Genomic DNA, 54,844 nt, shown 5'->3' on the forward strand with positions numbered 1-54,844 from the left:
CCGAGCTGAACGACCGACCACGAAAACGGTTAGAGTTCCAAACCCCGATCGAAGTCATCGGGAACGTCCTGTTGCGATGACCGCTCGAATCCGCCGATCCCTCAACGGCGCCCTGGATTCCGGCGAGTCACGGTGAGCCGATGCCCCGAGCTGCGGGTCAGAGGTCGAGAAAGTCACCGAGCCACGATCGCACCGATGCGAGACAGCCCGTCGAGACTTCTCCAGCCACTCGTGTCAGTCGGTCACGCGAAAGGGTGCGCGGCTGCTCGGTCATGACCCAGGACGGCCGGTCGAGTCCGCTCTGCCCGTCGACGCGAATGTGATCGGGCCATCCGCGATCGGTCGTCGTGATCGGCAAGACGATGACGAGAGTCGTGAGTGCGTCGAGATAGCCGGCAGATGAGACGACGAGGACCGGGCGATGGCCGCCCTGTTCCCTCCCGCGCACCGGCTCGAGCGCAGCCCAGGCTATGACGCCGGGAGCGAGCTCGAGGTCGGTCACGAGTCGGCGTCAGTCAGTTCGGTGCGCTCCCAATCGGCGGACTCCGCCACGTGCGATTCGGAATGCCCGTCGCTGGTTCGGGCAATCGCTGCCTTCAACTGGCTCAGCCGCCACCGGCGATCTTCGGCATCAGCGAGGTGGGCAAGGTGCGCTCCGAGAGTGAGCCCGTCGCGTGCCGCCTGCTCCTTGAGGCGGTCGCGGAGCTCGTCGCTCACCTTGATCGTCGTAGTCATACTCAGAGTATACCGACGACGCCAACTGGCGCACGGTTCGAATCATCGCGATCATTCCATGTGGGCGCCATCCATCATCCTCACCATTCGAGTTGCCTCGCCCGTTGAGGTTGCCCGAACGGCAACGGAACGTCCGTCCGGGGCTCGGTCCGGTCGTCCAAGGTCGGATGCCGCGAGCCTCGGCCCGCGGCATCCGTCTCCCCCTGCCCGCCTGGAGCCGGCCGACGCTACCCCTTCGTGGACCCCGCGAGGAGGCCGCGCACGAAGTAGCGCTGCAGACTGAAGAACACGATGAGCGGAATGATCAACGACACGAACGCGGCCGCGGTGAGTCGTTGCCAGTCCTGGCCTCGCGTACCGGTGAGTTCGGCGAGGCGTTGGGTCAGCGGAGCGACATCCTGGGTGCCCCCGGAGAAGATCAGGGCCACGAGCAGGTCGTTCCAGACCCACAGGAACTGGAAGATCGCGAAGGACGCGATGGCGGGCACGGCCAACGGCAGCACGATGCGGAAGAAGATCTGCCCGTGCGTCGCCCCATCGACGCGCGCCGCTTCGACGACGTCATTCGGTATCTCCGAGATGAAGTTGTGGAGGAGGAAGATCGCCAAGGGCAAACCGAACATCGCGTGCGCCAACCACACCGGCGCATAGTTCTGCTCGGGGATGATCGGGATCACGTCGTGCAGCCACGCCTGCATCGGCCGCAGGTAGGTCGAGAAGATCTGCAGCAGCGGCACCAGCGCCATCTGCAGCGGGATGATCTGCAACGCGAAGACGAAGATGAACAACACGTTGGCGCCCTTGAACTTGATCCAGGCGAACGCGTACGCGGCCATCGACGCGAACACGAGCGGAATCAACGTACCGAGCACGGCGATCGCGATCGAGTTCACGAAGTAGGAGCCGAGCTGCGGCGACGACTGCGAGGTCGAGAACAGTACATCGCTGTAGTTGTCGAGCGTGAAGCCGGGGTTCTGGAAGACCGTCCACCAACCGGTCGTGCGGATGAGCTCCGCCGGCCGGAACGAGGAGATGAGCAGCCCGAACGTGGGGATCGTCCACGCGACCGCGATGATCAGGGAGATGATCGTGGCCGTGCGTGAGGTCAGGCGTTTCTTGACCCGCGCGGTCTTGGTGGCACCGAGCTGGGCGGCCTCGATGGTTCCGAGGTCTTTGGCGACGGGAAGGTCGGCCGGGGCGACGCTGCTCATCGGATCTCCCTCTGCTTACGGAGCACATTCACGTTGTAGACGATGATCGGGAGGACGAGCACGAACAGGATCAAGGCGAGGGCGGACCCACGCCCGACCTCGCTCGCGCGGAACGCCTGCGTGTACATCTCGTTCGCGATGACGCTGGTGTTGAAGTTGCCGGCGGTCATCGTGCGCACGATGTCGAAGACCTTCAGGGTGGCGATCGAGATCGTCGTGAGCACCACCACGAGCGAGCCCCGGATGCCGGGAATGGTGACGTTGGTGAAGCGCTGCCAGCCGTTCGTCCCGTCGAGCTGGGCGGCCTCGATCTGCTCCGTCGGGATGCCCTTGATGGCGGCGCTCAGCACGACCATGGCGAAGCCCGTCTGGATCCAGATCATCACGACGATGAGCAGGATGGTGTTGACCGGGTCGGTCTGCAACCACTGCACCGGATCACCGCCGAACGCGGTGACGATGGCGTTGAGGAGACCGATCTGCTCACGGTCGCCCGAGCGGTACTCGTAGACGAACTTCCAGATGATGCCGGCTCCCACGAAGGAGATCGCCATCGGCATGAAGAGGATCGCCTTGTAGTACCGCTCGCCGCGGGACTTGTCGATGAAGACGGCGTACGCGAGTCCGACGGCGGTCGCCACCGTCGGTACGAGGGCGACCCAGATGATCGTGTTGATCAGGGTTCGGATGGCCGTCGGCTGCGTGAACGTCCACACGAAGTGGTCCCACGTGAATGCGCCGCTCGAATCCTGGAAGGCCAGGATGCTCGTACGGATCGCGGGATACACGAGACCGATGATGACGAAGATCATCGCGGGTGCCAGGAACCCGACGAGCTGCCAGTAGTCGCGCCCCTTCTTGGGCGCCTTGTCGATGAAGAAGATGAGGAGGCCGACGACCGCGCCGAAGACCGCGAGCCCCATCACCACCTGCAGGAGCTTGCCGAGCAGATCGGCCGTCGTCATCTGTGCCTCCCGTGTTTCGTCGTTGAATCAGGGGTGCCGAGGGGCGGGGTCATGAAACCCCGCCCCTCGATCATGCCGCCTGTGGTGTGCTGGCCGCTACTAACTCGCCGGCCAGCTCGACTCGATGTTGTTCAGGACCTGCTGCGTGTCCTCTCCGCTGACCCACGCCACGATGCCCTTCCAGAAGGAATCGGCGCCGACGGCACCGGGCATCAGGTCGGATCCGTCGAAGCGGAACGTCGTCTCGGGGTCCTGCAGGATCTCGATCGACTGGGTCAACAGTTCGCTCGACGCGACCTCGGGGTCGAGCCCCTTGTTCGCGCTGATGACGCCGCCGAGCCCGACCCGGTTGTTGGCCCACGTGTCGCTGGAGAGGTAGGCGCGGAACGCCTCGACCTCTTCGGCGTCGCGGAACGCGACCGGGAATTCGCCACCGCCGGTGACGTTGAGCCCTCCGCCGGCCTCGACGGGCGGAAGCAGGAACGCCCACACGGTGCCGTCGGGAGCCACGGTGTTCTCGTCGCCGCCCTCGGGGTTCCAGAAGGTCTCGTAGAACGAGGCCTGGTGGTGCAGCGAGCACTCGCCGTCGATGATCGGGAGACCAGCCGTCTGGAAGGCCTCCGTGATCTGCGTCGACACGTCGCCGATGCCACCGTTGACCATCTCAGCGTTCTTCAGGTACTCGCCGACCGCGTCGAATGCCTCGGCGATGCGCGGGTCGTTGAACGGGATCTCGTGCGTCACCCACTGGTCGTAGACCTCGGGGCCGTGGAGACGGAGCACGTAGTCCTCGACCCAGTCGGTGCCGGGCCAGCCGGTGGCGTCACCGGACTCGAGGCCCACGCACCAGGGCTTGTGCTCGCCCTCGGCCGCGATCTCCTCGGACAGCGCAGTGAGGTCGTCGAGCGTCTCGGGGACCTCGTAGCCCTTCTCGTCGAACTCGGCCGGGGAGTACCAGACGTAGCCCTTGATGCTCGCCATCAGCGGCGCGGCGTAGAAGGTGTCTTCGTACGTGCCGTACTGCTTCCAGTCCTCCGACCACCATTCGTCGACGTTGGCCTCCACGGCCTCGGAGGCCGGGATGAGCCAGCCGCCCACCGCGAGCCGCTGGAGCAGGCCGGGCTGCGGCACGATGCCGACGTCGGGGGCGTTGCCGCCCTCGGCGAGCACCGCGATCTGCGCCTCGAACTCGCTCGAGCCCTGGTAGTCGACCGCGATGCCGGTGCAGGTCTCGAAGTCGGCCCACGACTCGACCAGCCGGTCGGCCTCGAGGTCGAGGATCGTGCCGCCGACGGTGACCTCGGCGTCTTCGAACGTGCCGTACTCCTCGTAGTCACCGCAGTCGACGTCGGCCGCGTCTTGATCTGCGATGTCGCCCGTACAGGCCGTGAGCGCGAGTCCGACCGCGGCGGCCGCCACGACCGGGGCCATCCAACGGCGGTGCCGTGTGAGTCTCATGTCATCTCCTCGTTGAGTGTGGTGCAGGAGCGAACCCGGGAACCGGTTCCAGCCTCCACGGTAGGACACCCGGCCGCATCCTCACAAGCGATCGAAGGTCACGGTTCGGACACTGCAAGAAACTGGCGCGAACGCTCCGAGAGAGCGCTCCCACGAGCGCGCCGCGGCGCGACATCCGCTTGCCTCAGCAGATAGGGAAACGGTTCCACATTCCGGGGAAATCGCACTACACTCGGCATCGGAGCTGCCCGAGGGAGGGAGGCACTGATGCCAGCGATCGGCGACGTCGCACGTCTGGCCGGTGTCTCCAAGGCCACCGCCTCGCGGGCGCTCAGCGGTCGGGGCTACGTCGCCGACGACACCCGGCGCCGAGTGCAAGCGGCCGCCCAGCGCATCGGCTACATCGCCTCCCCCGACGCCGCCAGCCTCGTGACCGGGCGCACGAAGAACGTCGGCGTCGTCATCCCCTTCGTCAACCGCTGGTTCTTCGGGGAGGTGCTCGAGGGCATCGAACGCTCGCTGCTCTCGGCGGGCTACGACCTCACCCTCTACAACCTCGCCCAGACCGGGCCCGACCGCGACCGGGTGTTCGACTTCTTCCTCGCCCGCAAACGCGTCGACGCAGTCATCGCGGTGGGAGTCGACCTCGACGAGCGCGAAGTCGACGTCATCGCGCGGCGCAGCAAACCCATCATCGCCCTCGGGGGCACAGCGCCGGGCGCGCCCCGACTCGCGATCGACGATCGCGCCGCGGCATCCCTCGCCACCGAGCACCTGCTGAAGCTCGGCCACACGCGCATCGCGCATCTCGCGGGCGCCGGCTCGGGCGCCGCGGCGCGGAGCGTCCAGGGGCTCCGCCGCTCGGGATTCCTCGAGTCGATGGATGCCGCGGGCCTCACCCCGGCCGGCAGTGCGGGTGGCGTGGTCGAGGCCGAGATGAGTCTGCCGGGCGGATACGCGGCGGCCCTCCAACTGCTCGGTCACCCCGGCGACCGGCCGACCGCGATCTTCGCGGCATCCGACGAGGTGGCCTTCGGTGCCATGCGGGCGGCCGAGCGGCTCGGCATCGCCATGCCGAGTGGACTCTCGATCGTCGGCATCGACGGACACGAATACGCCGAGCTGTTCGGACTGACCACCGTGGAGCAGTACCCCGGCGATCAGGGTCGCCGGGCCGTCGCCCGCGTCATGCGCCTGCTCGGCGAAGCGCCCGACGGGTCGGAGGAGCCCGACGACGCACCGCTCGCGACGCGACTCGTCGTGCGTTCGAGCACGACGGCCGCGCCACGCTGAGGGCCGGGTACCCAAGAATTGACCCGAGAACGACGGATGCCCCGTGGCTGGTGAGCCACGGGGCATCCGTTCGTTTCAGGTGACGCAGGTCACCTCAAGCTGGAAGCGCTCGAGCGAGCGCCGCCGATTACTTGAGGGTGACGGTCGCGCCGGCCTCCTCGAGGGCGGCCTTCGCCTTGTCGGCGGTCTCCTTGTTCGCGCCCTCGAGCACGGCCTTGGGAGCACCGTCGACGACGGCCTTGGCCTCGCCGAGGCCGAGCGAGGTGAGCTCGCGCACGACCTTGATGACCTGGATCTTCTTGTCGCCGGCAGCCTCGAGGACGACGTCGAAGGAGTCCTTCTCCTCGACCTCTTCGACAGCGGCGCCGCCGCCAGCGGCAGCGGGGCCGGCAACGGCGACCGGGGCGGCCGCGGTGACCTCGAAGGTCTCCTCGAACGCCTTGACGAACTCCGAGAGCTCGATGAGGGTCAGGCCCTTGAACTGCTCGAGCAGCTCTTCAGTGGACAGCTTCGCCATGATGTTTCTCCTTAGATTCTTGGTTACTCACCGCTTGGGAGGCTCGCGCCTACGCAGCGGACTCCTGCTTCTCACGCAGCGCGTCGACCGTGCGAACGGCCTTCGACAGCGGTGCGTTGAACAGATATGCGGCTCCGAACAGCGAGGCCTTGAAGGCACCGGCGAGCTTCGCCAGCAGCACTTCGCGGGACTCGAGGTCGGCGAGCTTGCCTACCTCTTCGGCGGTCAGGGGCTTGCCATCGAAATAGCCGCCCTTGACCACGAGGAGGGGGTTCGCCTTGGCGAAGTCACGCAGCGCCTTCGCGACGGCGACCGGGTCACCGTGTACGAATGCGATCGCGGAAGGACCGGCGAGCTCGTCGTCGAACGACGAGATGCCGGCGTTGTTCGCCGCGATCTTGGTCAGCGTGTTCTTCACCACGGCGTAGCTCGCGTCCCCACTGATGGACTTGCGCAGCGTCCTGAGCTGGGCAACAGTGAGGCCGCGGTATTCGGTCAGCAGAACGGCGGTCGAGCTCTCGAACAGGTTCGTGAGTTCGGCAACCGAGGCTTCCTTGTTCGCCATGGCCACTCCTTGTGAATTCAACGCGCACCGCGGAGGCGGTGCACGGCCTGGGAGCGCTGGCCTGTTCTGAACGAACTCGGCGTGGAAAAGAAAGGAGCTCCGGCGCAGTTGCGCGGAGCTCGGCCCGATTCATCGGGAGGTCTTCGTCACACCTGCGCGGGCACTTGCTTTCGCAAGACTTCGGTCGGCACCCATTGCTGTGCGCACGACAACCAGCGGTCTTCGGCTCCATACACAGTAACGGATGCCGCATCTGTCGCCAAATCGGAGGCGGCTGGTGACGGCAACTCCTCGCCGATACCCACTGGGGGTGAGCCTTGACCCCGCTCGTCCTCCCTTGCCAGACTGAGCGCACCGATACGGGGCATCCCCTGCGCTCGTCCCCGCCCCTTCATGTGAAGTGCACGACACGACAAGAAGGAGAGACGGCATGCGTATGCGAACCATCGGATCAGCACTCGGCACATCCCTCGTCGCCCTGACCCTCGTGGGTCTCGCCAGTCCAGCGCTGGCCGACCCGGTCACGGTTCCGGGCGGGCCGTGGGATGACGGGAACGAGAACGTCAACGCAATCCACGGTTACGAGCAGCTGTGGGACACGCTGCGCACGATCGAGCGCAGCTCCGGCGGCACGCTCGACGTCGCGCCCGCTCCGCTCCAGTCCAACCTCGGGCGAGACATCCCCGTCGTCACGGTCGGTGACGGGCCTGTGGACATCATGTTCGTCGCCAACCAGCACGGCGACGAGTACGTGGTCAGCGAGGGGATGCTCTCGATCGCCCGAGCGCTCGCCGGGAATTCGGCGCAGGCACAGGCGATTCGCGAGGCCCTCACGGTGACGATCGTGCCCCGGGTCAATGTCGACGGATTCGACGGCGACGTGGTCGACTCGCAGGGTTTCACCACCCCGTGGCGGCAGAACTACGACCCGGCATGCGCTGCCTTCTGCTCGTTCTACCAAGGCGGACGCGGGTACGACATCAACCGCTACCACTCCTACACCGAGAGCGCCTACGACCACCCGTACCAGCCGGGACTCGACGCGAACAACCCGGTCAATGAGGCCATCGCCATGCGACTGCTCTGGGACGAGCGCCAGCCACAGGTGGTCGTGGACTTCCACCACCAGGGGTCCTACGTCGACGAGGACGGCCGACTCATCACGGGCTCGATCATGTGGCCCAACGCCACTGAGGAGGCCGCGCGCCTCGGCATCGCCGACGAATTCGCGGAGACGATCACGATGTCCAAGCGCGCCGTGTCGGTCATGCTGACCTCGCTCGAGGACTACGGCTGGGCGAACATCACGCGCTATCCGAGCACGTCGACCCCCGGTATTGCACGCAACGCCTATGGACTGCTCGGCTCCACCTCGGTGCTCTTCGAGGTGCGCGGCGGCATCGGCCAGAAGTCCGTCGGGCAGCTCGCCAAGCACGCGGAGGTCTCCGGGATGGCCGTGCTCACGGCCGCGGCCGACGGTTCGTTGTGGACGGCGAGCACGGCGCCTGCAGACAACATCCGCGAGCGAGGGGACTTCGTGACGAACCCCCACGAGCACGAATGACGACTGCGCACGACTGAGCCGGGGGCACTCGCGTGAATCGAGTGCCCCCGGCGGCATTCGACCGGAGCGTCGGTGGGTCGGGATAGGAACGCAGCATGGAGATCACACACCTGAACCCGCCGTCGCTCTTCTCGAACCCCGCCTTCAGCCAAGGGGTGCTCGTGCGCGGCGGCCGCGACATGCTCTACGTCGGCGGACAGAACGGCACCGATGCCTCGGGCGCCATCGTCGAGGGCGGCCTCGGTCCGCAGTCCGAGCAGGCTTTGAAGAACGTGCTCGCGGTGCTCGCCGAGGCCGGGGCCGACCAGTCCAACGTCGTGCGCCTCGCGATCTACCTCGCCGAAGGCCAGGACGCGAACGAAGGCTACGCCGCCTCCGCGAAGGTGTGGGGGCAGCATCCCACCGCGATCACGGTGCTCAGCGTGGCCAAGTTCGCGCGTCCCGACGCGCTGGTCGAGATCGAGGCCATCGCCGTCGTGGGCTGAGCCGCGGCATCCGGCGCCCGACGGAGCAGAGGGCCGGGCCGGCAGCTCGCGACCGGAATAGTTGATTGAAGTCCACTAGTTCAGCTATAGTTGACTGACATCAATCAATTCTGGAGTCGCATGGCCAACCCCTTCCGCACCCGCGCATCGACGTCGACGGATGCCGCGCCCCCCGCGCTCTCCGACAGCGGCATGACGCATCGCGAGGTGCTGACGGCGCTCTCGGGCCTCCTGCTCGGCATGTTCGTGTCGATGCTCGCGTCGACGGTCGTCGGCACGTCGTTGCCGGTCATCATCTCCGACCTGGGCGGCGACCAGTCGGCGTTCACGTGGGTCATCACCGCAACCCTGCTCGCGACCACCGTGTCGACGCCGATCTGGGGCAAGCTCGCCGACCTCTTCAACCGCAAGCTGTTGCTGCAGCTCGCCCTCGTCATCTTCGTGGTCGCCTCCGCCGTCGCCGGCTTCTCGCAGGACCCGGGAACCCTCATCACGATGCGCGTCTTCCAGGGCATCGGCGCCGGCGGACTCGCCGCCCTCAGCCAGATCGTCATGGCCGACATCATCAGCCCGCGCGAGCGGGGCAGGTACGCCGGCCTCTTCGGCGCCGTGATGGCGGTGGCCACGGTGGGCGGCCCGCTCCTCGGCGGCGTCCTCACCGACGGGCTCGGGTGGCGCTGGAACTTCTTCGTCGGCCTGCCGATCGCGGTCATCGCCCTCGTGCTCCTGCAGCGCACGCTGCACCTCCCCAAGCGCCCGCGGCAGAAGGTCTCCATCGACTATGTGGGCATCGTGCTCATCTCCGCAGGCGTCTCACTGCTGCTGCTCTGGGTCACGTTCGCAGGAACCGAGTTCGACTGGATCTCGGTGCCGAGCCTCGTCATGGTGGGCTCGGCGGCGCTGTTCCTCGCCGTCGCGATCGTGGTCGAGCTCCGCGTGAAGGAGCCGGTCATCCCGCTCGGCCTCTTCCGCAACCGCACCTTCACGCTCTCGGTCATCGCCTCCGTCTCCGTCGGTGTCGCGATGTTCGGCACCGCGGTCTTCCTCAGCCAGTACATGCAACTCGCCCGCGGGGCCACCCCGACCGAGTCCGGCCTGCTGACCATCCCCATGATGGCGGGCGTGCTCATCTCCTCCACCGTGATCGGCGCGCTGGTCAGCCGACGCGGCAAGTGGAAGGGCTTCATGATCGTCGGCAGCGTGCTCCTGGTCGCCGGCAGCATCCTGCTCTCGCGCCTCGAGTACGACACCGACTTCTGGTTCGTCGGCATTGCGATGTTCGTGCTCGGCGCCGGCGTCGGCATGCTCATGCAGAACCTCGTACTCATCGTGCAGAACACCATCGAGGTGAAGAACCTCGGAGTCGCCACGAGCGCCGTCACGTTCTTCCGCAGCCTCGGCGGCACCGTCGGCGTCGCCGTCATGGGCTCGATCCTCGGCACGGTCGTCGCCGAACGCATCAAGACCGGTATCGGCACACTCACGCCCGAGCAGCAGCTCGAGGCGGCCCGCACGCTGGGCAGCGCCGGCACGATCCCGCAGCTCAGCGAGCTGCCCGGGTTCCTCCGCGTGATCGTCGAGTCGGCCTACGGCACCGGCGTGGGCTACGTGTTCCTCGCCGCGGTCCCGCTCGCGATCGTCACGCTCCTCGCGGTGGTGTTCCTGCCGAACGTGAGCCTCGGCACCCAGAACGCGATCCAGCGGGCGAGGGCCGAGCAGCAGACGGAGGGTCGCACCGCGGCGGATCAGTCGCTGCACGCCGAGCACGTCCGCGAGCTCGAGGACGCCGAGGATGCGGTGATCGACACCGCCGCGGCATCCGTCGCCCTGACGCCCGTCGGACTCGTGCACGACCCCGGCACCGGTTCCGTGGCCGCTGCCGGAGGTGCCCGTGACGGTGCATCCGGCGACCGTCTCCCCCGCTCGAGCGAGCACTAGGATCGCCGCATGACCGCCCCCGCCGCACCCGCCACGCGCACAGCCTCCGACGACGAGATCGCCTCGGTCGACGAGCAGTTCCGGCTGCTCTTCGTGCGCGTGCGGGCCGTCTGGAAGGAGGCCGCCGCCGCGGTGCACCCCGACCTGCAACCGGTGGGCTACAAGATCCTCGCCGCGATCGTGCGCCACGGCCCGATGCACGCCGGCGCCATCGCCGCCGAGCTCGAGATCGACAAGAGCGTCGTGAGCCGCCAGATCCGACACCTCCAGACGCTCGGCCTCGCGGTTGGCGTGACCGACCCGAACGACCGGCGGGCACGGTTCATCGAGCCCACCCCGCAGGCGATCGAGAGCGTGGGGCAGAAGTCCTCGCGCATGCAGCGCCAGCTCTACGAGCAGCTGCGCACCTGGTCGGCCGACGACGTCGACGAACTGGCGCGGCTCCTCGGCCGTCTGACCAACGAGGTCTTCGTGACCGGCGACGCCGGCCATGACTCACGCGACGAGCGCTGAGACCGAAGCCGCGGGTAGTCGCACGGTGAAGGTCGTCGCGCCGGGTTCGCTCGACACCTCGACGGCTCCCTGATGCGCCTCGACGACCGCACGCACGATCGCGAGGCCGAGTCCGGTGCTCCCCGCCCGTCGCGAGCGCGACGAATCGCCCCGTGCGAAGCGCTCGAACAGCGACCCCACGAGTCCCGACTCGATGCCCGGACCGTCGTCGGTGACGGTGATCACCGCGTCGTCGCCCTCGCGGGCAACGCTCGCCACCACGTGGGTTCCGTCCGGCGTGTGCACACGCGCGTTGGCGAGGAGGTTCGTGATGACCTGGCGCAGGCGCGCCTCATCGCCGACCACGACGGCCGGGGCATCCGTCGATCGCACCTCCCAGCTGTGGCCTGGACCCGCCGCCTGAGCGTCGCCCACGGCCTCGGCGACGATCTGACGGAGATCCACCGGCAGGGCGGCGAGCTCGCGGCCCTCGTCGAGGCGTGCGAGCAGCAGGAGGTCCTCGACGAGCTCGGTCATGCGCACCGTCTCGGACTCGATGCGCGCGATCGCGTGCACCACGTCGGGCGGGAGCTGCCCCCCGTGCAGTCGGGTGAGCTCGGCGTAACCGCGTATCGAGGTGAGCGGCGTGCGCAACTCGTGGCTCGCATCGGCGACGAAGCGGCGCACCTTCTGCTCGCTCTGCTCGCGAGCCGAGAGCGCCGACGCGACGTGGCCGAGCATGCGGTTGAAGGCCGTGCCCAGCCGTCCGACCTCCGTGCGCTCGTCGTCGATCGGCACGCGTTCGGCGAGCGCGACGTCGCCGCGGTCGAGCGGCAGCTCCGAGACGCGCTGCGCAGTGCCGGTGACGTCGGCGAGTGGGCTCAGCGCGCGGCGCACCACGACGGAGCCGACCACGAGCGCGACGGCGAGACCCGCGAGCGCGACGAGCGCGACCGTCCAGGCCAATTGCGTTGACTGCGCGTTGACGCCGTTCAGCGGCAGGGCGAGCACGATCGTGACGCCGTCCCACTCGGGGCGTACGGCGGCGAGCGCCCGGTAGTCGCCGAGCTGCTCCACGTCGATCGAGTGCGGCCCGCCGTCGGCGGGCACCGCCACCAGCGACCCCGCGAGGTCGCTCGGCAGCGGGAGCACGCGCCCCCGGGTGGTGATGTACCCGGCGGAGGCATCGTCCTGCTCGGTCACGAGCGCCGCGAGCGTGCCCGCGGGCTGGCCCGGCACGTTCAGGATCAGTCCCGGCGCAGCCGACGGGTCTCCGGGAAAGCCCATCGGCTGGTCGGAGATGCCGATCTCCGCGCGCGACATCGCCTCGCCGAGGTCGGCGTCGAGGCGCGCGACGGATGCACCGTGGAAGATCGCCACCGTCGCCACGCCGATCACGGCGCTCACGGCGACGAGCAGGGCCGCGACGATGCCGAGCAGGCGCCGGCGGAGGGTCATCGGGTGACGCGGGGGCGCGGCATCCGTCACCGATTCCGCGCCTGCCGGATGCCGCCGGGCCGCCGCCTCCTGGCGCGCCGCCGCCGCGTGGCCGGGGTCGCCCGGTCTGGTCATCCTGCGGCCTTGAGCATGTACCCGGCGCCGCGCACCGTGTGGATCATCGGCTCACGGCCCGCGTCGATCTTCTTGCGCAGGTAGGAGATGTAGAGCTCGACGACCGACTTCTTGCCGCCGAAGTCGTAGCTCCACACGCGATCGAGGATCTGCGCCTTCGAGAGCACGCGACGCGGGTTGCGCATGAGGAAGCGGAGCAACTCGAACTCCGTCGCCGTGAGTTCGATGGGCGTGCCGTCGCGCGCGACCTCGTAGGAATCCTCGTCGAGCGTGAGGTCGCCGACGGCGAGCACCGGGTCCTTCGCCTGCGCGAGGGTCAGGGTGGAACGGCGGATGAGTCCGCGCAGGCGCGCGACCACCTCCTCGAGGCTGAACGGCTTGGTGACGTAGTCGTCGCCGCCCGCGGTGAGGCCCGCGATGCGATCGTCGAGCGAGTCCTTCGCGGTGAGGAACAGCACGGGCGTCTCGGTGCCGTCGGCACGCACGCGCTGCAGCACCTCGAGTCCGTCGATGTCGGGGAGCATGATGTCGAGCACGATCGCGTCGGGGCGGAACTCGCGAGCGACGCGCACGGCGCTGAGCCCGTCGGCCGCGGTGCGCACGTCCCAGCCCTCGTAGCGGAGCGCCATGCGGAGGAGCTCGGTGAGCGACTGCTCGTCGTCCACGACGAGCACGCGCACCATCGAGCCGTCGCCCTTGGCGAGCTGCGGGGCGCGGTGCGGGGTGCTCGTGGCGGTGCTCATGTCTCCAGTATCCGCGCGCCCCTATGCGTTTCCTATGAGCCGGGTGACGGATGCCTGCGGGCTCGCCCTGGGCTGCGTCAGTCCCGGCGTCCCATGCCGAGTGTTAACGGTCGGGTCCGACTGACGTCGTTCGGTCGGACTCATTTGCGCGGACCGTCAACACTCGGCAGAGGGCCTCAGCCGATGCGGTAGAAGCGCCAGAACGGGTGCTCGATGTCGAGCACGTCGACGCGATCGAAGCCCGCCTCGGCCGCCCAGCGCCGCAGCGTCGGCGGGCGCAGCACCGTGCCGTTCGCGATCGTGCCGGATTCGGCGGTCGTCGCCGGCAGGCAGTGCAGCACGCTCATCGCGTAGAGCATGCGCTCGACGGGCTCCGCGTCGGGGTGGAACTCGTCGGCGACCCGCTCGTCGGCGACCAGGAGGGCGCCGCCGGGGCGGAGCAGCGCGCGGAACCCGGCCAGCGCGTGGATGGGTCGGCCCATGTCGTGCAGGGCCTCGAAGACGGTGACGAGGTCGAAGCCGGATGCCGCATCGACGCCTTCAGCTGCTGCGCGCGCCGAGGCGGCGGCACGCTCCACGGCGCCCGCGTCGGCGGCATTGCCGAGCACGAACTCGACACGGTCGGCGACACCCGCATCGAGCGCGTTCTCGCGGGCCTCCTGGATGGAGGCCTCGTCGAGGTCGACGCCGACGATGCGGGCGTTCGGGAACGCCATCGCCAGGCCGATGGTCGACCAGCCAACGCCGCAACCGGCGTCGAGCACCGTGCCGCCGGCGTCGAGCGCCGCGGCCCGGTCGGGCAGTTGCTCCATCCAGTCGCGCATCGCGAGAAGGTAGCCGGGGCGGTTCAGGGCGCCGAGCCCATGCCGCAGCTCCGCGCCGTACTCCTCGAACGCGACTCCCCGGCCGTGACGGAAGTCGGCGACAAGCTCGGGGAACGCGAGTGCGACACCGGCGAGCAGCCCCGCGACCGGGGCGGCGTGCGCCGGGTGCGTCTCGTCGACGAGCACCGGCACGTGGTGCTCGGGCAGGTGGAAGCGTCGTTCGACCCCGGAGCCGCCCGGCTCCTCGACGCCGACGTGGCCGGCGGCGGCCTGCTGCTCGAGCCACTCCCGCGCGTAGCGAGGGGCGATGCCGGCGAAGGCCGCGAGCCGGCCCGCGGTGATGGGCCCGTGCTCGTGCAGCGTGCGGTAGAGGCCGAAGTGACGGCCGAGCTCGATCGTGAGCAGCTCCGTAGCGCCGCCGAGCATCGCGATGAGCTGTTCGGCGTAAGCGCCGACCAGCTCCGCGGCCTGCTCCTCGGGCGAGGGCGCGACGGCGGGCGCGTCGGCCAGGAGGTGCGGGTTGCCGGGCGCTGCGGATGCCTCGCCGGAGGTCGTGGTGGTCAGGGTGTCGGACATCGTGGTTCCTTGCGTCATCGTGCGTGCATGCGGGCGGGTGCCCGGCACGAGCAGACAGTCAACGCCGATGGAGGCGGAGCGGAATCCCCGGATTCGGCCAACCCGTCATGGCCGGATCAGGCCAGCACGGAGCATCCGCTCGCTCAGATGAGCACGTCAGATGAGCTCGTTGCGCAGCGCCCAGGCCGCGGCCGCCGTGCGCGACGGCACCCCGAGCTTCGTGCGGATGTTCGCGATATGCCGGTGCACGGTATGCGTCGACAGCACGAGGCGCGCGGCGATCTCGGCGTCGGTTTCGCCGCGGGCGACGAGTCGCAGCACCTCGCGCTCACGTTCGGTGAGACGCGCGGCACCCGCGCCGACACCGGCGCTGGCACCCGCGCCCGCCGAACTGGGCTGGAGCGCCTCGACGGGCACCCCGAGGAACGAGAGCGTCTCGCGCACCACTGCACCCGAGTCGCCTCGCCATGGATAGTGGTCGTCGCCCTCGAGCGCGACGAAGCGCGCGTTGCGGATCCGGCCCGCCATGTCCTTGCCGAGGGCGAACGGGATGGCGCGATCGCCACGGCGGTGCAACACGAGCGTGGGCGCGAGCACGTCGCCGAGGTGTCCGGTGGCATCGAATTCGTACACCGCACGGAGTGAGGCGAGCGCGACCTCCCGCGAGGCCGTGCGCCGCTGGAACTCGACGAACTCGTCGCGCTCCTCGGCGGTGGCGTCGGGCAGGAACAGGTCGGCCAGCACGCGCGAGCCGAGCCCCCAGTGCTGCTCGATGATGCCGAGCATCGCCTCGCGCGCCGCCGGCGGGGCGAGGTCGGCGCCGCGGGCGTACGTCGCGTACAGCACCAGGCGGTCGACGCGTTCCGGATGCCGCGCCGCGAACAGCGAGGCCACGCCACCGCCCGATGACCCGCCGAACAGGGAGAGCGGTCCGGGACCGGGCGCCGCGACGTCGACGAGCGCCTCGAGTGTGGCGACCTCCTCCTCGAGCGAGCGCGCCGGCATGACGCCGCGGTCGGACACGCCGGCGCCGGGCCGGTCGTAACGGATCACCGTGCGATGCTCGGCGAGCGGCGTGACGAACCGGCGGAACCCCGTGTTGCGCCAGTCGAGCTCGAGATGGCTCGACCACCACCCGCCGATGACGAGCGGCGGCCCCGAGCCGACAGCCGACCACGCGATGGACGCGCCATCGACCTCCGCGTAGCGGATGACCTGGTCCTCGGGCTGCACGCCCTCAGTCTAGGAACGCGAGGGATGCTCGGCCTGGACGTACGGCTACACCATTCGCGTCATGCGCGCGTGATCGGCGAATACGCGCCGGCGTTCGTGCTCGAGCCCGGCATCGAACGCGGACGGCAGCTCACCGTGGAGCTCGGCCAGGAGCGCCCGGGCTCCGTCGAGCTCGTGGTCATCGTCGCCGACGACATCACCGAGCAGGATCGGCACGTACTCGCCGGGGAGCAGCAGTTCCTCGTGGTCGCCGCTCGGCGCGGTGACCACGCGAAGCACGCCGGCCGCCAGCTGCTCATCGAGCCAGACCTGCGCCCGCTGCAGGGGCACGTCGGCGAGTTCGGCGAAGGTGGCCGGGTCGACCGGTCCCGCCTCGAACAGCACGCGGTAATACCCGCGCTTTCGGCCGAACGCAATGGACGCGCGGGCACGACGCACGTCGGCGGGATCGGCACTGGTCGTGGGCGCGGCGGGGGTGCCCGCGAGGACGGTGGTCGTGATGGTGACGGTCTCGGACATGGTGGTGACTCCTCAGGTGGTCCCGCCCGGGTGGGCGTTCCGTTGCCGGCAATTCCACGCCGAAGGGGTCACTACGGCATCGCGCCTTCCGGCCATCGACGGATGGCCGGTTCGGGCCACGCCCGCTCCGTCACCTCACGCCGAGTAGGCCTGCAGCACGCGTAATGCGCCGAGCGTGACCCAGGGGTGCGGCTGCCCTGCGCGCACCGGCGGGAGGTGCGCCGCTCCGGGGTATGCACGACTCGCCGCCCAGCGTCCGTCATCGCGTCGGCGACGCCGGAGGACCTCGAGCGTGTCCTCCATGCGCGGGTCGTAGGCCACGCCGGCGTCGCGCAGTGCGTCGAGTCCGCGGAGCACGTCGAAGTGCCACCGCGGCGGATGATGCAGCCGCTCGAACTCGGGGTCCATCGGCTCACCGGTGCGCTCGCTGCGGAACAGCCGGTGCCGCAACAGGAACTCGATCGAGCTTGCGGTTGCCGCGGCGAGCTCGTCGGCGCGGTAGCGGTGTCCGTCGCGGCGGTACTGGGCGACGCCCTCGATGACGCTCACGGTGGTGTGCACCGACGAGTGCGTCGCGCCCGACCGGTTGGAGCGGCAGTTGAACCCGCCGTCGGGCATGAGTTGCGACAGCATGAAGTCCACGATGCTCGCAAGGTCGTCGGTGGGAGCGCCGAAGTAGCTCAGGTAGTTCAGCGCCATGCCGTTGATGCAGACATCGCTCTGCCCGATGGTGCGACTCGGGTTGAGGCCGCCGTCGGGCCCCTTCTCCTCGGAGAGGATCAGCGCACCGGTCCCCCGCGCCGCCTCGGTCTCGGGCAGGAGGCCGAGGTTCCTCAGCTCGAGGAGCGTGTAGTGGCTCGACGTCCACTTCGGCTGATAGAAGCCACGCCCCCAGTGCCCGCTCGGCCCGCGAGCCGCGAGCAGGGCGGCGCCGTCGCCCTCCACGGCGATGCGCCGGCGAAGTGCCGGGTCATCGTCCCCGAGGAGGTCGCGACGCGCCTGCCACACGACGGCCACGTCACCGGCGAGCAGCCACTCCAGCGTGGCATCCGTCACCTCAGCACCCCCTCGCTCGTCGTGCCGTTGCGGCAGACACCGCCCCCGCCGACCATCATGCCTCGCCGGGCGGACGAACGGCCGGAATCGCCGCGTCACCCCGGACGTCGGGGCCGGTGCGCGGTACGCTCAGGGCGTGCCCGATACGCCCTTCGCCCTCTTCGATCTCGAGGGCCCGGCGACGGCGCCGCGCATGGTCGCGCCGGCGCCGCCACGGCACCCGCATGAGCAGCGGGTCGTGGCGGATGCGAGCGACCGTGTCGCGTGGCTGCGGGCTCGCTCGCGGGGGGTCACGGCGACGGATGCCGCGAAGCTCGCGTCCTTGGCCTCCGTGCCCGCCGCGGCGTGGGAGAAGCTGCACGGTTCGCGCGGATTCGGCGGCAGCCGGTTCACCGATCACGGCCGCACCCGCGAACCGGTGATCGCCGACTGGGTTCGCCGCACGCACGGCATCCAGCCGTCGAGCCTGCTGTTCCACGCGGCATCCGACCACCGGCACCTCGCGACACCCGACGGCCTGCACGTGACGCCGCAGGGCGCGCTCGAACTCTGCGAGATCAAGACGACGTCGCGCGCGTGGCGCGGTATCCCACGCACCTACCTGCGTCAGGTGTGGTGGCAGCAGTACGTGCTCGGCGCCGAGCGCACCCTCTTCGTCTGGGAGCACCACGAGGACTTCGTGCCCGTCGACGCCGAACCGCGCTCTCGCTGGGTCGATCGCGACGACGACCAGATCGCGATCCTCGTGCGTCTCGCGAACGAGTTGCTCACCGCACTGCGCCCGCAGAACGAAGCCGTGTCGGAGGCGCGGGCGTTCTACCGACCCGGAGTGCTCGCGTGACGACCGTGCTCCTGCACGGACTCGGCGCCGACCGGCGCCAACCACTCGGGCTCTTCGAGTCCGTGGTGCAGGACGTCTGCGGCGCCGACGAGGTGGTCGTCGCCCCCGACGTGCGGGCCCACGGCGGCTTCCTCGCCGTCGGTGAGCCCGCCGACTTCGCCATCGACCGACTCGCGGCCGAGGTCTGCGAACAGGTGCCCGCGGCGATGGCCGACGCGGGGCGCGGCACGCGCGCGGCATCCGAGCCGGTCACCGTCATCGGCATCTCGATGGGCGCGGCGATCGCCCTGCGGATCGCGCTGCTCGGCCTGTTGCCCATCGCGCGGGCGGTCTTCGTGCGGCCGGCGTTCGACGACCGGTCGCTGCCCGAGCATCTGCGGCCGTTCCCCGTGATGGGGCAGATCCTCGCCGACGCGGGGCCCGCGGGTGCCGCCGAGTTCCAGGAGCGGGCGATCTACCAGCGGGTCGAGGCGGCATCACCGGCCGGTGGTCGGGCATTGCTCGCCCAGTTCCAGGCACCGGATGCCGCCCGCCGAGCCATGCGACTCGTCGAGATCCCGCGCAACCGCGCGTTCGAGGCCGAGCCCGAACTCGCCGAACTCGGGGCCCGCGGCATCCGCTCGTTCGTAGTCGGCGCGGTCCGCGACCCCGTGCACCCGGTGGCTGTCGCCGAGCAGTGGGCGGGCGCCCTGCGCACCCCCATGGAACTCGTGCCCGGCCGCGACGACGGGCAGGCCGCACAGACCGCGGCGCTGCAGGAGCGCGTGGCCCGCTGGCTCAGGCGGGGCTGAGGTCGCCGGGGTGTCCCTGGACTGAGCCGCGGACGAACGTCACCCGGCCCGTCGCCCCGCGATGGTCGGGAACGGGATCGGGCAGTTCTCCTCGAGTGCGCACACGGCGAGGTCGTCGCATCCGGCCTCGATCGCGCGCTCGAGCGTCGCCTCGATCTGCTGCAGGGCCGCGATCTTCTCACGCACCTGCACGAGCTTCGCGCGCGCGCTGTCGGCGAGACGCGGGCGCCGACGGTGCGCGTGGGACCCGATGTCGATCAGCTCGGCGATCTCGTCGAGCGAGAACCCGAGCGCCTGCGCGGCCTTGACCACCTGGAGCACGAGCACGGTGTCGTCGTCGTAGAGCCGATGCCCGCCGAGGCTGCGGTCGGGCTCCGCGAGGATGCCGCGGCGCTCGTAGTACCGCAGCGTCTGGAGGTTGACCCCGGCGCGTTCGGCGACCTCCCCGGCGCGGAGGGTCATGCGGTCGTCTCCCCCGAAGCGCGGGCGTGCAGCGCCGAGGCGACGAGCGCCTCGAGCACCGCCGCGTGCGGCGGTGGCACGGTGACCGCCATCACGGCGCCCGTGTCGCCTTCTTGGAACTCGAACGTGAAGAAGGAGCAGCAGGAGGTCTCGCGAGCGGCCAGGTCTCGTGCGGTGGCGGCGCTCCGAGCGGTGAGCGCGAACTCCGCACTCGTCGGGGAGGTACGGGTCACCCTGCGCAGCTCTGAGGCGAAGAGTCGCTCGAACTCCTGCTCGCGGAGCGGCCGTTCCACCGTCGGCAGCGTGCACGACGAGGGAACCCAGGTCACGGTTTCGGTACTCATGACTCCACGATAAACCTGTACTCGAGTACCGGTTGCAACCGATCACCGGCTCTGGCGCGGAGCTTGCGCAGGAGAATGGGCCCCATCCCTCCGGTGAGGCGGGGATGGGGCCTATTCTCCTGCACAAGCTGCGGCTCGGCGGGGCGGGGTGGTGGATGGATCAGCGCGCGGTCGACTGCGCGGCCTCGAGGACGGGGGCGGTGGCTCGCGCCGCCTCGAGGATGAGGTCGGTCACGGCGCCGGGCTGCGAGACCGTGACGGCGTGGGAGGCGTCGACCTCGAGGAGGTGGGCGTTCGCCCGCTCGGCCATGAAGCGCCCCAGTTCGGCGGGGATGGCGAGGTCCTGGACCGCGAGCAGCACCCACGACTCGATCGACTTCCAGGCCGCGCGTGTGGCCGGGGCCTCGAACGCGGCGAGCGCGAGCGGACGCTGGGTGATCGCCATCCGCCGCGCCACGGCAGGGTCGACGTCGCCGGCGAACAGGGCGTTGAACCGCTCCTGGTCGATGTAGAGCTCGGTCGCCGTCCCCTCGGGCGTGGGGTAGGCGACCGGCTGCGCGGCGCTGCCGAGCTCCGCGCCCGGGAACCTGACGACGAGGTCGGCGAGGCTCTCACCCGGCTCCGCGAGGAAGCTCGCGACGTAGACGAGCGCGGTGACATTCGGGTTGCCGTCGGCGGCGTGGCTCATGATGTATCCGCCGTACGAGTGGCCGGCGAGGACGATCGGGCCCTCGATGCTCGCGAGGACGCTTCGCAGGTACTCGGCATCGCTCTCGAGTCCGCGGAGCGGGTTCGCGACCGCGATCACCGGGTGTCCTGCCTGACGCAGCGCGTCGATCGAGCCGTTCCAGCTCGACGAGTCCGCGTAGGCGCCGTGGACGAGGACGATGGTCTGCTTGCCGGAGGTCGTGTTCATGGTGTGGTTCCTTTCGTGGTGGTGCGCTCCGCTTCGGAGCACCCTGGTGATTCGGTGTAACGCGTTTCGCGTGCAATATATTGCATTCACTTCCGAACGGCAAGGAAGTGCGTGCAATATGTAGTGTGCCCATTCCCGCGAATCGTCCGCCCGTCGACCGCTCGCTCCTGCGAGACGACGTCTACCGGCGCCTGCGCGACGCGATCGTGGACGGCACCTTCGCTCCTGGCGAACAGCTGAAAGACGGAGAACTCGCGACATGGCTGGGCGTGAGCCGGACCCCGGTGCGCGAGGCACTCCTTCGCCTCGCCCAGGGCGGGCTCGTCATTGCTCGACCGGGCCGGTCGACGGTCGTCAGCTCGCTCGACGTGCGGGCCACCCGAGACGCGCGCGATGTCGTCGCTGCCATGCACGCGTTGGCCGTTCGAGAAGCGGTCGAGCAGTTCACCGCCGCCGACCTCGACGTCATGCGCGACGCCGCCCTCCGGTTCGCAACGGCCCTCGACGCCGGCGACATCGACGCCGCCCTCCGCGCCGACGACGAGCTCCACGACATCCCGGTGATGGTCTCCGGGAACCGGGCGATCGCCACGGTCCTCGAGCAGTTCATGCCGGTGTTGCGTCGGATCGAGCGGGTCCGGTTCGCGTCAGCCGACGGACGCCGCTCGCCCGACCGTCACGACGAGCTCATTCGGCTCTGCGCCACCGGCGACGTCGACGGAGCCGCCGCCGTCGCGTACGACACCTGGCACAGCCTGCCGGTCACGGCGGACTGACGCAGACACCTGAACGGCGCGGGTCTCGAGCAGCGCGGTGCCGAGTTCGCTGCGCAGGTACAGCACGCTCCGGCCGTACCTCGTGCTGACGAGCAGCCCCGCGTCGCGGAGCACCCGCAGATGCTGGTTCACCGCCGACGCCGTGACCCCGAGCCGCACGCCCAGCTCGGTCGACGACGCCGGGTCGCCGAGGGCCGCGAGCAGGCTCGCGCGCGTCTCACCGAGCACGGCCGCGACCGCGGCGGGGTTCGCAATGCGCTCCGCCTCCCACAGCGCGCCCTGCCCGCGTGCCGAATACATGATCATGGGCGGTCCGTCGCCGACGGGAACGGAGACGCGCCTCGTGAACAGGGTCGGCACGAGTGTGAGCCCGTTGCCGTCGATCGCGAACGTGCGCTCGCGAGGATCGGAGAGCCGCACCGCCACGACGCCGTGCTCGTACGAGAGGCGCGACGAGAGCCCGTTGAGCATCGTGGCGAGGCCCGCCTGTGCGACCTGTCGCCCGCGATACACGACGTCGGCCTCGAGCACGGCGCGCATGCGCGGCCAGTACGGCTCGAAGCAGGTCTCCCACAGCTGCCGCAGCGCGCGCACGATGCGACGGAGCGCGGCGGTCGTCGAGCCGGCGAACGGTTCGGGCACGTGTCCGTGCACCGCGAGGAGGTCGGCGCGGAACACCTCGGGCGGTGTCGCGAGCAGCGCATCGAACTCGTCCTCGAGCCGGGTGAGCGGCGATGACGGACGGGGGTTCAGGAAGTCGGGCGTCCACATGCGTTCGTCGATGAGCGCGGCGAGGGTGCCGAGGTCGAGCCTCGCCCGAGCCTGCTCGGTACGACGAAGCCAGCCGAGCTGGAGCGGGAACCGCTCGGGCTGCCGGATCGCGCGCAGCGAGAGTGCGAGTTCGCTCAGCGGGGAGATGCCGAAGCGCACGGCGCCGACGTCGTCCTCGGTGAGCAGGTAGCGCAACATGTAGCACTACGCTACATCGTTTTCGACGGCCCGCACCGATCTGGGAGAACGGATCCGTGACCCACTCCCCCGTCCCCGACACCGGCACCCTCCCCGTCATCGAGCCCGAGCTCGACGACGCCGCCGCAGCGTCCGACGAGGCGGCATCCGCACCGGCAGTGAACCGAGCGGATGCCCCGGCCGCGCGCCGTGGGCTCGTGCGTCGGCTCGCGGCATCCGTCGACGACCCCGTGTTGCGCATCCTGGTCATCGCGACCCTGATCAGCCGGGTCGGCCGCGGTGTCTTCCTCACGGTGACCGTGCTCTACTTCACGCTCATCGTCGGGCTCGCCGCGCACGAGGTCGCCATCGTGCTCGCCGCGGCGAGCGCCGCGGGCGTGCTCTCATCGCTCGCGGGGGGATGGCTCGCCGACCGGATGAGCGCACGGCGACTGCTCATCGTGCTCTCGACACTCGACGGCATCGGCCTCATCTGCTACGTCTTCGCGGGCGACTTCGTGACCGCGCTCATCATCGCCGTACTGGTCGGAACCGTCGAGCAGGCGTCGAACTCGACGCGCATGGCGATCCTCGCGCGGGCGTTCGACAACGAGAGCCGGGTGCAAGCCCGGGCCGTGCTGCGCACCGTGACGAATCTGTCGATCGCCGTCGGCTCGGGCATCGGCGCGCTCGCACTCGTCGCCGGCACCGCAGAGGCGTACCGGTGGATCATCGTCGGCGCCGGGTTCATGTACCTGCTCGGCGTCACCCAGCTCGTGCGCCTGCCTGTCTCCGTCGACGCGCCGAGTCGGCCGTTGAGCGCTCCCGTGACGACGAAGACGGGGTCGACGGATGTCGCGGCATCCGCACGCTCGGAACGGCTCGCCCTGCGCGCGCACTCCCCCTGGCGCGACCCGCGCTACCTCGCGCTCACCGCCCTCAGCGCGATCTTCGGCATGCAGTTCGGCGTCGGCGAGGTCGGCGTGCCGCTGTGGATCGCGAACGAGACGGCCGCACCCGAAGCGCTCTTCGCGGTCGTACTCATCCTCAACACGGTCATCGTGGTGCTCTTCCAGGTGCCGCTCTCGAAGGGGACGCACGACCTGCGCATGGCCGGCCGCGTCTCGGCGATCGCGGCGTGGCTCATGGCGGCCGCGTGCCTCGTGTACGCGTCGGCCGCGGGTGTGGGGGCCGGCTTCGCGATCGCGATCATCCTCGTGGCGGCGCTGGCGCACGCCTTCGCCGAGGTGCTCTCGCAGGCGGGCGGCTGGGGCCTCAGCTTCGAGCTCGCCGACCCGGTGCGAGCCGGCACGTACCAGGGCGTGTTCGCGATGGGATACTCGGTCGGCGCGCTCGCGGCACCCCTCGTGGTCACGTCGACGGCGCTCTCGGTGGGACTCGCGGGATGGGCGATCCTCGCGGGCATCTTCCTCGCGTCGGGGCTCGGCACGTGGGCGATCGCGCGGGCGGCGGCGCGGGCCGCTGGGCACGCGACGCCTGCTGCGAGCACCTGACCCGTCCACGCCGGACTTCACGCGATCTGCAGGACGCAACAGCCGCCGAGATCCTGCGAATCGGCGAATCTCCTGCGAACCGAGCAGGGATCGGGTGCCCGACCACACCGTCGGCTAGGGTCACCGCATGGCAGGTGCGCCGACAATCGTGTGGTTCCGCGACGACCTGCGGGTCGCCGACCACCCGGCGCTGGCCGCCGCCGCCGACCGCGGCACGCCGATCGTGTGCGTGTACGTGCTCGACGAGGTCTCGCCCGGCATCCGTCCGCTCGGCGGGGCCGCGAAGTGGTGGCTGCACGGCAGCCTCGGCGCGCTGGCGGCGTCACTCGAGTCGCTCGGCGGCACGCTCGTGCTGCGTCGCGGACCGGCGGCGCGCGTCATCCGCTCGCTCGTCGACGAGACCGGCGGCGGCGCCGTGTTCTGGAACCGGCGCTACGGCGGCCCTGAGCGCGAGCTCGACGCCGCGCTGAAGGCCGAGCTCACCGACGCCGGCGGGGAGGCGCGCAGCTTCGCGGCGAACCTGCTCTTCGAGCCGTGGACCATCCGCACCGGGCAGGGCACGCCCTTCTCGGTGTTCACGCCGTTCTGGCGCGCCTGCACTTCGGCGCCTGAGCCGCGGCATCCGCTGCCCGCTCCGTCCTCGATCGAGGGCACGGATGCCGCGAGCGACGCGCTCGACGACTGGGGCCTGCTGCCCACCCGACCCGACTGGGCCGCGGGGCTCCGCACGTCGTGGACGCCGGGCGCCGACGCCGCGCATGCGCGGCTCGCGGAGTTCGTCGCCGACGACCTCGCCGACTACGACGAGGGGCGTGACCGTCCGGCGCTCGCGGCGACCTCGCGCCTGTCGCCGCACCTGCGCTGGGGCGAGCTGAGTCCCTACGAGGTGTGGCACGCCGTGCGCGAGCGGCGGGCCGGGGGGCCGGGCGCCGCTCGTTTCCTCAGCGAGCTCGGATGGCGCGAGTTCGCATGGCACGTGCTCTTCCACGCCCCCGACCTCGCGACCCGCAACTGGCGCGCCGAATTCGACGCGTTCCCGTGGCCGCCCCTCGACGACGCGGCCCTCGGCGCCTGGCAACAGGGCCGCACGGGCGTGCCACTCGTCGACGCGGGCATGCGCGAGCTGTGGGCGACGGGCGCCATGCACAACCGCGTCCGCATGGTCGTCGCGTCGTTCCTGACGAAGAACCTGCTCATCGACTGGCGCCGCGGCGAGGAGTGGTTCTGGGACACCCTCGTCGACGCCGACGCCGCTGCGAACGCGTTCAACTGGCAGTGGGTCGCCGGTTCGGGGGCGGATGCCGCGCCGTACTTCCGCATCTTCAATCCCGAGCTGCAGGCGGCGAAGTTCGACCCACGTGGGGAGTATGTGCGGCGCTGGGTGCCCGAGGCCGGCACCGACGCGTATCCGGAGCCGATCGTCGACCTCCGCGAGAGTCGTGCGGCCGCGCTCGCGGCTCATGAGCAGGTGAAAGCGGCGCGCGTTCGGGAATGATGAGACGGTCGGCACGACATGCACGGTCTCGCCGGAAGCCGTTATGCTGTGCACGATCGGTCTCATGGTTGCCTGAACTTCAACTCCCCTCGCCTCCCGCCCCTCGCCGTTTCTGACCACGGCCAGGGCGAGTTTCGGCACGCCGTTCTGAGCGTGCGCTCACCTTGCAGGCAAACGGGCTCTCCGCTCTTCCGATGATCCGCTCATCCGCGGTTCTGCGTCGAGGGCCCATCGCATCCGGAGACCGTGATGTCCACCGAACAACTGTCCTATCGAGCTGCGCTGCGTACGCGACACGTCGCTCGTTCCTTCCTTCCGAGCATCATCGGGCGGCTGTCCCTCGCGACATCCGGCCTCGCGTTGGTCTTCCTGGTCGAACGGTCCACGGGCTCGTTCGCGATCGCCGGCGTGGTGATCGCCACGCTCGGCATCGCCAACGTCGTGGCAACCCCCTGGCGCGCGCGGCTCATGGATCGGCGGGGGCAGACAGTGGTGCTGACGGCGCTCAGCCTCACCTACGCCGCTTCGCTCGTCGCCCTCGGTCTCAACGCGTATGCGGAGCTGCCGATGCTGCTGTGCCTCGGGGCGATGGCCGGGGCATCCTCACCGCCGTTCGCGACCAGCATGCGGGTGCTGTGGTCGACGGCGTTGCCGCCGGGCGGACTGCGCACGCGCGGGCTCAGCCTCGATGCCGTGGCCGGGGAGGTGACGTACGCGGTCGGTCCCCTGCTCACGGCCGTCCTGGCCGCGGCCGTCGACCCGTTCGCGTCGCTGCTCCTCTCGGTCGGCTGCATCGCGGTCGGTGCAGCGTTGTTCGTGACCAGCCCGCTGTCTCGCGAGCAGCGTGGTTCGCACGGCACCGAGCACACTGCGCCGGTCACCAGCTCCCCGCTGCGCACCCGAGGCTTCCCGCCCGTCGTGCTCGCCATGGTCGCTCCCGGAATCGTCCTCGGTGCCGTGGACATCGCGGCGCCGGCCGTTGCCGCCGAGCAGGCGAACACGGTGCTCTCAGGGGTGCTGCTCGCCCTCTTCGCGGGCGCGAGCGCCGTCGGCGGCCTGCTCTACGGCTCCCTGCGGTTGCGATCCGTCCTGGAACGCCAGCTGCTCGTCCTGACCCCGGTGCTCCTCCTCGTCGCCGCCGCCACCGGGCTCGTGGGCGGCACCGTCGCGGCACTGATCGGCTTCGTGCTGAGCGGCCTCTTCCTCGCGCCGGCGCTGATCGCCGGGTACCTCGCCGCGAACGCGCGCGCCGATCATTCGGTTCGCACCGAGGCGAACGGCTGGATGGACACGGCGGTGCAGTTCGGTGCGGCGCTCGGCGCCGCAGTGTTCGGCGCCCTCACCGACGTCGCCGCGCCCGGGCACGCGCTCGCGATGAGCGCCGTGGTCCCGGGTGTCATCATCGCGACCTGTGCACCGTTCCTCCTCCGATCGCGACGTCATGAAGTGTCGGAGCAGCCCTGATCACGATCGTCTCGCGGGTCGGGCGCCTGCTCATCCGGGCGATGTTCGCCTTCATGTCGGCAGTGCCGCATAGGCTCACCTCGTGGCCACCCTCGACGACCTGCGCCGCACTGCCGTCGCGCTGCCCGGCACCGAGGAGCGCGCAACGACCGGCGGGGCGGCATGGTTCGTGCGCGGCAACCTGTACGCGTGGGAGTGCCATCCTTGGCCGAGCATCCCCGCAGACATACGCGAGACGATCGCGGCCGAGCTCGTCGTCGGGGTGAAGGTCGCCGACCGCCTCGACGCGCTCGCCCTGGTCGAGATGGCGCCCGACGTCTTCCTGCGCACCACGACCACCTGGGGCGAGCCGAAGGTCGCATTCCGTATGGCGGGCATCGACGACGAGCATCTCGCCGAGCTCGTCACGGAAGCGTGGCGCGTGCAGGCTCCGAAGTACCTGCGGCGTGAGCTCGACGACGTGGGCACGTAGCGAATCTCCCGACGGCCGGTGTGAGATGCTGCTGGCGTGCCTTCCCCGCAGTCGCTGAGCGAATCGGAGCGCCGCACGGTCGCAGCGTGGGCCGCAGACTGTGCTGAGCGAGTCTTGGTCGTGTTCGAAACGGAGGCTCCGGCAGATGGTCGACCGCGTGATGCCATTGCTCGAGCTCGAGCGTTCGCGCGCGGTGAGCTCGACGCCGCCGGTGAGATACGCCGGCGGTTCGTTGCCGGTCGGGCTGCGCATGCCGTGCGCTCTCCTGCGGCCACGGCTGCCGCCCGGGCCGCCGCTCAAGCCGCCGGGGTCGCTCACATGGGCGCGCACGCTCTCGGCGCCGCCGCCTACGCCGCGAACGCGGCCGGGCTCGCCGCTCCCGACAGGCCGGCGGCCGTCCGCGACGAGATCTCGTGGCAGCTCGAGCGCATGAACGACGAAACGAGGTCGGCGCTTCGGCAGTTGCCGTTGGTCGGCGAGGACTCGGCGGGTCCTCTCGGCTCAGGACTTCTCGCGTCCGGCATCCTCGGGTCGATCATCCGGGAGACCCAGGCCGCCCTGACCGGTACACCGCCGCAGGAGGATCTCGGGTCGTCCGCTTGAGGTCTCGCTACTGAGTCCGCCGAGCGACCATCCGTTCTTCGAGTTGCCACGTGCGTGCCTCATCATCCGACCACTCCCCGAGCCACACGAAGCGGTCCCGGCTGATCTCGGTGAAGCGCCAGCGCAGGAGGGGTTCCTCGTCGAGGCTGACGAGATGGATCTCACCCTCGACCTCGCGGCCGATGAACTTGCGAACCCGTGCGTTGATCGGTTCGATCCACGTCGATCGCCAGGCGCCGATTCGCTCGTCGAAGAATCGGATCGTCGACCCGTGGAATGCGTACCCCGGCTCGCCGGCACCCGGACTTCCGACGGAGGGAACCACCCACACGTCCTGAACGGCGCGACCGCCGAGCACCCAGCCGAAGTGGAGCTCACCGCGGACGTCGAGTGGCGCGCGGGGATCACCGGGACGACTCCACTCCAACTCCCACGAACCGATGAATCGACCGAATGTCTCCAGCTCCGAATACGACGGTGCGGTCGCGTGGAGCGCTGCAGCAAGCGACATGACCTCAGGCTAAGCGGAGCGACCGACATCGAACGGCCCGGATGTCGAGGCCCCTCGACGGGACCGGCCCGAGCGACCGACCTACGTCAGCGGCTTCTCGAACCAGAGGTCGGCGTAGAACTCGTCGTTGAACGGCTCGACCTCGACGTAGCCGGCCTTGCGGTACATCGCGATGGCCTCGGTGAGCGTCGCGTTCGTCTCGAGAGTGACGGATGCCGCGCCGTGCTCGCGTGCGGCCCGCTCGAGTGCCTCGAGGATGCGCCGCCCGACGCCCATGCCCCGCACGGATTCGTCGACCCACATGCGCTTGAGGTACGCGCTGCCGTCGTCCTGGAACAGCACGCCGCCGCAGCCGATCGCCCGGCCGTGCAGACGGGCGAGCACGAACAGCCCGGTCGGTTCCGTGAACTCGTGCATGTCGGGATGCAGGCTCTGGCCGGCGTCGAATCCGTCGGCGAAGCGACGGGTGAGCTCGTCGTAGTAGGCGGCGAGGCACCGGCGAGCGTCGTCGGACGCGACATCCGCCGGCTCCACCTCGACGAGACCCGCGTCGAGCAGGCGCATGACCGTGCCCATGGCGTCGACGAGCCGACGTCGCTGCCCATCGCTGAGCGGGGCGAGCAGCGACGCCGCGAGCTCGTCGCTGCGCCGGTCGAGCTCTGCAAGCTCGGCGCGGCCGGCGTCGGTCGAGCGGACGCTCCGCACGCGGGAATCGGCGGGCGACGCGTCGACCGTCACGAGACCCTCGCGCTCGAGTGAGCGCAGCAGCCGGGAGAGGTAGCCCGAGTCGAGCTCGAGCCGCTCCCGGATGTCGCGCACGTCGACGCCGCCACCGTCGACTTCCCACAGCACTCGCGAGGCGCCGAGCGATCGGGCGCTGCCGAGGTAATGGTCCTGCAGGACGCCGATGCGGGAGGTCACCGCACGATTGAACGCACGCACGCTTGCGATGGCGGTGGGATCGGCAATGGAAACGGCCTGATCGATCATATTGCTGACCTTAGTCAGAGAACGGGGAATCGACAAGACTCAGGGCACGATCACCGATCCTCGCACTCCTCGCAGAGCGAGCGCCTCGGTGGCAGGATCGTCACCATGGGGGCCGACACCATCGAGATCTCAGCACGTTCCACCGACGGGCGTTCCTTCAGCGTCGCGGATGCCTCGGGCTCGCCCGTCGTCGCGGGCTCGCTCGTCATCGTGGCGGGCGACGGCGCGCGGCAGCTCGCGCTCGTCGAATCGCGGTCGGAGACCGAGCCGCCGACGCTGCGCGGCCGCCTGCTCGGCGAGCTCGTCGACGGACGCCTCGACACCCGCAGCAGCCGAGCGTTCGACCGCGCGAACCTCGAGCCCGCCGACCTCGACACCCTCGACCTGCTGCACCGCACCACCGGCGCACGACTCGAGGTCGGCACGGCACTCACCGCTCCCGGCGGCGCCGCGCGGCTCCTCCCCCACCGCTTCAACCGGCACACCTTCTGGTGCGGTCAGAGCGGGTCGGGAAAGACGTACGCGCTCGGCGTCGTGCTCGAGCAGCTCATCACGCACACCGCCCTGCCGATCGTGATCTTCGACCCGAACTCCGACTTCGTGCGCATCGGCGAGGTGAACCCCGGCGCCGACGGCCCGACGGCCGAGGCGCTCGCGCAGCGCGACATCCGGGTGCTCCGTCCGAACGTCGAGGGCGCCGAGCCGTTGCGGGCGCGGTTCACGAGCATGCCGATCGCGTCGAAGGCCGCGGTGCTGCAACTCGACCCCGTCGCCGACCGGGAGGAGTTCAACTCCCTGCTGCACATGCGCGACGTGCTCGACACGATCGAGATCGACCGGATCCTGCCGACGCTCCGCGAGTCGGACGACCCCGCCCACCGGCGCCTCGCGCTTCGGCTCGAGAACCTCGGCGTGCTCGACTGGGAGGTGTGGGCGGGCACCCGCACCGCGGCGACCGAGGTCATCGACGAGCGGCCGGATGCCACGGTCCTCGACCTCGGCGGATTCTCCACGCCCGAGCAGCAACTCGTCGTCGCACTCTCGGTGCTCGACGAGCTCTGGGAGCGCCGCGAGGAACGACGGCCCGTCCTCCTCGTGATCGACGAGGCGCACAACCTGGCGTCGCCGACCGTCGACTCAGCCCTCGCCATCGCGGTGCGCGAGCGCCTCATCCAGATCGCCGCCGAGGGACGCAAGTTCGGGCTGTGGCTGCTGCTCTCGACCCAGCGGCCGTCGAAGGTGCATCCGGGCATCATCAGCCAGTGCGACAATCTCGCGCTCATGAAGATGTCGTCGCCCATCGACCTCGTCGAGCTCGGCACCTACTTCGGCTACGCCCCCGCCGAGCTCATTGCGCGGTCGCCGTGGTTCCGTCAGGGCGAGGCGCTGTTCGCCGGCGGATTCGTGCCGGCACCCACGCTCCTGAAGATGGCCGCGCGGGTCACGCCCGAGGGTGGCAGCGACGTTGGCGTGCCGCTGCGCTGACCTGCGCTGACCTGCGCTGCGGTTGCGCAGGGCATTCAGCTTGCGCAGGAAAATGGGCGCCATCCCTCCTGTGGGGAGGGGATAGCGCCCATTTTCCTGCACGAGCTGGAGCCGGGGCTGCGACGTCCTACAGGAACCGGGTGTACGCCGGGATCGTGAGGAACGTCGGGAACTCCGGCTCGAGCGCGACCGAACGGAACACCGAGATGGCGTCGTCGAAGCGGTCACCGTCGAAGCGGGGCAGCTCGGCGACGGCCACGGCCATGAGTCGCACGATCGACGTCTGGTCGATGCGCGTGCCCTCGGCGGTCACGGTGTTGTCGTGCAGCCACTGCCAGACCTGCGAGCGCGAGATCTCGGCGGTCGCGGCGTCCTCCATGAGGTTGTCGATCGCGGCGGCGCCGACACCCCGCAGCCACGACTCGATGTAGCGGATCGCGATCGAGATGTTGTCCTGCACGCCCGCCTCGGTGATCTGACCGCCGGCCGACGGGATGTCGAGCAGGTCGGCCGCGGTGACCGCCACGTCGTCGCGCAGGCGGTCGACCTGATTCGGCCGGTCGCCGAGCACCGCGTCGAACTCGGCACGCGCCGTCGGGATGAGGTCGGGGTGGGCGACCCACGTGCCGTCGAACCCGTCGCCCGCCTCGCGGCGCTTGTCGGCCGAGACCGCGGCGAGGGCGCGCTCGGTGACCTCGGGGTCGCGACGGTTCGGGATGAACGCGCTCATGCCGCCGATCGCGAACGCACCCCGCTTGTGGCACGTCTGCACGAGCAGCTCGGTGTAGGAACGCATGAACGGCACCGTCATCGAGATCTGCTTGCGGTCGGGCAGCACCCACCGGCGGCCGCGGGAGCGGAACGTCTTCACGATCGAGAAGATGTAGTCCCAGCGTCCGGCGTTGAGTCCGGCGCAGTGGTCGCGCAGCTCGTAGAGGATCTCGTCCATCTGGAACGCGGCCTGGATCGTCTCGATGAGCACGGTCGCGCGCACGGTGCCCTGCGGGATGCCGAGCGCGTCCTGCGCGAACACGAAGATGTCGTTCCAGAGCTTCGCCTCGCGGTGCGACTCGAGCTTCGGCAGGTAGAAGTACGGTCCGCGGCCCTGCTCGATCAGCTTGCGGGCGTTGTGGAAGAAGTACAGCCCGAAGTCGACGAGCGAGCCCGACGCGTGCATGGCACGGCCGGCCCGGTCGTGGAACTTCAGGTGCTTCTCCACGAGGTGCCAGCCGCGCGGACGCATCACGATGGTCGGCGTCTCGGTCGCGGTGACCCGGTACTCCTTGCCCTCGGGGCTCGTGTACTCGAGGTTGCCGCGCAGGAAGTCGAAGAGCGACAGCTGTCCCTCGATGACGTTCTGCCAGGTGGGGCTGGTCGCGTCCTCCTGGTCGGCGAGCCAGACCTTCGCGCCCGAGTTCAGCGCGTTGATCGCCATCTTCCGGTCGGTCGGACCGGTGATCTCGACGCGACGGTCCTCGAGGCCGGGGGCGCCGCCGGCGACGCGCCAGGACGCGTCGTTACGGATCCACTCGGTCTCGGGCAGGAACTTCGGGTCGCGCCCGTTCGCCGCGTCGACGCGGTTCTGCAAGCGGATGGCGAGCAGCTCGTGCCGGGTGTGCGCGAAGCGGTCGTGCAGGTCCGCGAGGAACTGCAGCGCCTCGGGCGTGAGGATCTCGTCGTAGCGCTCGCCGAGCGGCGCGGCGACCTCGATGCGGGGCTCCACAGTCTGGAAGCTACCAGTTGCGGGCGCAGGCGGGCTCACGGTGCGGTTGGTGGAATCGGATGCCGCGGCATCCGTTCGCTCGAGCATCATGCTGGGCGTGGTGTTCATGGTCGTCTCTCCTCCGCTGGTGCGGGCGGGTGTCAGTGGTTGAACTGCTCTTCCTCGGTCGATCCGACGAGTGCGAGGGTGGCGCTGTTGGGGTTCAGCGCGGTGGCGATCTGGTCGAAGTAGCCGGTGCCGACCTCGCGCTGGTGGCGCGTGGCGGTGTAGCCGGATGCCTCCGAGGCGAATTCCGCCTCCTGGAGTTCGACGTAGGCGCTCATGTGGCGCTCGCTGTAGTCCTTCGCGAGCGTGAACATGGAGTGGTTGAGGGCGTGGAAGCCCGCGAGGGTGATGAACTGGAACGCGTAGCCCATTGACGCGAGCTCGCGCTGGAACTTCGCGATCTGGTCGTCGTCGAGGTGGCGCTTCCAGTTGAACGACGGCGAGCAGTTGTAGCTCAGTCGCTTGCCCGGGAACTTCGCGTGCACGGCCTCGGCGAACCGGCGGGCCAGGTCGAGGTCGGGCTCACCCGACTCGACCCAGAGCAGGTCGGCGTACTCGGCGTAGGCGAGGCCACGCGCGATGACCGGCTCGATGCCGTTCTGCACGTTGTAGAAGCCTTCGGCGGTGCGCTCGCCCGTGATGAACGGCTTGTCGCGCTCGTCGTGGTCGCTCGTGAGGAGCGTTGCGGCGAGGGCGTCGGTGCGGGCGATGATGATCGAGGGGACGCCCGCGACATCCGCCGCCAGACGCGCCGCGTTGACGGTGCGGATGTGCTGGCCGGTCGGGATCAGCACCTTGCCGCCCATGTGGCCGCACTTCTTCTCGCTGGCGAGCTGGTCCTCCCAGTGCACGCCCGCGGCGCCGGCCTCGATCATCTGGCCCATCAGCTCGTACGCGTTCAGCGGGCCGCCGAAGCCGGCCTCGGCGTCGGCGACGATCGGGGCCATCCAGTCGCGGTCGTCGGTGCCCTGCTCGATCTGGCCGGCGCGCAGCAGCGCGTTGTTGATGCGGCGCACGACGGCGGGAACCGAGTTGGCGGGGTAGAGCGACTGGTCGGGGTAGGTCTGGCCCGAGAGGTTCGCGTCGGCCGCGACCTGCCAGCCCGAGAGGTAGATGGCCTTGAGGCCGGCGCGCACCTGCTGCACGGCCTGGTTGCCGGTGAGGGCGCCGAGCGCGGCCGACCACTCGGGGTCCTCCATGCGCTCGAACGCGGTGCCGGTGTTCTTCTGGATGTCCTCCCAGAGCTTCTCGGCGCCGCGCTTGGCGAGCGTGCGCTCCTCGCGCACCGGGCCGCGAAGGGCGATGACGTCCTCGGCGGTGTAGTCACGGCGGACGCCCTCCCAGCGCGGGTCGGCGTCCCACTCGAGCTGCAGCTGGGCAGCGGTCTGGGTCTGGTCGCCAGGTCGGTTGGTGCTCATCGTGGTGCTCCTTCGGTGCAGCGGGGCGGATGTCTCGGTGTCCCGTTCGGCGTCTGCTTCGCCGCCGCGCGGGGCCTGTGTTTCCATGCTGCGGGCCGTTCAGCACCGTCACCCGACGATTCGGGGGGTGAACTTTCGGTGTTCTTCTGCGTTGCGGAAATCCCCGGTGGTCGAGGAGCCCGAAGGGCCGACTCGACCACCGGGGAGACGGTCAGGCGGCCTCGCGCGCCGCGTGCACCTCGTCGAGCACGCTCGTGTGCTCAGGGACCCATCCGAGCAGGCGGGCCCGCTCGCCACGCGCCTGCTGGTCGAGCAGGATGGCGTCGGCGAACGCCGCACCGAAGCGCGCCCTCGCGTCGTCGGCCGTCTCGGCCACGACACCCGCGGGACCGGCCACCGACTCGGCAACGGCCCGAACGGTCGTCGGGTTGCCGTCCGAGCCGATGAGACGACCCAGCGGTTCGGGGTGCTCGACCGCGAGCAGGTAGAGCCGGGCGAGATCGTCGACGTGCACCCACGTCCAGTGCTGCTCGCCGCCACCGATGAGCGTCAGCGCCCCATTCGCCGCCCGCGGTCCGTCGGTGATGAGACCCAGCAGCCCCGCGTCATGACCGTAGACCACCCCGGGCACCACGATCGTCGCATCGAGGCCCGACGCGAGCAGCCGCTCCTCCTGCGGCACCCGCCACGCGACGAGCTCGCCGGCATCGGTTGCGTCATCGTCGCGGATGTCCCCGCCGGCGCCGTAGAGCCAGACCCCGCTCGTGAGCACGAACCGCCGCCCGGTCCCGGTGAACGACCGGATGACGGTCTCGATGACAGCCGCGTTGAACTCGTCGGCACCGTCGGCCGGCGCGGCCGTGTGGATGGCGGCGTCGACGCCCTCGAGCGCGGACGCGAACCACGTGGCATCCGTCACCTCGCCCTCGAGAGCCGTGGCGCCGCGCGCCGAGACCTTCGCCGCGGCGTCAGCCGTGCGCACGACGGCGACCACGTCATGGCCGGCGCCCGTGAGCGCGTCGAGCACGGCCGATCCGATGTACCCGGTTCCCCCGGTCAGGAGTATTCTCATGGGCGTCACGGTATCCATTGGATACTGGTTACTTCAACGGAACTTTCCCCGACGAAACCGAGGAGCCCATGTCACCGGCATCGACGGCCACCCTGCTGCCCCCGCGCACGTCGGGCGCATCGACCCGCGACGGGGGGCCGGGCGTCGTCGACGAGGTCGAAGAGGTCGACGTGCTCGACCCGAACTGCCCGAGCCGCATCGCTTTCAGCCGCATCGGCGAGCGCTGGACGATGTTCGTGATCCTCGCCCTCTCGAATGGGCCGATGCGCTTCACCCAGCTCAAGGCTCGGGTCGGCGTGGTGACCCCGAAGGTGCTCACCGAGACGCTCCGCGCCCTGGAACGCGATGGCCTCGTCTCGCGGGCGGTGTTCCACGAGTCGCCGCCGCGCGTCGAGTACGCGCTCACGCCGCTCGGCGCCTCGCTCCTCGAGCCGATCCAGGCGATGCGCCAGTGGGCGGAGCGCCATGTGCCCGAACTGCTCGAATGCCGCGAACGCGCCGACGCGGCATCCGACGCCTGAGACTTCTCGGCCGACTCCGGACAGACGGATGCCCCGCCCGAACGTGTGGGCGGGGCATCCGGAGCGCGATCAGCTCCTGTGCTGCTCGGCTGCGTGCTTCGCGTCCGAAGACACGGTGGACGCCGCGTCGGCGCCCTCGGCCTTGACGGTGTCGACCGCCTCGGTCGCACGCCCCTTCACGGCGTCGACGGCCTCGCGGGCCGGCTCGCGAAGGTGATCGGCGGACTCCATCGCGGCGTCCTTCGCCTTGTCGACGAGCGGCGCAGCGGCCTCCTTCACCTTCTCGGCGGCCTCCTGCTCCTTGCGCGACGCCGGGATGAGCGACGCCGCGAGCAGGCCGACGCCGAAGGCGATGAGACCGGCCGCGACCGGGTTGCCCTCGGTCGCGCGGGCGACCTTGCGAGGTGCATCGGCCACGGCTTCGCCGGCATTGCCGACGGCATTCTGCGTCGAGCCGGATATGTCGCTCGCAGAACCCATCACCCGGTCGCTGATGCGCGAGAACGCGCGCTTGACCTTGTCGGTCTGTCGCTGGGCGGCCTTGGCCGGGTTCACCTTGTCGGCGAGCGCATCGACGTCCTGGCCGAGTTCACGGCGGGTCCGCTCGATATCGTCGCGGATCACATCGGGGTCACTCATCGGTTCTCCTCATTCCTCTTCAATGCGTCTGGGATCTTCTTCACGCTCTCGACGGTGTCGGGCATACCGCGCACCTCGTCGAACTCCTTCTTGCCGACGACGTAGAGCACGACGGCGACGATGGCCCAGAGGGCGGCGACGAGCACCGCCGACCAGGCGTTGCCCATCAGGTACCCGAGCGCCCACCAGAGGGCGATCGAGAGGAAGAGCAGGGTGAACCATCCGGCCACGCCCGCGCCGCCGTACATGCCGGCGCCCTTGCCCGCCCGCGTCGCGGTCTGGCGCAGCTCGGCCTTCGCCAGCTCCACCTCCTGACGCATGAGCGTGGAGACGTCGCGGCTCACCTCGCCGAGCAGGTCGCCGAGCGACGTGTTCGCCGCCTGGCGCTCCGACGGTGTCGGGATGTCGTCGGCATGCCGAGGCGTGCCGTAATTGGGATCAGTGGACATCAGAACCCGCCCCTGCGCTCGCCCGGCGATCCCGGCTCCTCGACGCTCGGCGTCTCGGTGTACAGGTCGGGGTCGGCCCCGGTGTACAGGTCGGGGTCGGTTCCCGCCGTCGGATCGGTCCAGTCGGTCGCACCGGCTGCGCCGGTCGCACCGACCGTGCCGGTTGCGCCCGCGCCCACCGGGGCGCCGAGGCCGGTGGCCTCCGCAGGCGTCAGGTCGGGCATGACGGTCGTCGGGCGGCTGCCCATCGTGTTCGGAGTGCCACCGTAGGCGGCGGCATCCTCGTCCTCGTCGGGCGTCATGAGCGCTCGCGTGAGTCGACCTGCGACCACGCCCGCACCGAGTGCGACCGCGAGGAAGACGCCGGGACGCCGACGGGCGAACGACTTCACCTCGAGGAGCAGGGATCCGGGGTCGCGCTGGTCGAGCCAGTACGCGACGCGGTCGACGCGGTCACCGGCCTCACGAACGAGGTCGCTGGCCATGCCGGGCTCGTCGGAACGGTCGGCCATGCTCGAGAGCTGGCCTCCGACCCCGTGCAGACCGCTGGCGACGCGGGCCTGCTGCGTGGCGGCCTGAGACCGCAGTTCATCGCGAGCCTGGCCTGCGAGGCGGCGGGCCTGCCGCTTCGTCTCCGAGGCGACAGCCTTGGTCTCTCCCTTGGCGACGCCCGCGACGCGCTGGCCTTCCTCGCGCGCTTCGTGCGCCAGTGCCTTCGCGTCGTCCTTGATGGGGGGCTTCGTGCCGGACGTGCCGCTGCCCGTGCCGGTGGCGCCGGTCGTGCCGGTGTACGTGTCGCCCGTGCCGGTGGTGGCGTAGGTGCCACCTGTTCCGGTCGTGTCCGCGTACGGGTCGCCCGAGGCGCCGGGCAGTCCAGATGGTGTGCTGTTCGTCATCTCGTGGACTCGCTTCCTATCGTGGTCCATGCGGGAGCGCCAGAGTGCCCCCGCGGTGTCCCCAAGGTAGGCATGCTCATCCCTCCCCGAGTAGGGACTTGCGGGCTGGCGAAGCGTGGCGTATAACCGCGGGCGCGGGGCCCGGTGCGAGGCCGATTTCGCGCCGGACGGCGCATTCTCGTGGCAGGGTTCCGGCAGGTCAACCGGCTTCCCGCACGCGCCCGCACCGCATAGCGTCGCTGCTTTGAGGGGCTGCTTTGAGGGGGACCGATGCGCTACGGATACAAGCTCTCATCGGAAGGCTTCGGCCCCACCGAGCTCGTGCGTCAGGCGAAGCAGGCCGAGGCATCCGGATTCGATTTCGTCGACATCAGCGACCACTACCACCCCTGGCTGGACTCGCAGGGGCACTCGCCGTTCGCGTGGACGGTGCTCGGCGCGATCGCGGCGAGCACCGAGTCGCTCGGACTCGTGACGGGCGTGACCTGCCCGACGATCAGGTACCACCCGGCGATCATCGCCCAGGCCGCCGCGACGCTCGCGATCATCTCCGACGGGCGATTCACGCTGGGCGTCGGCGCGGGCGAACGCCTGAACGAGCACGTGGTGGGCTTGGGCTTCCCAGCCGTCGCCCAACGGCAGGCGATGCTGCGCGAGGCGCTCGAGATCATCCGCCTGCTCTGGCAGGGCGGCTACCGGTCGTACCGCGGCGAATACCTCGATCTCGAGGACGCTCGGGTCTTCGACCTGCCGCACGAGCTGCCCCGCATCGCGGTGGCCGCCGGTGGGCCGGATGCCGCGAAGCTCGCCGCCGACCTCGGCGACGGCCTGTTCGGCACTGAGCCCAAGGCCGAGCTGTTCGGCGCCTACCACGGTGCGGGCGGCGACGGGCCCACGTACGGCGAGGTCGGTCTCGCCTGGGCCGAGGATGAGGCAACCGCCATCGACGCCGCGTTCGAGTCGAGCCGCTGGTCGCTCACGGGCTGGAAGGTCATGAGCGAGCTGCCCAACCCGGTGAACTTCGAGGCATCCGCTGCGTTCGTGCGCAAGGAGGACGTCGCCGCGCAGATGCCGTGCGGGCCCGACGTCGCGAGGCATCTCGAGGCGATCCGCGAGTACCAGGACGTCGGCTACGACCACGTCGTGCTCGCGAACAACGGCCCCGACCCCGACGGCTTCATGGACTTCTTCGCGCGCGAGCTGAAGCCTGCGCTCGACGGATGAGCTCGGAATTCGTCAGCTCCTTCACCACCTGCTGCACGCGCAACGGGCAGATTTGCGCCCATCGATGCCGCGACACGCAGAACTTTCACAGTTCTTCGGTTTGCGGCATCCGGTTGCCCGTGTGACCATCGGAGCATGGTCATCGCGGATCCGATCACTCGCACGACACTCACGGCCGTCTCCGGCGAGCCTGCCGACGTCGGCGACGAGGTTGATGCGCTGACGCTCGGCCGGCGCATCCGCGAGCATCGCACGGCCATCGGCATGACGCTCGGGGAGCTCGCCGCCGCGATCGACCGGGCACCGTCGCAGGTGTCGGCCATCGAGAACGGCAAGCGAGAGCCGCGGCTCTCGATGTTGCGCACGATCGCCCTCGCGCTCGGCACCACGGTCGACGATCTGCTGCGAGCGGATGCCCCGTCCGAGCGCGCCGCCCTCGAGATCGCCGTCGAGCGCGCCCAGCGAGGCCCGGTGTTCGCCGCGCTCGGACTGCCGCCGTTCCGCGTGGCGAAGGGCATGAGCGACCAGACGCTGCAGACGATCCTCGCCCTGCACCACGAGATCGACCGCCTGCACCGCGAGCGCGCCGCGACCCCCGAGGAGGCACGTCGCGCCAACGCCGAGCTCCGCGCCGAGATGCGCGCCCGCGACAACTTCTACCCCGAGCTCGAGGCGAAGGCCGCCGAGCTGCTCGAAGCCGTCGGCCACACGGGCGGACCGGTGTCGCACCAGCTCGTCGCCGACATGGCCTCGCACCTCGGCTTCTCGCTGCACTACGTCGGCGACCTGCCGCACTCCACGCGCACCGTCACCGACAAGCTCAACGGACGCATCTACCTGCCGACCCAGAACTCGCCGTCGCGGGACTCGCGTTCACCCATCCTGCAGGCGCTCTCGTCGCACCTCCTCGGACACGAGGAGCCGCGCAACTACGGCGACTTCCTGCGCCAGCGCGTCGAGACGAACTACCTCACGGCCGCGATCCTCCTTCCCGAGCAGGCCGCCGTTCGGTTCCTCAGCGAGGCGAAGAACCTGCGCCGGATCTCGATGGAGGAACTCCGCGACCACTTCGCGGTCTCGTACGAGACGGCCGCGCACCGGTTCACGAATCTCGCCACGGCACGCCTCGACATCCCGGTGCACTTCATGAAGGTGCACGAGTCGGGCACGATCATCAAGGCGTACGAGAACGACAAGGTGCGCTTCCCGTCCGACGCGCTCGGCGCCGTCGAGGGCACCACGGTGTGCCGGAACTGGACGGCGCGCACGGTGTTCGACATCGACGACCGCTTCAGCCCCTACTACCAGTACACCGACACGCCCACCGGAACCTTCTGGTGCACCTCGCGCATCGAGAAGGCCAAGGAGGGCGAGTACTCGGTGTCGGTCGGCGTGCCGTTCGAGCACGTGAAGTGGTTCCGCGGACGCGAGACGCCGTACCGCTCGGTGTCGCGCTGCCCCGACGAGTCGTGCTGCCGTCGCGCGCCCGAGGCGCTCGCCGAGAAGTGGTCGGATGCCTCGTGGCCGGCCGCCCGCACGCCCACGTCGCTGCTCGCGGCGCTGCCCACGGGCACGTTCCCGGGCGTCGACCAGACCGAGGTGTACCAGTTCCTCGAGGCGCACGCCCCGCGCTGACCGGCCTCCGCGCCCGACTCCGGCCCGCCCGGCTTCGCGCACGATTCTGCGGATATACGATCTGCCACCCCGTGCCTGGGCCCGCAACCCCGGCGCGCCGCATCGTATATCCGCAGAATCTGGCCATTGGCGGCGCAGCAGACGGATGCTCCGGGCACCGTGTCCCACCGAGGGCGGATGTCGAGACACCGCGCGGTGGCGGCGACCGCGCCCGCACGCGAGGATGGAACGACACGACCGCGTCAGGGGAAATCGCTGTGGGAACCACCGTCTTCGAACGGCGCCGGCCGCCGGCATCCGTCGTCGAGCACTCGCTCGCCGGAACCGAGCAGCGCGTCTTCTGGCTCGACGACCTGCCCGAGCACCTGACGCCCACGCGTCCCCGATTGACCGGCACGAAGGTCGCCGACCTGGTCGTCGTCGGCGGCGGCTACAGCGGACTCTGGACCGCGTTGCTCGCGAAGGAACGCAACCCCGACGCGCGCGTGGTGCTCGTCGAGGCGAAGCGCGTCGGCTGGGCGGCTTCGGGCCGCAATGGCGGCTTCTGCGAGGCGAGCCTCACGCACGGCCACGAGAACGGCATGGCTCGGTGGCCGAAGGAGATGCCGCAGCTGCACCGCCTCGGCATGGAGAACCTCGACGCCATCGAGGCGAGCGAGGCGACGTATGGCATGGACTTCGAGTTCGAGCGCACCGGGCAGCTCGCCCCGGCGGTCGAAGATCACCAGGTCGAGTGGCTGCGCCAGTGGGCCGACGAGGCCGCAGCGTCGGGCGAGGGCGACGAGGTCGTGTTCCTCGATCAGGCGGCGGCACAGGCATCCGTCGACTCCCCCACCTACCTCGCCGCCGTGTGGGAGAAGAACACGAACGCGATGGTGCATCCGGCGCGCCTCGCCGCCGAGCTCGCGCGGGTCGCCGAGGAGCGCGGTGTGGAGATCTTCGAGCACTCGCCCGTTCGGCGGCTCGAAACCCCCGGTTCGACGGGGGCCGTGAGCGTCATCACCTGGGCGGGGCGGGTCGATGCGAAGCATGCCGTGCTCGCGACGAACGTGTTCCCGTCACTCCTGAAACGCAACCGGCTGATGACCGTGCCCGTCTACGACTATGTGCTCATGACCCAGCCGCTCTCGGCCGACCAACTTACCTCGATCGGCTGGAAGGACCGCCAGGGCATCGGCGACCTGGCCAACCAGTTCCACTACTACCGGCTTTCGAAGGACAACCGCATCCTGTTCGGCGGGTACGACGCCGTCTACCACTACGGACGCCGCGTGCGCGACGAGTACGAGCGCCGGCCCGAGAGTTGGCAGAAGCTCGCGAGCCACTTCTTCACCACGTTTCCGCAGCTCGAGGGCCTGACCTTCAGCCACCAGTGGGCCGGCGCGATCGACACGAGCACCCAGTTCACCGCGTTCTTCGGCACCGCGCGCGACCACCGCGTCGCCTATGCGGCCGGCTTCACCGGCCTCGGCGTCGGGTCGACCCGCTTCGCCGCGGAGGTCATGCTCGACCTGCTCGAACGTCGAGACAACGAGCGCATGTCGCTGGAGATGGTGCGGAAGCGCCCGCTGCCGTTCCCGCCCGAGCCGGCGGCCGCCATCGGCATCAACGCCACGCGCTGGTCGCTCGACCGCGCCGATCACGAACAAGGGAGGCGCAACATGCTCCTGAAGACCCTCGACGCGCTCGGACTGGGGTTCGACTCATGACCGACGTGCCCCGCCTGCATCCGGGCGTGATCACGGATGCCGCATCCATCGCCCTCGAGCACGTCGCCGTCGAGCCCGAGCAGGTCGTCGCGGGCACGCCCACCACCGGCCACCTGGTGCTCGACGAGGCCGACTGCCGCACGGTGGGCGTGTGGGAGATGTCGGTCGGCGCGATGCGCGACGTCGAGGCCGACGAGGTGTTCGTCGTGCTCGCGGGTGCCGCGACCGTGGAGTTCGAGCATCCGGTCGCCGACCCGATCATCCTCGCGCCGGGCTCGGTCGTGCGGCTCGAGTCGGGCATGCGCACGGTGTGGACCGTGCGCAAGACGCTCCGCAAGGTGTACGTCACGCCGTGAGCTCCACGTGACCGACGCACCCGACCGACCCAGCGGGCCCTCCGTCGTCGCCGTCGCCCGTGATGACGCGCACCGCTTCTCGAAGCTCCTGCGCGAGGAGATCATGCTCGTCGCCGGTCACGGCGTCGTGGGCGATGCGCATGCGGGGCCGACGATGATCCGGCGAGTCCGCTACAAGCCGACCGAGACGCTGCCGAACCTGCGCCAGGTGCATCTCATCCAGCGCGAGCTCTTCGACGAGCTGGTGGGCGACGGCTTCGGGGTCACGCCCGGTGACCTCGGTGAGAACATCACCACGACGGGTGTCGACCTCCTGGCCCTGCCTTGCGGCACGCGCATCCGGCTCGGCGACGATGCCGAGGTCGAGCTGACGGGGCTCCGGAACCCGTGCAAGCAGCTCGACACGTGGCATCCGGGGCTCATGAAGCGCCTCATCCGCCGCAGGAACGGCGTCGTGGTCCGGCTCGCCGGCGTCATGGCGATCGTGGTGCGAGACGGCACGGTGCGTCCGGGTGACGCGCTGACCATCACCCTGCCACCCGAGCCGCACGAGCCGCTCCTGAGGGTCTGAGCGGCTCTGACCGCCATCAGGCGACGAATGCCTCGGGCTCGCCCTCATTCGCGGCAGAGGAGTCGGGCGGGACGGCCGGATCGATGCGGAATGTCAGCCGGAAGCGTTCGAGCAGGGCGTTGCCCCCGTCGAGGATGGAGACGCCCGCGGGAGCTCCCTTCACCGAGACGACCCCGCGCACGCCCGCCACGAGGTCGCGGAACCCCGTCGGCGAGACGGCGAGCTCGAGCACGGCCTCTGGCGCGAGCGCGGGGATCGCGCGGCGCGGCTGAGGGAGGGCGCCCGGTCCGACGGGTGCGACGTCGAGCTCGCGTCCGGCGACGATCGCCGAAACCGAGGTCTCGGCGACGTGCAGCACGTACTCGGTGGCCGGAAGCGCGGCCGCGGCATCCGGCCGAAAGGCGGCGCGCAGCGCGACGGTCACCGCGTCGGCCGTGACCTGATCGCCCTCGGCGGGCTCCCCGAGCACCGACCAGCCCCAGCGTTCGAGCGCGTCGACCACGGGTGCGAGCTCACGGCCGAGCGCCGTGAGCTCGTATCCGCCGCGCACCGTCGGCACACGGCGGACGACGCCGGCCTCCTGCAGCTCCTTCAGCCGATCGCTGAGGATGTTCGTCGGAATGCGCGGCAGGCCGGCCTTGAGGTCGCCGTATCGGCGCGCCCCGACGAGCAGGTCGCGCACGATGAGCAGCGCCCATCGATCGCCGACCCGCTCGAGAGCTCGGGCGACCCCGCTGTACTGCCCGAAGCCGCGCGCCCCGCGTGTGGCCATGCCGGATGCCGTCAGGCGTTGGTCGACTGGCTGGCCATGTACGCCTCGGGACCCATCTCGACGGCGGCGGGCTCCATGAAGAGGAACGACAGGTTGTTGCCGTCGGGGTCGTCGAGGTCGCGCGAATACATGAACCCGTAGTCCTGCGCGGGGCGCGGCTCGCTGCCGCCGGCGGCGAGGCCCTTGGTGATCACGTCGTCGACGTCCTCGCGGGAGTCGCGGGTCAGCGCGATGGCCACCTGCGCCTGGGTCTTCGGGTCGATGATCTGCTTGTCGGTGAACGTGGAGAGGTACTCGCGGGTGAGCACCATGAAGTAGATGGTGTCGCTGAGCACGACGCACGCGGCGTTCTCGTCGGTGAAGGCAGGGTTGATGGTGAAGCCGAGCGACGTGTAGAACGCCTTCGCCCGCTCGAGGTCGCTCGACGGGAGGTTCACGAAGATGTTGGTTGGCATTGTGCTGCTCCGTTCCGGATCGTTGGATGATTCGTTCTCGATCGTTAGCTTGCTCTTTGCAAGTGCACTTGTCAATAGCAAGTGACCGATCGGCTCGGCTCGAGCACGCCCACGTCCCGCAGCGGGCCACGATGCCGAGGGCTCACCGACGATTCGTTGCAGGTCTTCGGTCGATTTGCCGCACCCGCGCCCGCAACACGTCCTGCAAACCGGAGGTTGTCCTGCAGACCAACACGGGTGGGCGAGGCCGGGAGCTGGCCGCGGTCGCTCAGCGTCGGGCGCTCCGCCGCACGAGCAACGCGAGGTGCAACGCCGTGAGCGACTCGCCATCGTCGAGGTCGGCCCCGAGCAGGTCGCCGATGAGGGCGAGGCGCTGGTAGAACACCGAGCGCGAGAGATGGCTCGCCGCGGCGGCGGCCGTGCGGTTCCCGGGGTGCGCGACGACGGCCCCGAGCACGTTGAGCAGGTCGCCGCCGCGCGCGAGGTCGTATTCGATCAGCGGCGCGAGCATGCGCTCGCTGTGACGCAGCAGCCGGTGGTCGTCTCGCAGCGAGGCCACCAGCCGGATGAGCGGCCGGTCATCCGCCCGCCGCACCTCGAGCCCCCGCGAGCCGGGTAGCCGCGCCCCGCGGGCGAGGTCGATCGCCTCGAGCAGCGACCCGAGCAGTTCGTCGAGTCCCGCGGCCGGCGAGCCGATCGAGAGCACGAGGCGGTCAGCGGATGCCGCATCTCCGCCGACCAGGGCCGACCCGAGTGCCTTCGCCTGCGCCTCGCCGAGGCCGCCCGCCTCGCCGAGGCCGCCCGCCTCGCCGAGCCCGCCCGCCTCGCCGGGCAGCGAGAGCAACATGACCCGTGCCAGCGGCAGCGCGAGGGAGTCGGGCGCGGCCGCATCGATGGCCCGTCCGCCGAGCGCCCGCGCCGCGGCATCCGCCGACCCGCTCCTGATCGTCGCCCCCGTGGCGACGAGGGCGTGGAGCCGTGCCCCCTCGATGGGCAGGCCGCCCGCCTCGAGTCGGGCGGTCGCTCCGGCCAGGCCCGCGAATCGCCCCGCGAGCAGACCCTCGACCAAGCGCTGCCGGCCGATACGCCCCCATTCGTCGTTCTCGCCATCCGCGAGACGTCCGAGGGCGAGCGCGATGGCACCCTGTTCGAGCACGCCCAGGCGACCCGCCGGGTGCGCGGGGCCGGGCAGGGCGACGAGGTGCCCCCACCGGATGCCGCGTGCCTCGACGGGAACCACGAGCCACTCGTCGGCCCCGCCCGCGACCTCCTGGCGGCGGCGTTCGACGTCTTGGCGATGCGCCCGACGTGACCGCGCCTCCCAGTTCGCGAACAGCTCCTCCTCGGCGGCCGGCGGCACCTCGGCGGCCACGACCTCGTGGGCGAGGTTCTCGAGCACCACGGCCGCGCCGAGCGTCTGGGCCAGCTGCTCCACGATGAAGTCCGCGGGCGAGCCCCGGAGGCTCAGCGCGGTGAAGCGCTCGCGCACCTCGTCGCGGGCCCGGAGGGCGGCGGTCTGCTCCGAGATGATGCGGCTGTGCACCGCCTCGGTGAGCGTGACGAACTTCACCTCGCGATGCAGGGCGATGAGGGCGAGACCGTGTGCACGGGCCGCCGCCTCGACCACGGCGGGCACGTACCGGTAGTGCGCGCCGAGCTCCAGCACCAGGCCCGAGAGGCCGGCCTCGACGAGGCCTGCGACGAACGCCTCGAGCTCGACGGGTTCGGTGGGCCACCCCGATCCCGTCGAGAGCAGCAGCTCGCCGCCGTTGAGGAGCCGGGCGACCCCGGCATTGTCGGACACGTGCACCCAGCGCACCCGGGCCTCGAGCGCCTCATCGCCCGAGAGCACCTCGGGTACCCCGTGGGCGACGGCATCGAGCGTGAGGATCTCGCGAACGGTGGGCAGGCCGTCGTCGGAGGCGCCCGCAGCGGACACGGGCCCGCCCGTACGGTCTGTTCGGATCGTCTCGTCTTCGCGACGGTCTGCCATCGGGCGGGCCTCTCTGCCTCTGCAATGCTGGGGAGATCAGCTTAGACGACGCTGCCGGGCAATCTGTCCGATGCACCGGGAAGGAACACCCAATGAGTCTCATCCGACACGTCATCGCCGGCCAGGAGGTCGCCGACGCCGAGCGCACGGGCCCCGTCTACAACCCGGCCACCGGTGCGCAGCAGCACGAGGTCGCCTTCGCCTCCGTCGGCGAGGTCGAGCAGGCGATCGCCGCCGCGAAGGCCGCCCTCCCGGCGTGGCGCGCGACCGGCCTCGTGAAGCGGGCGGACGTGTTCTTCAAGCTGCGCCACCTCCTCGTCGAGCGCCAGGGCGAGCTCGCCGCGATCCTCACGAGCGAGCACGGCAAGGTGCTGTCGGATGCCGCGGGCGAGATCTCCCGGGGTATCGAGAACATCGAGTTCGCCGCCGGCCTCGTGCACCTGCTGAAGGGCGAGCACTCGGAGCAGGTCGCTCGCGGTGTCGACGTGCACTCGGTGAAGCAGCCCGTCGGCGTGGTCGGGGCGATCACCCCGTTCAACTTCCCGGTGATGGTGCCGCTCTGGATGGTGGCATCCGCCATCGCATGCGGCAACACCGTCGTGCTGAAGCCCTCGGAGAAGGATCCGAGCGCGTCGGTGTTCCTCGCGAAGCTCTTCCAGGAGGCGGGCCTGCCCGACGGCGTGCTCAACGTCGTGCACGGCGACAAGGTCGCGGTCGACACGATCCTCGACTCCGCCGATGTGCGGGCGATCTCGTTCGTCGGGTCGACGCCGATCGCGAAGTCGATCTACGAGCGGGCGTCGGCGAGCGGCAAGCGCGTCCAGGCGCTCGGCGGTGCGAAGAACCACATGGTCGTCATGCCCGACGCCGACCTCGAGAGTGCGGCCGACGCCGCGGTCTCGGCGGCCTACGGCTCGGCGGGCGAACGCTGCATGGCCGTGTCGGTGCTCGTCGCGGTGGGCGACGTCGCCGACGACCTCGTCGAAGCGGTGCGTTCGCGCATGGGCGCCCTGAAGATCGGCGATGGCACGGATGCCTCGAGCGAGATGGGTCCCCTCATCACGCGCGAGCACCGCGACAGGGTCGCGTCGTACGTGACGGGCGCAGGCGCCGAGGGTGCCACGGTCGTGGTCGACGGCACGCAGCAGCAGTTCGACGGCGATGGATTCTTCGTCGGCGTCTCGCTCATCGACCACGTGAAGCCCGGGATGAAGGTGTACGAGGACGAGATCTTCGGGCCGGTGCTCTCGGTCGTGCGCGTCGAGACCTACGAGGAGGCGGTGGCGCTCATCAATGCGAACCGGTTCGCGAACGGGGTGGCGATCTTCACGCGCGACGGCGGCACCGCGCGCCAGTTCGAGTTCGACATCGAGGTCGGGATGGTCGGCGTCAACGTGCCGATCCCCGTGCCGATCGGCGCGTACTCGTTCGGCGGCTGGAAGAACTCGCTGTTCGGCGACTCGCACATCTACGGCCCCGAGTCGGTGCACTTCTACACGCGCTCCAAGGTGATCACGAGCCGCTGGCCGAACCCGTCGGAGTCGCAGATCAACCTCGGCTTCCCGTCGAACCACTAGGAGCCATCATGACCGACACCCTCACCGGGACGGCGACGGATGCCGCGACGGCCTCCTACGTCGACCGGCACGGCACGCGGCATCCGCTGCCCGACGCCGCGGCCGACGCGCAGGTGCGCGCCGACGACCGCGGCCACGTGTTCCACTCGTGGAGCGCGCAGGCGCTCATCGACCCGCTGCCCGTCGCGGCGGGCGAGGGCTCGACGTTCTGGGACTACCAGGGCAACGCGTACCTCGACTTCTCGAGCCAGCTCGTGAACCTCAACCTCGGGCACCAGCACCCCGACCTCGTCGCCGCCATTCAGCAACAGGCGGGGCGCCTCGCGACCATCCAGCCGTCGATGGCGAACGACGTGCGCGGCGAGCTCGCCCGCCGCATCGCCGAGGTCGCGCCCGGCGACCTCGACAAGGTCTTCTTCACCAACGGCGGCGCCGACGCCAACGAGCACGCGGTGCGGATGGCGCGAGCCGTCACCGGCCGGCGCAAGGTGCTCTCGATGTACCGCAGCTACCACGGCGGCACGGCCACCGCGATCTCGCTCACGGGCGACCCGCGCCGCTGGGCGAACGAGCCGAGCGACGGCAGCGTCGTGCACTTCCTCGGGCCCTACCCGTACCGCTCGTCGTTCCACGCCGCGAACGAGGCCGAGGAGACCGAGCGTGCGCTCGCGCACCTCGAGCAGGTCATCACGCTCGAGGGCGCGAACACGGTCGCGGCGATCATCATCGAGACCGTCGTGGGCACCAACGGCGTGCTCGTGCCGCCGCCCGGCTACCTGCAGGGCGTGCGCGACATCTGCGACCGATTCGGCATCGTCTACATCGCCGACGAGGTCATGGTCGGCTTCGGCCGCGTCGGCGAATGGTTCGCCGTGAATCACTTCGGCGTCGTCCCCGACCTCATCACGTTCGCGAAGGGCGTGAATTCGGGCTACGTGCCCCTCGGCGGCGTCGTCATCTCGCAGCGCATCGCGTCGCACTTCGACACGGTCGCGTTCGCGGGCGGACTCACGTACTCGGGGCATCCGCTCGCCTGCTCCGCCGGCGTCGCGACGTTCGAGGTCTTCGAGCGCGACGGCATCCTCGAGCACGTGCGCGACCTCGGCTCGCGCGTGGTCGAGCCGCGGCTGCGGTCGATGGCCGAGCGGCATCCGTCGATCGGCGACGTGCGCGGCCTCGGTCTGTTCTGGGCCATCGAGTTCGTGAAGGAAGCCGAGACCCGCGAGCCCCTCGTGCCGTTCAATGCGAGCGGAGCGGATGCCGCGCCGATGGGCGCCGTGGCCGCCGCGTGCAAGCAGGCGGGGCTGTGGCCGTTCACGCACTTCAACCGCATGCACCTCGCGCCGCCGCTCGTCATCGCCGAAGACGAGCTGGTGCGTGGCCTCGACATCATCGACGAGGCGATCACGGTGGCCGACGGCTACGTCGGCGCCTGACACGACGCCGGGGTGAGGAGCGACCTTCTTCGACCCGCGTGTCGGAGGGCGTCGGCTAGCCTGAGTCCCATGGACTCTCGGGCGGCGTCCGACGGCATGGCCCGGCGAACCTTCCTCGCCGCGTCGCTGTCGGGGATCACCGCCCTCGCGCTGTCGAGCTGCGTCTGGCCGCAGCCGAAGCCGTCGCCCACGCCGCCGCGCACGTCGACGCCGAAGCCGATCCCGGGCGTGCCCGAGCCCACGATGATGCGCCGTTCGAAGTGGGCCGACGATCCGTTCGCGCGCGGTGCCTTCAGCTTCGACGCCGTCGGCTCCACCCCCGAGCACCGCGAGGCGCTCGGCGAGCCGGTGAGCGAGCGGCTGGTCTTCGCCGGCGAGGCCTGCTCGACGGATGCCCCGGGCACCCTGCAGGGGGCCCGGGATTCGGGCCTGCGCGCGGCCAGCCACGTGATGCGGCCTGGCAGCCCCGGTGAACGCGTCGCAGTCGTGGGCGCCGGCGTCGCCGGACTCACGGCGGCCCGCGAACTCCTCGACGCCGGGTACGAGGTCGTCGTGCTCGAGGCCCGCGAGCGCATCGGCGGCCGCGTCGACACGGTCGACGTCCGCGGCGGCGACGGCACGGCCGAGCTCGGTGCGATGTTCATCGGCGACGACGCGGGTCTCGAGCTCGAACTCGCCGCCGCCGAGCTCGAGCTCCGTCCGACGCCGCGTTCGACACTCGTGCGCGCCGTCGATGGCACGGCCGTCGAGCCGTCGGATGCCGGGCGGCAGGCGATCGCCGCCGCGCAGGCGTGGGCCAAGGCTCGGTCGGTGGATGTGTCGCTCGCAACGGCGCTCGCGGAGTCGGGCGTGCTGCCGCTGCCGTCCGAACCTGCCGACGACGGCACCACGCCTGCGGACTGGCTCCGCCATGCGCTCGCCAGCGGCGTGGAGCCGGCCGTCGGTGCCCCGCCGACCCGCGTCTCGGCGCAGCGGTTCGATGCCGCCCGGGCCGAGGCATCCGGAGCCTTCGTCACCGGACCCCTCTCCGATTGGCTCGACCACCTCGCCGAGCCGCTCGAGGTCGTGCTCGCGAGCGCCGTCGTGCGCATCGCCTATGACGACGAGCAGGTGAGCCTCCGGTTCGACTCGGGCGAGTCGCTCTCGGCCGACCGGGCGATCGTCACCGTGCCGCTCGGCGTGCTGCAGACCGACACCATCGCGTTCGAGCCGGCGCTGCCGCTCATGCACCAGCGCGCCATCACGACGCTCGGCATGGGGGTCGTCGATACCGTGCGGATGCGCTTCGACGAGCCGTTCTGGCGCTCGCCGGCGCCGGCGTCGCCACGGCCGGGCGACGAGCCGGTCGATCCGCCGGTCTTCCTCAGCACCGTCGGCACCGTGCCGGCCGTCGCGCTGTGGATCGACGTCGGCGTCGCGTCGGGCACCGACGAACCCGTGCTTGTCGGGCTCATCGCTGCCGGACAGGCTCGGCGGCTGGAGCAGGTGAACGACGGGGAGTTCCGGGAGGCAGTGCTGCCCGGGCTCGCGCCCTTCGCCACAGCCGCCGGTTGATCGCCACGAGGGCCGCGGTCAGCACGAGGAAGATCACGAGCACGAGCGCGCAGTAGAGGGCGACGCCCACGAGCCCGTCGACCTGGGCCTCGTCGAGGAAGAAGTACGGGTACCAGCCCACGTCGGCACCGCGCACCAGCGTGTACGCGAGCCAGATCGACGGGTACACGACCACCCAGCCGACGGTCGACCACGGCACGCGTGGATTGAGCCCCAGCACGCTGTCGGTGGTCCACGCGATCGCGGCGAGCCCCGGCACGACGAAGTGCAGCAGCGTGTCCGACCAGGGCACATCGACGCGGTAGTCGCGGGTCGACGCCTGGGCGACGATGAGCCCGAACACGATGCCCGACACGAGCACGTAGGCCGACACCACCGTGCGGAGGATGCCCAGCCACGCCGGGTCATTCGGCCGCAGCAGCGCGAACGCGGCCGCCAGCAGCAGGGTCGCGACGGCCGCGATCGCCGACTGCACCGTGAAGTAGCTGAAGAAGTTCGCGGTCGCGAACGACCGGAAGCCGAGCACGTATTGGTAGTTGGCGACGATCGCCACGATCTCGAGTGCCGCGATGGCGAGACGGAAGACACCCAGCGCCCGGCGAGCCTGCAGGCTCCATGGCACGTCTCCCGGGCGGCGAGCAGGCATGCGTCCACGCTACGCGACTGGCCCTCGTGGCCTCGGGGACGGGCGGGCAGGCGACCCGAGAGCGCGCAGCTCCGCCGCCCGGGCACGCCCGACCCGGCAGGCCTGATCAGGCATTGAGGCCGAACCAGCGCGCACTGCGCACGGCGCCGAACTGCGCCTTGTCGGCGGCGAACTCGACGGAGGGGCCGACCAACTGCGCGCTCGGACCGCCGGGTGCGCCGAAGTCGACCTCGATGCGTCCGACCTCGCCGCCCCCGAACTCCATGAAGCAGGTGCCGACGCCGCCACGGACCTGGTCGCCCTCGCCCCGAATCCGGCGCACGATCTGCGAGGCGACGGCGCGCGCCGCGCTCTCGGAGAACGAGCCGGCCTTCGGCATGCCGACCTCGACGCAGTCGCCGATGGCCCACACGCCCGGGAACTTCGTCTCGAACGTGGCGCGGTCGACGGGGATCCATCCGTCTTCGCTGAGCCCCGAGTCCACGAGCACGCCCGGCACGCGGTGCGCGGGGATGCCGATGAACAGGTCGAAGGGTTCGTCGTGGTCTGCGAGGTGCGCGACCCGTGCGTCGGGGTCGATCCCGTGCACGCGGTGCTGCTTGGTGAGCGCGATGTCGCGCTCCCGGAGTGCCGCCTCGATGGCGGCCGACACCGACGCCGAGATGGGGATGGGCGCCGGTTGGGGCGTCACGACGTGGATCGAACTGGTGTCGCGGATGCCTCGGGCGACGAGTTCGTCGTGCACCAGCAGCGCACCCTCGTACGGTGCCGGAGGGCACTTGTAGGGGATCGAGAGGATCGCGAGCATGATGCGCCCCCCGCGGAAGGTCGCGAGCTCGTCGCGCAGTCGCGCGGCGCCCTCCACCGAGTAGAACTCGAAGCCGCCCTCGGCGAACCCCGGAGTCGCGCCCACGTCGTAGCCCGCGCCGAGTGCGATGACGAGGAGGTCGGGATCGAAGGTCGCGCCGTCGGTGACGACACGGCGGGTCGCAGGGTCGATCTCCAGCACACGCTCTCGTCGGAACTCCAAGCCCGGCTTCGAGATGCTCGCGTACGGAAGACGGATCTCGTCGGGCGTGCGCCGACCGGTGAGCACATCGAGCTTCGAGAAGCCGAAGAAGAACGAGTCGTTCTGGTCGACGAGCGTCACGTCGACGGCGCCGGGCAACTGCTCGGAGAGGACGCTCGCGAGCTCGAGCCCGCCGAACCCCGCACCGAGGATCAGGACATTCGTCGTCATGCCCTCATGATCGTCGGGGGTGGCTCCGACGTCCAGAGCCGCTGTGCCGCCGCCTCAGTCGAGCGGTCGCAGGATCCGGTCGAGGAATCGGCGGGTGCGCTCCTCGGTCGGCTTCGTGAAGATGTCGCCCGGTGCGCCGCGCTCGACCACGACCCCGCCGTCGAGGAACAGCACCTCGTCGGCCGCCTGCCGCGCGAACTGCAGCTCATGCGTGACGACGACCATGGTCCAGCCCTCGTCGGCGAGCTCCTTGATGACCTGCAGCACCTCGCCCACGAGCTCGGGATCCAGCGCGCTCGTCGGCTCGTCGAAGAGCAGCAGGTCGGGCTTCAGGGCGAGCGCCCGCACGATGCCGACACGCTGCTGCTGTCCGCCCGACAGCTGGAACGGGTAGGCGTCGCGTTTCTCAGCCAGTCCGACACGGTCGAGCAGAGCGGATGCCTCGGCGAGCGCCCGCGCCCTCGGCACCCGTTGCACGCGCACGGGCCCCTCGATCACGTTCTCGATGACCGTCATGTGCGGGAACAGGTTGTGCTGCTGGAAGACCATGGCCGAGCGGTCGCGCATCGCGAACCGCGCGGTCTTCGCGAACGGCTTCGAGAAGTCGAGCTCGGGTCCGCCGGCGAACGACAGGATGCCGCCATCGGGGGACTCGAGGCCGTTGAGCGAGCGCAGCACCGTGGTCTTGCCCGACCCGCTCGGGCCGATGAGCACCACGACCTCGCCCCGCCGCACCTCGAAGTCGAAGCCCTTCAGCACCTCGTTGTCGCCGAACGACTTGCGGATGCCGCGTGCGGTGAGCAGCACCGAGTCGTCGGGCGGGGTCTCGGGGGCGAGCGGATCGATGGGATCAGTGGGCGACGGATCAGTGGGCGACATAACGGTCGAGCCTCCTCTCGAGGGCGCTCTGCCCGCTCGACAGCGCGAGGCACACGATCCAGTACACGAGCGCCGCCTCGAGGTAGAGCAGCATGAACTCCTGGCTGAACGCGGCGATCTGCTGCGCCACCCGGAACAGCTCGGTGACGAGGATGAGCGACGCGAGCGACGTGTCCTTCACGAGCGAGATGAACGTGTTCGACAGCGGCGGCACCGACACGCGCGCGGCCTGGGGCAGGATGATGCGCCGCAGCGTCGTCGTGTGCGACATCCCGATGGTGTAGCCGGCCTCCCACTGCCCCTTCGGCACCGAGAGGATCGCAGCCCGGATCACCTCGGCGGCGTACCCGCCGACGTTGAGCGAGAACGCGACGATGGCGCTCGGCCACGGGTCGATGACGAGGCCGACGGCGGGCAGTCCGTAGAAGATCACGAAGAGCTGCACGAGCAGCGGCGTGCCGCGGATGACGGACACGTAGAAGCGCGCGGCGCCCGAGAGCAGCCGGTTGCGCGAGAGGCGCGCGAGCGCCACGCCGAGCGCGAGTACGAGGCCGATCGCGAACGAGGCGAGGGCGAGCGGGATGGTGCCGCTCACCCCGCCCCACACGATGGGCCAGAACGACTCGAGGAACAGCTGCCAGCCGGATGCCACGAGAAGACCCCCTTCGGGCTGCTT

54 protein-coding genes and 1 pseudogene are annotated in these 54,844 nt (G+C 70.2%); 23 read left to right on the top strand and 32 right to left on the bottom strand.

Translation table 11 applies throughout. The features are described from left to right. Nucleotides 1–157 precede the first annotated feature (157 nt). From AB0K73_RS19120 to AB0K73_RS19140, 5 genes are all read right to left on the bottom strand, one after another. Nucleotides 158–502 (bottom strand): type II toxin-antitoxin system PemK/MazF family toxin, encoded by a 345-nt coding sequence (locus AB0K73_RS19120; RefSeq protein ID WP_360518728.1) that lies wholly within the window; start codon nucleotides 500–502, stop codon nucleotides 158–160. After that, on the bottom strand, nucleotides 499–735 hold the full coding sequence (locus AB0K73_RS19125) for a hypothetical protein (RefSeq protein WP_360518725.1): 237 nt from the start codon (nucleotides 733–735) through the stop codon (nucleotides 499–501). Before AB0K73_RS19125 ends, AB0K73_RS19120 begins: the two co-directional genes overlap by 4 nt. Nucleotides 736–962: 227 nt before the next feature. Next, nucleotides 963–1,946 carry a carbohydrate ABC transporter permease gene (locus AB0K73_RS19130; protein WP_360518722.1) on the bottom strand — a complete coding sequence of 328 codons (984 nt, stop codon included), beginning with the start codon at nucleotides 1,944–1,946 and terminating at the stop codon, nucleotides 963–965. Further along, a complete protein-coding gene (locus tag AB0K73_RS19135) occupies nucleotides 1,943–2,911 on the bottom strand; it encodes a sugar ABC transporter permease (protein WP_360518719.1) in 969 nt (322 codons plus the stop codon). The genes AB0K73_RS19130 and AB0K73_RS19135 overlap by 4 nt, the downstream gene beginning before the upstream one ends. A gap of 99 nt (nucleotides 2,912–3,010) precedes the next feature. After that, nucleotides 3,011–4,369: an ABC transporter substrate-binding protein gene (locus AB0K73_RS19140; protein WP_360518716.1), complete on the bottom strand. Its 1,359-nt coding sequence runs from the start codon at nucleotides 4,367–4,369 to the stop codon at nucleotides 3,011–3,013. A gap of 267 nt (nucleotides 4,370–4,636) precedes the next feature. Here AB0K73_RS19140 and AB0K73_RS19145 point away from each other — a divergent pair, with 267 nt between their 5' ends. Then, the gene (locus AB0K73_RS19145; protein ID WP_360518713.1) at nucleotides 4,637–5,662 is read left to right on the top strand and encodes a LacI family DNA-binding transcriptional regulator; all 1,026 of its coding nucleotides are present in this window, start codon (nucleotides 4,637–4,639) and stop codon (nucleotides 5,660–5,662) included. A 127-nt stretch (nucleotides 5,663–5,789) separates the two neighbouring features. Here AB0K73_RS19145 and rplL read toward each other — a convergent pair whose 3' ends face one another. Next, entirely contained in the window at nucleotides 5,790–6,179 is a 390-nt protein-coding gene (gene rplL / locus AB0K73_RS19150; protein ID WP_360518710.1) for a 50S ribosomal protein L7/L12, read from the bottom strand. Between the two features lie 49 nt (nucleotides 6,180–6,228). Further along, nucleotides 6,229–6,744: a 50S ribosomal protein L10 gene (rplJ, locus tag AB0K73_RS19155; protein ID WP_360518707.1), complete on the bottom strand. Its 516-nt coding sequence runs from the start codon at nucleotides 6,742–6,744 to the stop codon at nucleotides 6,229–6,231. 430 nt (nucleotides 6,745–7,174) lie between these two features. Between rplJ and AB0K73_RS19160 the strand changes: the two genes are divergently transcribed. The 4 genes from AB0K73_RS19160 (at nucleotide 7,175) to AB0K73_RS19175 (ending at nucleotide 11,244) form a co-directional block, all read left to right on the top strand. Then, the gene (locus tag AB0K73_RS19160) at nucleotides 7,175–8,308 is read left to right on the top strand and encodes a M14 family zinc carboxypeptidase (RefSeq protein WP_360518704.1); all 1,134 of its coding nucleotides are present in this window, start codon (nucleotides 7,175–7,177) and stop codon (nucleotides 8,306–8,308) included. Between the two features lie 95 nt (nucleotides 8,309–8,403). Beyond that, nucleotides 8,404–8,793, top strand: coding sequence for a RidA family protein (locus AB0K73_RS19165; protein ID WP_360518701.1), 390 nt, complete (start codon nucleotides 8,404–8,406; stop codon nucleotides 8,791–8,793). Between the two features lie 192 nt (nucleotides 8,794–8,985). Next, the gene (locus AB0K73_RS19170; RefSeq protein ID WP_360518740.1) at nucleotides 8,986–10,731 is read left to right on the top strand and encodes an MDR family MFS transporter; all 1,746 of its coding nucleotides are present in this window, start codon (nucleotides 8,986–8,988) and stop codon (nucleotides 10,729–10,731) included. A 9-nt stretch (nucleotides 10,732–10,740) separates the two neighbouring features. Then, nucleotides 10,741–11,244 (top strand): MarR family winged helix-turn-helix transcriptional regulator, encoded by a 504-nt coding sequence (locus AB0K73_RS19175; RefSeq protein WP_360518698.1) that lies wholly within the window; start codon nucleotides 10,741–10,743, stop codon nucleotides 11,242–11,244. Here AB0K73_RS19175 and AB0K73_RS19180 read toward each other — a convergent pair. The 6 genes from AB0K73_RS19180 to AB0K73_RS19205 all read right to left on the bottom strand — a co-directional run bounded on the left by AB0K73_RS19180 (nucleotide 11,227) and on the right by AB0K73_RS19205 (nucleotide 17,746). Beyond that, nucleotides 11,227–12,795 carry an ATP-binding protein gene (locus tag AB0K73_RS19180; RefSeq protein WP_360518695.1) on the bottom strand — a complete coding sequence of 523 codons (1,569 nt, stop codon included), beginning with the start codon at nucleotides 12,793–12,795 and terminating at the stop codon, nucleotides 11,227–11,229. The genes AB0K73_RS19175 and AB0K73_RS19180 overlap by 18 nt on opposite strands. Beyond that, nucleotides 12,792–13,538: a response regulator transcription factor gene (locus AB0K73_RS19185; protein ID WP_360518692.1), complete on the bottom strand. Its 747-nt coding sequence runs from the start codon at nucleotides 13,536–13,538 to the stop codon at nucleotides 12,792–12,794. The genes AB0K73_RS19180 and AB0K73_RS19185 overlap by 4 nt, the downstream gene beginning before the upstream one ends. Nucleotides 13,539–13,714: 176 nt before the next feature. Then, entirely contained in the window at nucleotides 13,715–14,938 is a 1,224-nt protein-coding gene (locus AB0K73_RS19190; protein WP_360518689.1) for a class I SAM-dependent methyltransferase, read from the bottom strand. A gap of 156 nt (nucleotides 14,939–15,094) precedes the next feature. Continuing rightward, nucleotides 15,095–16,171 (bottom strand): alpha/beta fold hydrolase, encoded by a 1,077-nt coding sequence (locus tag AB0K73_RS19195; RefSeq protein ID WP_360518686.1) that lies wholly within the window; start codon nucleotides 16,169–16,171, stop codon nucleotides 15,095–15,097. Nucleotides 16,172–16,216: 45 nt separating this feature from the next. Then, complete coding sequence (locus AB0K73_RS19200; protein ID WP_360518683.1) at nucleotides 16,217–16,690, bottom strand: hypothetical protein; 474 nt, start codon at nucleotides 16,688–16,690, stop codon at nucleotides 16,217–16,219. Nucleotides 16,691–16,825: 135 nt separating this feature from the next. After that, entirely contained in the window at nucleotides 16,826–17,746 is a 921-nt protein-coding gene (locus AB0K73_RS19205; RefSeq protein ID WP_360518680.1) for a hypothetical protein, read from the bottom strand. Between the two features lie 193 nt (nucleotides 17,747–17,939). On the opposite strand from AB0K73_RS19205, the gene AB0K73_RS19210 reads away from it, so the two are divergent. Both AB0K73_RS19210 and AB0K73_RS19215 read left to right on the top strand, forming a co-directional pair. Beyond that, nucleotides 17,940–18,587, top strand: coding sequence for a YqaJ viral recombinase family protein (locus AB0K73_RS19210; protein WP_360518737.1), 648 nt, complete (start codon nucleotides 17,940–17,942; stop codon nucleotides 18,585–18,587). Further along, complete coding sequence (locus AB0K73_RS19215) at nucleotides 18,584–19,378, top strand: alpha/beta fold hydrolase (protein WP_360518677.1); 795 nt, start codon at nucleotides 18,584–18,586, stop codon at nucleotides 19,376–19,378. The genes AB0K73_RS19210 and AB0K73_RS19215 overlap by 4 nt, the downstream gene beginning before the upstream one ends. Before the next feature lie 39 nt (nucleotides 19,379–19,417). Here AB0K73_RS19215 and AB0K73_RS19220 read toward each other — a convergent pair whose 3' ends face one another. The 3 genes from AB0K73_RS19220 to AB0K73_RS19230 form a co-directional block, all read right to left on the bottom strand. Beyond that, the gene (locus tag AB0K73_RS19220) at nucleotides 19,418–19,840 is read right to left on the bottom strand and encodes a MerR family transcriptional regulator (protein WP_360518674.1); all 423 of its coding nucleotides are present in this window, start codon (nucleotides 19,838–19,840) and stop codon (nucleotides 19,418–19,420) included. Further along, nucleotides 19,837–20,184 carry a hypothetical protein gene (locus AB0K73_RS19225; RefSeq protein WP_360518671.1) on the bottom strand — a complete coding sequence of 116 codons (348 nt, stop codon included), beginning with the start codon at nucleotides 20,182–20,184 and terminating at the stop codon, nucleotides 19,837–19,839. The genes AB0K73_RS19220 and AB0K73_RS19225 overlap by 4 nt, the downstream gene beginning before the upstream one ends. A gap of 160 nt (nucleotides 20,185–20,344) precedes the next feature. Next, nucleotides 20,345–21,100 (bottom strand): alpha/beta hydrolase, encoded by a 756-nt coding sequence (locus AB0K73_RS19230; RefSeq protein WP_360518668.1) that lies wholly within the window; start codon nucleotides 21,098–21,100, stop codon nucleotides 20,345–20,347. A gap of 125 nt (nucleotides 21,101–21,225) precedes the next feature. Here AB0K73_RS19230 and AB0K73_RS19235 point away from each other — a divergent pair, with 125 nt between their 5' ends. Further along, the gene (locus AB0K73_RS19235) at nucleotides 21,226–21,876 is read left to right on the top strand and encodes a GntR family transcriptional regulator (protein WP_360518665.1); all 651 of its coding nucleotides are present in this window, start codon (nucleotides 21,226–21,228) and stop codon (nucleotides 21,874–21,876) included. A 96-nt stretch (nucleotides 21,877–21,972) separates the two neighbouring features. Here the strand turns inward: AB0K73_RS19235 and AB0K73_RS19240 are convergent. Further along, nucleotides 21,973–22,845, bottom strand: a pseudogene (locus AB0K73_RS19240) (DUF5937 family protein); the annotation flags it as partial. Nucleotides 22,846–22,901: 56 nt separating this feature from the next. Between AB0K73_RS19240 and AB0K73_RS19245 the strand changes: the two are divergent. From AB0K73_RS19245 to AB0K73_RS19265, 5 genes are all read left to right on the top strand, one after another. Next, nucleotides 22,902–24,338 carry an MFS transporter gene (locus AB0K73_RS19245; protein WP_360518662.1) on the top strand — a complete coding sequence of 479 codons (1,437 nt, stop codon included), beginning with the start codon at nucleotides 22,902–22,904 and terminating at the stop codon, nucleotides 24,336–24,338. A gap of 127 nt (nucleotides 24,339–24,465) precedes the next feature. Then, on the top strand, nucleotides 24,466–25,833 hold the full coding sequence (locus AB0K73_RS19250; protein ID WP_360518659.1) for a deoxyribodipyrimidine photo-lyase: 1,368 nt from the start codon (nucleotides 24,466–24,468) through the stop codon (nucleotides 25,831–25,833). A gap of 249 nt (nucleotides 25,834–26,082) precedes the next feature. Beyond that, nucleotides 26,083–27,297, top strand: coding sequence for an MFS transporter (locus AB0K73_RS19255; RefSeq protein WP_360518656.1), 1,215 nt, complete (start codon nucleotides 26,083–26,085; stop codon nucleotides 27,295–27,297). An 82-nt stretch (nucleotides 27,298–27,379) separates the two neighbouring features. Then, entirely contained in the window at nucleotides 27,380–27,769 is a 390-nt protein-coding gene (locus AB0K73_RS19260; RefSeq protein ID WP_360518653.1) for a hypothetical protein, read from the top strand. 36 nt (nucleotides 27,770–27,805) lie between these two features. Continuing rightward, nucleotides 27,806–28,372, top strand: a complete 567-nt coding sequence (locus AB0K73_RS19265) for a putative immunity protein (protein ID WP_360518650.1) — start codon at nucleotides 27,806–27,808, stop codon at nucleotides 28,370–28,372. A gap of 7 nt (nucleotides 28,373–28,379) precedes the next feature. Here the strand turns inward: AB0K73_RS19265 and AB0K73_RS19270 are convergent, their stop codons facing one another. Continuing rightward, complete coding sequence (locus tag AB0K73_RS19270) at nucleotides 28,380–28,883, bottom strand: hypothetical protein (protein WP_360518647.1); 504 nt, start codon at nucleotides 28,881–28,883, stop codon at nucleotides 28,380–28,382. An 81-nt stretch (nucleotides 28,884–28,964) separates the two neighbouring features. Continuing rightward, a complete protein-coding gene (locus tag AB0K73_RS19275) occupies nucleotides 28,965–29,804 on the bottom strand; it encodes a helix-turn-helix domain-containing GNAT family N-acetyltransferase (RefSeq protein WP_360518644.1) in 840 nt (279 codons plus the stop codon). 174 nt (nucleotides 29,805–29,978) lie between these two features. Between AB0K73_RS19275 and AB0K73_RS19280 the strand changes: the two genes are divergently transcribed. Next, complete coding sequence (locus AB0K73_RS19280) at nucleotides 29,979–31,358, top strand: ATP-binding protein (RefSeq protein WP_360518641.1); 1,380 nt, start codon at nucleotides 29,979–29,981, stop codon at nucleotides 31,356–31,358. Between the two features lie 127 nt (nucleotides 31,359–31,485). Here AB0K73_RS19280 and aceB read toward each other — a convergent pair whose 3' ends face one another. The 3 genes from aceB to AB0K73_RS19295 all read right to left on the bottom strand — a co-directional run bounded on the left by aceB (nucleotide 31,486) and on the right by AB0K73_RS19295 (nucleotide 35,616). Next, nucleotides 31,486–33,189, bottom strand: coding sequence for a malate synthase A (gene aceB, locus AB0K73_RS19285; RefSeq protein ID WP_360518638.1), 1,704 nt, complete (start codon nucleotides 33,187–33,189; stop codon nucleotides 31,486–31,488). 32 nt (nucleotides 33,190–33,221) lie between these two features. Then, nucleotides 33,222–34,544: an isocitrate lyase gene (gene aceA, locus AB0K73_RS19290; protein WP_360518635.1), complete on the bottom strand. Its 1,323-nt coding sequence runs from the start codon at nucleotides 34,542–34,544 to the stop codon at nucleotides 33,222–33,224. Between the two features lie 211 nt (nucleotides 34,545–34,755). Then, nucleotides 34,756–35,616 (bottom strand): NAD-dependent epimerase/dehydratase family protein, encoded by an 861-nt coding sequence (locus AB0K73_RS19295; protein ID WP_360518632.1) that lies wholly within the window; start codon nucleotides 35,614–35,616, stop codon nucleotides 34,756–34,758. Nucleotides 35,617–35,684: 68 nt separating this feature from the next. Between AB0K73_RS19295 and AB0K73_RS19300 the strand changes: the two genes are divergently transcribed. Continuing rightward, nucleotides 35,685–36,137: a helix-turn-helix domain-containing protein gene (locus AB0K73_RS19300; RefSeq protein ID WP_360518629.1), complete on the top strand. Its 453-nt coding sequence runs from the start codon at nucleotides 35,685–35,687 to the stop codon at nucleotides 36,135–36,137. A 69-nt stretch (nucleotides 36,138–36,206) separates the two neighbouring features. Here AB0K73_RS19300 and AB0K73_RS19305 read toward each other — a convergent pair whose 3' ends face one another. The 3 genes from AB0K73_RS19305 to AB0K73_RS19315 are packed head-to-tail and all read right to left on the bottom strand — an operon-like array spanning nucleotide 36,207 to nucleotide 38,121. After that, the gene (locus AB0K73_RS19305; RefSeq protein WP_360518626.1) at nucleotides 36,207–36,776 is read right to left on the bottom strand and encodes a DUF3618 domain-containing protein; all 570 of its coding nucleotides are present in this window, start codon (nucleotides 36,774–36,776) and stop codon (nucleotides 36,207–36,209) included. Next, entirely contained in the window at nucleotides 36,773–37,225 is a 453-nt protein-coding gene (locus AB0K73_RS19310; protein ID WP_360518623.1) for a phage holin family protein, read from the bottom strand. The genes AB0K73_RS19305 and AB0K73_RS19310 overlap by 4 nt, the downstream gene beginning before the upstream one ends. Further along, nucleotides 37,225–38,121: a hypothetical protein gene (locus AB0K73_RS19315; RefSeq protein ID WP_360518620.1), complete on the bottom strand. Its 897-nt coding sequence runs from the start codon at nucleotides 38,119–38,121 to the stop codon at nucleotides 37,225–37,227. Before AB0K73_RS19315 ends, AB0K73_RS19310 begins: the two co-directional genes overlap by 1 nt. A gap of 270 nt (nucleotides 38,122–38,391) precedes the next feature. On the opposite strand from AB0K73_RS19315, the gene AB0K73_RS19320 reads away from it, so the two are divergent. The 5 genes from AB0K73_RS19320 (at nucleotide 38,392) to AB0K73_RS19340 (ending at nucleotide 43,616) form a co-directional block, all read left to right on the top strand. Further along, nucleotides 38,392–39,345 (top strand): TIGR03557 family F420-dependent LLM class oxidoreductase, encoded by a 954-nt coding sequence (locus AB0K73_RS19320; protein ID WP_360518617.1) that lies wholly within the window; start codon nucleotides 38,392–38,394, stop codon nucleotides 39,343–39,345. A gap of 135 nt (nucleotides 39,346–39,480) precedes the next feature. Then, the gene (locus AB0K73_RS19325; RefSeq protein WP_360518614.1) at nucleotides 39,481–40,980 is read left to right on the top strand and encodes a helix-turn-helix domain-containing protein; all 1,500 of its coding nucleotides are present in this window, start codon (nucleotides 39,481–39,483) and stop codon (nucleotides 40,978–40,980) included. A gap of 257 nt (nucleotides 40,981–41,237) precedes the next feature. Then, nucleotides 41,238–42,689: an FAD-dependent oxidoreductase gene (locus tag AB0K73_RS19330; protein WP_360518611.1), complete on the top strand. Its 1,452-nt coding sequence runs from the start codon at nucleotides 41,238–41,240 to the stop codon at nucleotides 42,687–42,689. After that, nucleotides 42,686–43,045: a cupin domain-containing protein gene (locus AB0K73_RS19335; protein ID WP_360518608.1), complete on the top strand. Its 360-nt coding sequence runs from the start codon at nucleotides 42,686–42,688 to the stop codon at nucleotides 43,043–43,045. The genes AB0K73_RS19330 and AB0K73_RS19335 overlap by 4 nt, the downstream gene beginning before the upstream one ends. 7 nt (nucleotides 43,046–43,052) lie before the next feature. After that, a complete protein-coding gene (locus AB0K73_RS19340) occupies nucleotides 43,053–43,616 on the top strand; it encodes an MOSC domain-containing protein (protein WP_360518605.1) in 564 nt (187 codons plus the stop codon). A 16-nt stretch (nucleotides 43,617–43,632) separates the two neighbouring features. On the opposite strand, the gene AB0K73_RS19345 is transcribed toward AB0K73_RS19340, so the two are convergent. The 3 genes from AB0K73_RS19345 to AB0K73_RS19355 form a co-directional block, all read right to left on the bottom strand. Continuing rightward, nucleotides 43,633–44,388 carry a helix-turn-helix domain-containing protein gene (locus AB0K73_RS19345; protein WP_360518602.1) on the bottom strand — a complete coding sequence of 252 codons (756 nt, stop codon included), beginning with the start codon at nucleotides 44,386–44,388 and terminating at the stop codon, nucleotides 43,633–43,635. 11 nt (nucleotides 44,389–44,399) lie between these two features. Continuing rightward, nucleotides 44,400–44,843, bottom strand: a complete 444-nt coding sequence (locus AB0K73_RS19350) for a VOC family protein (protein WP_360518599.1) — start codon at nucleotides 44,841–44,843, stop codon at nucleotides 44,400–44,402. Nucleotides 44,844–45,111: 268 nt separating this feature from the next. Beyond that, complete coding sequence (locus AB0K73_RS19355) at nucleotides 45,112–46,836, bottom strand: PucR family transcriptional regulator (RefSeq protein WP_360518596.1); 1,725 nt, start codon at nucleotides 46,834–46,836, stop codon at nucleotides 45,112–45,114. 92 nt (nucleotides 46,837–46,928) lie between these two features. Between AB0K73_RS19355 and AB0K73_RS19360 the strand changes: the two genes are divergently transcribed. The 3 genes from AB0K73_RS19360 (at nucleotide 46,929) to AB0K73_RS19370 (ending at nucleotide 51,403) form a co-directional block, all read left to right on the top strand. Beyond that, complete coding sequence (locus AB0K73_RS19360; RefSeq protein ID WP_360518593.1) at nucleotides 46,929–48,413, top strand: CoA-acylating methylmalonate-semialdehyde dehydrogenase; 1,485 nt, start codon at nucleotides 46,929–46,931, stop codon at nucleotides 48,411–48,413. Between the two features lie 8 nt (nucleotides 48,414–48,421). Next, nucleotides 48,422–49,849, top strand: a complete 1,428-nt coding sequence (locus AB0K73_RS19365; protein WP_360518590.1) for an aspartate aminotransferase family protein — start codon at nucleotides 48,422–48,424, stop codon at nucleotides 49,847–49,849. A 69-nt stretch (nucleotides 49,850–49,918) separates the two neighbouring features. Next, nucleotides 49,919–51,403: an FAD-dependent oxidoreductase gene (locus AB0K73_RS19370; RefSeq protein ID WP_360518587.1), complete on the top strand. Its 1,485-nt coding sequence runs from the start codon at nucleotides 49,919–49,921 to the stop codon at nucleotides 51,401–51,403. Here the strand turns inward: AB0K73_RS19370 and AB0K73_RS19375 are convergent. From AB0K73_RS19375 to AB0K73_RS19390, 4 genes are all read right to left on the bottom strand, one after another. Then, nucleotides 51,300–52,049: a Pr6Pr family membrane protein gene (locus AB0K73_RS19375; protein ID WP_360518584.1), complete on the bottom strand. Its 750-nt coding sequence runs from the start codon at nucleotides 52,047–52,049 to the stop codon at nucleotides 51,300–51,302. The two genes, AB0K73_RS19370 and AB0K73_RS19375, sit on opposite strands and share 104 nt — an antisense overlap. A 106-nt stretch (nucleotides 52,050–52,155) precedes the next feature. Then, the gene (locus tag AB0K73_RS19380; protein ID WP_360518581.1) at nucleotides 52,156–53,289 is read right to left on the bottom strand and encodes an FAD/NAD(P)-binding oxidoreductase; all 1,134 of its coding nucleotides are present in this window, start codon (nucleotides 53,287–53,289) and stop codon (nucleotides 52,156–52,158) included. A 54-nt stretch (nucleotides 53,290–53,343) separates the two neighbouring features. Continuing rightward, the gene (locus AB0K73_RS19385; protein ID WP_360518578.1) at nucleotides 53,344–54,168 is read right to left on the bottom strand and encodes an amino acid ABC transporter ATP-binding protein; all 825 of its coding nucleotides are present in this window, start codon (nucleotides 54,166–54,168) and stop codon (nucleotides 53,344–53,346) included. Continuing rightward, a complete protein-coding gene (locus AB0K73_RS19390; RefSeq protein ID WP_360518575.1) occupies nucleotides 54,155–54,820 on the bottom strand; it encodes an amino acid ABC transporter permease in 666 nt (221 codons plus the stop codon). The genes AB0K73_RS19385 and AB0K73_RS19390 overlap by 14 nt, the downstream gene beginning before the upstream one ends. Between the last annotated feature and the right edge of the window lie 24 nt (nucleotides 54,821–54,844).

The organism is Agromyces sp. NPDC052230 (assembly GCF_040679595.1).
GTDB lineage: Bacteria > Actinomycetota > Actinomycetes > Actinomycetales > Microbacteriaceae > Agromyces.

What these genes read in the sequence shown, in the direction of transcription:
- AB0K73_RS19125 (WP_360518725.1), bottom strand. Translation starts at nt 735, where the DNA reads ATGACTACGACGATCAAGGTGAGCGACGAGCTCCGCGACCGCCTCAAG.
- AB0K73_RS19130 (WP_360518722.1), bottom strand. Translation starts at nt 1,946, where the DNA reads ATGAGCAGCGTCGCCCCGGCCGACCTTCCCGTCGCCAAAGACCTCGGA.
- AB0K73_RS19135 (WP_360518719.1), bottom strand. Translation starts at nt 2,911, where the DNA reads ATGACGACGGCCGATCTGCTCGGCAAGCTCCTGCAGGTGGTGATGGGG.
- AB0K73_RS19140 (WP_360518716.1), bottom strand. Translation starts at nt 4,369, where the DNA reads ATGAGACTCACACGGCACCGCCGTTGGATGGCCCCGGTCGTGGCGGCC.
- AB0K73_RS19145 (WP_360518713.1), top strand. Translation starts at nt 4,637, where the DNA reads ATGCCAGCGATCGGCGACGTCGCACGTCTGGCCGGTGTCTCCAAGGCC.
- rplL (WP_360518710.1), bottom strand. Translation starts at nt 6,179, where the DNA reads ATGGCGAAGCTGTCCACTGAAGAGCTGCTCGAGCAGTTCAAGGGCCTG.
- rplJ (WP_360518707.1), bottom strand. Translation starts at nt 6,744, where the DNA reads ATGGCGAACAAGGAAGCCTCGGTTGCCGAACTCACGAACCTGTTCGAG.
- AB0K73_RS19160 (WP_360518704.1), top strand. Translation starts at nt 7,175, where the DNA reads ATGCGTATGCGAACCATCGGATCAGCACTCGGCACATCCCTCGTCGCC.
- AB0K73_RS19165 (WP_360518701.1), top strand. Translation starts at nt 8,404, where the DNA reads ATGGAGATCACACACCTGAACCCGCCGTCGCTCTTCTCGAACCCCGCC.
- AB0K73_RS19170 (WP_360518740.1), top strand. Translation starts at nt 8,986, where the DNA reads ATGACGCATCGCGAGGTGCTGACGGCGCTCTCGGGCCTCCTGCTCGGC.
- AB0K73_RS19175 (WP_360518698.1), top strand. Translation starts at nt 10,741, where the DNA reads ATGACCGCCCCCGCCGCACCCGCCACGCGCACAGCCTCCGACGACGAG.
- AB0K73_RS19180 (WP_360518695.1), bottom strand. Translation starts at nt 12,795, where the DNA reads ATGACCAGACCGGGCGACCCCGGCCACGCGGCGGCGGCGCGCCAGGAG.
- AB0K73_RS19185 (WP_360518692.1), bottom strand. Translation starts at nt 13,538, where the DNA reads ATGAGCACCGCCACGAGCACCCCGCACCGCGCCCCGCAGCTCGCCAAG.
- AB0K73_RS19190 (WP_360518689.1), bottom strand. Translation starts at nt 14,938, where the DNA reads ATGTCCGACACCCTGACCACCACGACCTCCGGCGAGGCATCCGCAGCG.
- AB0K73_RS19200 (WP_360518683.1), bottom strand. Translation starts at nt 16,690, where the DNA reads ATGTCCGAGACCGTCACCATCACGACCACCGTCCTCGCGGGCACCCCC.
- AB0K73_RS19210 (WP_360518737.1), top strand. Translation starts at nt 17,940, where the DNA reads ATGGTCGCGCCGGCGCCGCCACGGCACCCGCATGAGCAGCGGGTCGTG.
- AB0K73_RS19220 (WP_360518674.1), bottom strand. Translation starts at nt 19,840, where the DNA reads ATGACCCTCCGCGCCGGGGAGGTCGCCGAACGCGCCGGGGTCAACCTC.
- AB0K73_RS19225 (WP_360518671.1), bottom strand. Translation starts at nt 20,184, where the DNA reads ATGAGTACCGAAACCGTGACCTGGGTTCCCTCGTCGTGCACGCTGCCG.
- AB0K73_RS19230 (WP_360518668.1), bottom strand. Translation starts at nt 21,100, where the DNA reads ATGAACACGACCTCCGGCAAGCAGACCATCGTCCTCGTCCACGGCGCC.
- AB0K73_RS19250 (WP_360518659.1), top strand. Translation starts at nt 24,466, where the DNA reads ATGGCAGGTGCGCCGACAATCGTGTGGTTCCGCGACGACCTGCGGGTC.
- AB0K73_RS19255 (WP_360518656.1), top strand. Translation starts at nt 26,083, where the DNA reads ATGTCCACCGAACAACTGTCCTATCGAGCTGCGCTGCGTACGCGACAC.
- AB0K73_RS19270 (WP_360518647.1), bottom strand. Translation starts at nt 28,883, where the DNA reads ATGTCGCTTGCTGCAGCGCTCCACGCGACCGCACCGTCGTATTCGGAG.
- AB0K73_RS19280 (WP_360518641.1), top strand. Translation starts at nt 29,979, where the DNA reads ATGGGGGCCGACACCATCGAGATCTCAGCACGTTCCACCGACGGGCGT.
- aceB (WP_360518638.1), bottom strand. Translation starts at nt 33,189, where the DNA reads ATGAACACCACGCCCAGCATGATGCTCGAGCGAACGGATGCCGCGGCA.
- aceA (WP_360518635.1), bottom strand. Translation starts at nt 34,544, where the DNA reads ATGAGCACCAACCGACCTGGCGACCAGACCCAGACCGCTGCCCAGCTG.
- AB0K73_RS19295 (WP_360518632.1), bottom strand. Translation starts at nt 35,616, where the DNA reads ATGAGAATACTCCTGACCGGGGGAACCGGGTACATCGGATCGGCCGTG.
- AB0K73_RS19300 (WP_360518629.1), top strand. Translation starts at nt 35,685, where the DNA reads ATGTCACCGGCATCGACGGCCACCCTGCTGCCCCCGCGCACGTCGGGC.
- AB0K73_RS19305 (WP_360518626.1), bottom strand. Translation starts at nt 36,776, where the DNA reads ATGAGTGACCCCGATGTGATCCGCGACGATATCGAGCGGACCCGCCGT.
- AB0K73_RS19310 (WP_360518623.1), bottom strand. Translation starts at nt 37,225, where the DNA reads ATGTCCACTGATCCCAATTACGGCACGCCTCGGCATGCCGACGACATC.
- AB0K73_RS19315 (WP_360518620.1), bottom strand. Translation starts at nt 38,121, where the DNA reads ATGACGAACAGCACACCATCTGGACTGCCCGGCGCCTCGGGCGACCCG.
- AB0K73_RS19320 (WP_360518617.1), top strand. Translation starts at nt 38,392, where the DNA reads ATGCGCTACGGATACAAGCTCTCATCGGAAGGCTTCGGCCCCACCGAG.
- AB0K73_RS19325 (WP_360518614.1), top strand. Translation starts at nt 39,481, where the DNA reads ATGGTCATCGCGGATCCGATCACTCGCACGACACTCACGGCCGTCTCC.
- AB0K73_RS19335 (WP_360518608.1), top strand. Translation starts at nt 42,686, where the DNA reads ATGACCGACGTGCCCCGCCTGCATCCGGGCGTGATCACGGATGCCGCA.
- AB0K73_RS19345 (WP_360518602.1), bottom strand. Translation starts at nt 44,388, where the DNA reads ATGGCCACACGCGGGGCGCGCGGCTTCGGGCAGTACAGCGGGGTCGCC.
- AB0K73_RS19350 (WP_360518599.1), bottom strand. Translation starts at nt 44,843, where the DNA reads ATGCCAACCAACATCTTCGTGAACCTCCCGTCGAGCGACCTCGAGCGG.
- AB0K73_RS19355 (WP_360518596.1), bottom strand. Translation starts at nt 46,836, where the DNA reads ATGGCAGACCGTCGCGAAGACGAGACGATCCGAACAGACCGTACGGGC.
- AB0K73_RS19360 (WP_360518593.1), top strand. Translation starts at nt 46,929, where the DNA reads ATGAGTCTCATCCGACACGTCATCGCCGGCCAGGAGGTCGCCGACGCC.
- AB0K73_RS19365 (WP_360518590.1), top strand. Translation starts at nt 48,422, where the DNA reads ATGACCGACACCCTCACCGGGACGGCGACGGATGCCGCGACGGCCTCC.
- AB0K73_RS19370 (WP_360518587.1), top strand. Translation starts at nt 49,919, where the DNA reads ATGGACTCTCGGGCGGCGTCCGACGGCATGGCCCGGCGAACCTTCCTC.
- AB0K73_RS19375 (WP_360518584.1), bottom strand. Translation starts at nt 52,049, where the DNA reads ATGCCTGCTCGCCGCCCGGGAGACGTGCCATGGAGCCTGCAGGCTCGC.
- AB0K73_RS19380 (WP_360518581.1), bottom strand. Translation starts at nt 53,289, where the DNA reads ATGACGACGAATGTCCTGATCCTCGGTGCGGGGTTCGGCGGGCTCGAG.
- AB0K73_RS19385 (WP_360518578.1), bottom strand. Translation starts at nt 54,168, where the DNA reads ATGTCGCCCACTGATCCGTCGCCCACTGATCCCATCGATCCGCTCGCC.